Origin of the sequence: Nonomuraea sp. NEAU-A123, from assembly GCF_018603905.1 — a bacterium.
Classification (GTDB): Bacteria; Actinomycetota; Actinomycetes; order Streptosporangiales; family Streptosporangiaceae; genus Nonomuraea.
In genome coordinates this window covers 56,885-109,456 of record NZ_JAHFZZ010000033.1, presented here as the reverse complement: position 1 = coordinate 109,456, position 52,572 = coordinate 56,885, and the positions used below count along the sequence as shown (strand labels likewise).

General features: G+C 67.2%; 60 protein-coding genes and 4 tRNA genes (1 of these 64 running past the window's edge). 35 read left to right on the top strand and 29 right to left on the bottom strand.

Going from position 1 to position 52,572, the window contains the following annotated elements:
* From KLK06_RS53585 to KLK06_RS53575, 3 genes are all read right to left on the bottom strand, one after another.
* On the bottom strand, nucleotides 1–528 hold a 528-nt coding region (locus KLK06_RS53585; protein WP_214643590.1), incomplete at its 3' end, for an Hsp70 family protein.
* Nucleotides 529–587: 59 nt separating this feature from the next.
* Nucleotides 588–725, bottom strand: coding sequence for a hypothetical protein (locus KLK06_RS53580; protein ID WP_214643589.1), 138 nt, complete (start codon nucleotides 723–725; stop codon nucleotides 588–590).
* A gap of 164 nt (nucleotides 726–889) precedes the next feature.
* Nucleotides 890–3,385, bottom strand: a complete 2,496-nt coding sequence (locus tag KLK06_RS53575) for a LuxR family transcriptional regulator (protein ID WP_214643588.1) — start codon at nucleotides 3,383–3,385, stop codon at nucleotides 890–892.
* A gap of 137 nt (nucleotides 3,386–3,522) precedes the next feature.
* Here KLK06_RS53575 and KLK06_RS53570 point away from each other — a divergent pair, with 137 nt between their 5' ends.
* Complete coding sequence (locus KLK06_RS53570) at nucleotides 3,523–3,951, top strand: DUF2267 domain-containing protein (RefSeq protein ID WP_214643587.1); 429 nt, start codon at nucleotides 3,523–3,525, stop codon at nucleotides 3,949–3,951.
* 7 nt (nucleotides 3,952–3,958) lie between these two features.
* On the opposite strand, the gene KLK06_RS53565 is transcribed toward KLK06_RS53570, so the two are convergent.
* Entirely contained in the window at nucleotides 3,959–4,153 is a 195-nt protein-coding gene (locus KLK06_RS53565; protein ID WP_214643586.1) for a hypothetical protein, read from the bottom strand.
* 126 nt (nucleotides 4,154–4,279) lie between these two features.
* Here KLK06_RS53565 and KLK06_RS53560 point away from each other — a divergent pair, with 126 nt between their 5' ends.
* Genes KLK06_RS53560 through KLK06_RS62815 form a run of 3 tightly spaced genes read left to right on the top strand, consistent with a single transcriptional unit; the run spans nucleotide 4,280 to nucleotide 6,453 of the window.
* A complete protein-coding gene (locus KLK06_RS53560) occupies nucleotides 4,280–6,136 on the top strand; it encodes an MFS transporter (RefSeq protein WP_214643585.1) in 1,857 nt (618 codons plus the stop codon).
* A gap of 57 nt (nucleotides 6,137–6,193) precedes the next feature.
* Nucleotides 6,194–6,340 carry a hypothetical protein gene (locus KLK06_RS62820; protein WP_308168901.1) on the top strand — a complete coding sequence of 49 codons (147 nt, stop codon included), beginning with the start codon at nucleotides 6,194–6,196 and terminating at the stop codon, nucleotides 6,338–6,340.
* 8 nt (nucleotides 6,341–6,348) lie between these two features.
* Complete coding sequence (locus tag KLK06_RS62815; RefSeq protein WP_308168900.1) at nucleotides 6,349–6,453, top strand: hypothetical protein; 105 nt, start codon at nucleotides 6,349–6,351, stop codon at nucleotides 6,451–6,453.
* A gap of 19 nt (nucleotides 6,454–6,472) precedes the next feature.
* On the opposite strand, the gene KLK06_RS53550 is transcribed toward KLK06_RS62815, so the two are convergent.
* Complete coding sequence (locus KLK06_RS53550; protein WP_214643584.1) at nucleotides 6,473–7,030, bottom strand: phosphate-starvation-inducible PsiE family protein; 558 nt, start codon at nucleotides 7,028–7,030, stop codon at nucleotides 6,473–6,475.
* A 174-nt stretch (nucleotides 7,031–7,204) separates the two neighbouring features.
* Between KLK06_RS53550 and KLK06_RS53545 the strand changes: the two genes are divergently transcribed.
* Nucleotides 7,205–7,489 (top strand): hypothetical protein, encoded by a 285-nt coding sequence (locus KLK06_RS53545; protein ID WP_214643583.1) that lies wholly within the window; start codon nucleotides 7,205–7,207, stop codon nucleotides 7,487–7,489.
* A gap of 151 nt (nucleotides 7,490–7,640) precedes the next feature.
* Here the strand turns inward: KLK06_RS53545 and KLK06_RS53540 are convergent, their stop codons facing one another.
* From KLK06_RS53540 to KLK06_RS53530, 3 genes are all read right to left on the bottom strand, one after another.
* A complete protein-coding gene (locus tag KLK06_RS53540) occupies nucleotides 7,641–8,843 on the bottom strand; it encodes a hypothetical protein (RefSeq protein ID WP_250907462.1) in 1,203 nt (400 codons plus the stop codon).
* Complete coding sequence (locus KLK06_RS53535) at nucleotides 8,810–9,124, bottom strand: calcium-binding protein (protein ID WP_214643582.1); 315 nt, start codon at nucleotides 9,122–9,124, stop codon at nucleotides 8,810–8,812. The genes KLK06_RS53540 and KLK06_RS53535 overlap by 34 nt, the downstream gene beginning before the upstream one ends.
* Nucleotides 9,125–9,194: 70 nt before the next feature.
* Entirely contained in the window at nucleotides 9,195–9,440 is a 246-nt protein-coding gene (locus tag KLK06_RS53530) for a hypothetical protein (protein WP_214643581.1), read from the bottom strand.
* 140 nt (nucleotides 9,441–9,580) lie between these two features.
* Here KLK06_RS53530 and KLK06_RS53525 point away from each other — a divergent pair, with 140 nt between their 5' ends.
* The 3 genes from KLK06_RS53525 (at nucleotide 9,581) to KLK06_RS53515 (ending at nucleotide 13,470) form a co-directional block, all read left to right on the top strand.
* Nucleotides 9,581–9,970: a hypothetical protein gene (locus KLK06_RS53525; RefSeq protein WP_214643580.1), complete on the top strand. Its 390-nt coding sequence runs from the start codon at nucleotides 9,581–9,583 to the stop codon at nucleotides 9,968–9,970.
* A 49-nt stretch (nucleotides 9,971–10,019) separates the two neighbouring features.
* Nucleotides 10,020–10,568 carry a DDE-type integrase/transposase/recombinase gene (locus KLK06_RS53520; protein ID WP_214643579.1) on the top strand — a complete coding sequence of 183 codons (549 nt, stop codon included), beginning with the start codon at nucleotides 10,020–10,022 and terminating at the stop codon, nucleotides 10,566–10,568.
* A gap of 1,774 nt (nucleotides 10,569–12,342) precedes the next feature.
* Nucleotides 12,343–13,470, top strand: a complete 1,128-nt coding sequence (locus KLK06_RS53515) for a pentapeptide repeat-containing protein (protein WP_214643578.1) — start codon at nucleotides 12,343–12,345, stop codon at nucleotides 13,468–13,470.
* A gap of 552 nt (nucleotides 13,471–14,022) precedes the next feature.
* Here KLK06_RS53515 and KLK06_RS53510 read toward each other — a convergent pair.
* The 3 genes from KLK06_RS53510 to KLK06_RS53500 all read right to left on the bottom strand — a co-directional run bounded on the left by KLK06_RS53510 (nucleotide 14,023) and on the right by KLK06_RS53500 (nucleotide 16,893).
* Entirely contained in the window at nucleotides 14,023–14,766 is a 744-nt protein-coding gene (locus tag KLK06_RS53510) for a hypothetical protein (protein ID WP_214643577.1), read from the bottom strand.
* 193 nt (nucleotides 14,767–14,959) lie between these two features.
* Entirely contained in the window at nucleotides 14,960–15,502 is a 543-nt protein-coding gene (locus tag KLK06_RS53505) for a flavoprotein (RefSeq protein ID WP_214643576.1), read from the bottom strand.
* The gene (locus tag KLK06_RS53500; protein WP_250907461.1) at nucleotides 15,499–16,893 is read right to left on the bottom strand and encodes a helix-turn-helix transcriptional regulator; all 1,395 of its coding nucleotides are present in this window, start codon (nucleotides 16,891–16,893) and stop codon (nucleotides 15,499–15,501) included. The genes KLK06_RS53505 and KLK06_RS53500 overlap by 4 nt, the downstream gene beginning before the upstream one ends.
* Nucleotides 16,894–17,235: 342 nt before the next feature.
* On the opposite strand from KLK06_RS53500, the gene KLK06_RS53495 reads away from it, so the two are divergent.
* The 9 genes from KLK06_RS53495 (at nucleotide 17,236) to KLK06_RS53455 (ending at nucleotide 23,286) form a co-directional block, all read left to right on the top strand.
* Nucleotides 17,236–17,520 (top strand): hypothetical protein, encoded by a 285-nt coding sequence (locus tag KLK06_RS53495; protein ID WP_214643575.1) that lies wholly within the window; start codon nucleotides 17,236–17,238, stop codon nucleotides 17,518–17,520.
* A 209-nt stretch (nucleotides 17,521–17,729) separates the two neighbouring features.
* Nucleotides 17,730–18,533, top strand: coding sequence for a GntR family transcriptional regulator (locus tag KLK06_RS53490; RefSeq protein WP_308168897.1), 804 nt, complete (start codon nucleotides 17,730–17,732; stop codon nucleotides 18,531–18,533).
* 112 nt (nucleotides 18,534–18,645) lie between these two features.
* On the top strand, nucleotides 18,646–19,065 hold the full coding sequence (locus tag KLK06_RS53485; RefSeq protein WP_214643573.1) for a plasmid replication, integration and excision activator: 420 nt from the start codon (nucleotides 18,646–18,648) through the stop codon (nucleotides 19,063–19,065).
* Nucleotides 19,062–19,328, top strand: a complete 267-nt coding sequence (locus KLK06_RS53480; RefSeq protein WP_214643572.1) for a hypothetical protein — start codon at nucleotides 19,062–19,064, stop codon at nucleotides 19,326–19,328. Before KLK06_RS53485 ends, KLK06_RS53480 begins: the two co-directional genes overlap by 4 nt.
* Nucleotides 19,325–19,645 carry a hypothetical protein gene (locus tag KLK06_RS53475; RefSeq protein ID WP_214643571.1) on the top strand — a complete coding sequence of 107 codons (321 nt, stop codon included), beginning with the start codon at nucleotides 19,325–19,327 and terminating at the stop codon, nucleotides 19,643–19,645. Before KLK06_RS53480 ends, KLK06_RS53475 begins: the two co-directional genes overlap by 4 nt.
* 83 nt (nucleotides 19,646–19,728) lie before the next feature.
* Complete coding sequence (locus KLK06_RS53470) at nucleotides 19,729–21,153, top strand: FtsK/SpoIIIE domain-containing protein (RefSeq protein ID WP_214643570.1); 1,425 nt, start codon at nucleotides 19,729–19,731, stop codon at nucleotides 21,151–21,153.
* On the top strand, nucleotides 21,150–21,305 hold the full coding sequence (locus KLK06_RS53465) for a hypothetical protein (RefSeq protein ID WP_214643569.1): 156 nt from the start codon (nucleotides 21,150–21,152) through the stop codon (nucleotides 21,303–21,305). The genes KLK06_RS53470 and KLK06_RS53465 overlap by 4 nt, the downstream gene beginning before the upstream one ends.
* A 68-nt stretch (nucleotides 21,306–21,373) precedes the next feature.
* Entirely contained in the window at nucleotides 21,374–23,071 is a 1,698-nt protein-coding gene (locus tag KLK06_RS53460) for a replication initiator (RefSeq protein WP_308168896.1), read from the top strand.
* Nucleotides 23,038–23,286 (top strand): hypothetical protein, encoded by a 249-nt coding sequence (locus tag KLK06_RS53455; RefSeq protein ID WP_284735397.1) that lies wholly within the window; start codon nucleotides 23,038–23,040, stop codon nucleotides 23,284–23,286. Before KLK06_RS53460 ends, KLK06_RS53455 begins: the two co-directional genes overlap by 34 nt.
* A 247-nt stretch (nucleotides 23,287–23,533) precedes the next feature.
* On the opposite strand, the gene KLK06_RS53450 is transcribed toward KLK06_RS53455, so the two are convergent.
* Together KLK06_RS53450 and KLK06_RS53445 are read right to left on the bottom strand one after the other, a co-directional pair.
* Nucleotides 23,534–23,609: transfer RNA gene (locus tag KLK06_RS53450), tRNA-Lys, on the bottom strand.
* A gap of 56 nt (nucleotides 23,610–23,665) precedes the next feature.
* Nucleotides 23,666–24,820 (bottom strand): acyl-CoA dehydrogenase family protein, encoded by a 1,155-nt coding sequence (locus tag KLK06_RS53445; protein ID WP_214643568.1) that lies wholly within the window; start codon nucleotides 24,818–24,820, stop codon nucleotides 23,666–23,668.
* A gap of 99 nt (nucleotides 24,821–24,919) precedes the next feature.
* Between KLK06_RS53445 and KLK06_RS53440 the strand changes: the two genes are divergently transcribed.
* Nucleotides 24,920–25,216, top strand: coding sequence for a PspC domain-containing protein (locus tag KLK06_RS53440; RefSeq protein ID WP_214643567.1), 297 nt, complete (start codon nucleotides 24,920–24,922; stop codon nucleotides 25,214–25,216).
* Here the strand turns inward: KLK06_RS53440 and KLK06_RS53435 are convergent, their stop codons facing one another.
* Together KLK06_RS53435 and KLK06_RS53430 are read right to left on the bottom strand one after the other, a co-directional pair.
* The gene (locus KLK06_RS53435) at nucleotides 25,217–26,482 is read right to left on the bottom strand and encodes an MFS transporter (RefSeq protein ID WP_250907460.1); all 1,266 of its coding nucleotides are present in this window, start codon (nucleotides 26,480–26,482) and stop codon (nucleotides 25,217–25,219) included.
* A 109-nt stretch (nucleotides 26,483–26,591) separates the two neighbouring features.
* Nucleotides 26,592–26,942: a metallopeptidase family protein gene (locus KLK06_RS53430; RefSeq protein ID WP_246652006.1), complete on the bottom strand. Its 351-nt coding sequence runs from the start codon at nucleotides 26,940–26,942 to the stop codon at nucleotides 26,592–26,594.
* A 51-nt stretch (nucleotides 26,943–26,993) separates the two neighbouring features.
* Between KLK06_RS53430 and KLK06_RS53425 the strand changes: the two genes are divergently transcribed.
* From KLK06_RS53425 to KLK06_RS53410, 4 genes are all read left to right on the top strand, one after another.
* Nucleotides 26,994–28,538, top strand: coding sequence for a metallophosphoesterase (locus KLK06_RS53425; RefSeq protein WP_250907459.1), 1,545 nt, complete (start codon nucleotides 26,994–26,996; stop codon nucleotides 28,536–28,538).
* Nucleotides 28,539–28,611 (top strand) — tRNA-Glu (locus KLK06_RS53420).
* An 81-nt stretch (nucleotides 28,612–28,692) separates the two neighbouring features.
* A tRNA-Asp gene (locus tag KLK06_RS53415) sits at nucleotides 28,693–28,767 on the top strand.
* A 5-nt stretch (nucleotides 28,768–28,772) separates the two neighbouring features.
* Nucleotides 28,773–28,846 (top strand) — tRNA-Phe (locus tag KLK06_RS53410).
* A 344-nt stretch (nucleotides 28,847–29,190) separates the two neighbouring features.
* On the opposite strand, the gene KLK06_RS53405 is transcribed toward KLK06_RS53410, so the two are convergent.
* From KLK06_RS53405 to KLK06_RS53390, 4 genes are all read right to left on the bottom strand, one after another.
* On the bottom strand, nucleotides 29,191–29,952 hold the full coding sequence (locus tag KLK06_RS53405; RefSeq protein ID WP_214643563.1) for an SDR family NAD(P)-dependent oxidoreductase: 762 nt from the start codon (nucleotides 29,950–29,952) through the stop codon (nucleotides 29,191–29,193).
* 12 nt (nucleotides 29,953–29,964) lie between these two features.
* Entirely contained in the window at nucleotides 29,965–31,302 is a 1,338-nt protein-coding gene (locus tag KLK06_RS53400; RefSeq protein WP_214643562.1) for an MFS transporter, read from the bottom strand.
* A gap of 88 nt (nucleotides 31,303–31,390) precedes the next feature.
* Complete coding sequence (locus KLK06_RS53395) at nucleotides 31,391–31,969, bottom strand: TetR/AcrR family transcriptional regulator (RefSeq protein ID WP_214643561.1); 579 nt, start codon at nucleotides 31,967–31,969, stop codon at nucleotides 31,391–31,393.
* Nucleotides 31,970–32,013: 44 nt separating this feature from the next.
* Complete coding sequence (locus KLK06_RS53390; protein ID WP_214643560.1) at nucleotides 32,014–33,426, bottom strand: hypothetical protein; 1,413 nt, start codon at nucleotides 33,424–33,426, stop codon at nucleotides 32,014–32,016.
* Nucleotides 33,427–33,454: 28 nt separating this feature from the next.
* Here KLK06_RS53390 and KLK06_RS53385 point away from each other — a divergent pair, with 28 nt between their 5' ends.
* On the top strand, nucleotides 33,455–34,030 hold the full coding sequence (locus KLK06_RS53385; protein WP_214643559.1) for a hypothetical protein: 576 nt from the start codon (nucleotides 33,455–33,457) through the stop codon (nucleotides 34,028–34,030).
* Between the two features lie 14 nt (nucleotides 34,031–34,044).
* Entirely contained in the window at nucleotides 34,045–34,605 is a 561-nt protein-coding gene (locus KLK06_RS53380) for a hypothetical protein (protein WP_214643558.1), read from the top strand.
* 24 nt (nucleotides 34,606–34,629) lie between these two features.
* On the opposite strand, the gene KLK06_RS53375 is transcribed toward KLK06_RS53380, so the two are convergent.
* A complete protein-coding gene (locus KLK06_RS53375) occupies nucleotides 34,630–36,669 on the bottom strand; it encodes a cellulose binding domain-containing protein (RefSeq protein ID WP_214643557.1) in 2,040 nt (679 codons plus the stop codon).
* Nucleotides 36,670–36,977: 308 nt separating this feature from the next.
* Between KLK06_RS53375 and KLK06_RS53370 the strand changes: the two genes are divergently transcribed.
* The gene (locus KLK06_RS53370; protein WP_214643556.1) at nucleotides 36,978–37,379 is read left to right on the top strand and encodes a hypothetical protein; all 402 of its coding nucleotides are present in this window, start codon (nucleotides 36,978–36,980) and stop codon (nucleotides 37,377–37,379) included.
* Nucleotides 37,380–37,429: 50 nt separating this feature from the next.
* Here KLK06_RS53370 and KLK06_RS53365 read toward each other — a convergent pair whose 3' ends face one another.
* A complete protein-coding gene (locus KLK06_RS53365) occupies nucleotides 37,430–37,567 on the bottom strand; it encodes a DUF899 domain-containing protein (protein ID WP_214643555.1) in 138 nt (45 codons plus the stop codon).
* 420 nt (nucleotides 37,568–37,987) lie between these two features.
* Between KLK06_RS53365 and KLK06_RS53360 the strand changes: the two genes are divergently transcribed.
* A complete protein-coding gene (locus KLK06_RS53360) occupies nucleotides 37,988–38,263 on the top strand; it encodes a hypothetical protein (RefSeq protein WP_214643554.1) in 276 nt (91 codons plus the stop codon).
* A 59-nt stretch (nucleotides 38,264–38,322) separates the two neighbouring features.
* Here the strand turns inward: KLK06_RS53360 and KLK06_RS53355 are convergent, their stop codons facing one another.
* Both KLK06_RS53355 and KLK06_RS53350 read right to left on the bottom strand, forming a co-directional pair.
* Nucleotides 38,323–39,450: a CU044_5270 family protein gene (locus KLK06_RS53355; protein WP_214643553.1), complete on the bottom strand. Its 1,128-nt coding sequence runs from the start codon at nucleotides 39,448–39,450 to the stop codon at nucleotides 38,323–38,325.
* Nucleotides 39,447–39,968, bottom strand: a complete 522-nt coding sequence (locus tag KLK06_RS53350) for a sigma-70 family RNA polymerase sigma factor (protein ID WP_308168894.1) — start codon at nucleotides 39,966–39,968, stop codon at nucleotides 39,447–39,449. The genes KLK06_RS53355 and KLK06_RS53350 overlap by 4 nt, the downstream gene beginning before the upstream one ends.
* 158 nt (nucleotides 39,969–40,126) lie before the next feature.
* Between KLK06_RS53350 and KLK06_RS53345 the strand changes: the two genes are divergently transcribed.
* Complete coding sequence (locus KLK06_RS53345) at nucleotides 40,127–40,762, top strand: hypothetical protein (RefSeq protein ID WP_214643552.1); 636 nt, start codon at nucleotides 40,127–40,129, stop codon at nucleotides 40,760–40,762.
* Between the two features lie 33 nt (nucleotides 40,763–40,795).
* The gene (locus KLK06_RS53340) at nucleotides 40,796–41,452 is read left to right on the top strand and encodes a hypothetical protein (protein ID WP_214643551.1); all 657 of its coding nucleotides are present in this window, start codon (nucleotides 40,796–40,798) and stop codon (nucleotides 41,450–41,452) included.
* A 54-nt stretch (nucleotides 41,453–41,506) separates the two neighbouring features.
* On the opposite strand, the gene KLK06_RS53335 is transcribed toward KLK06_RS53340, so the two are convergent.
* Nucleotides 41,507–42,712, bottom strand: coding sequence for a HAMP domain-containing sensor histidine kinase (locus KLK06_RS53335; protein WP_308168893.1), 1,206 nt, complete (start codon nucleotides 42,710–42,712; stop codon nucleotides 41,507–41,509).
* Nucleotides 42,709–43,353: a response regulator transcription factor gene (locus tag KLK06_RS53330; protein ID WP_214643550.1), complete on the bottom strand. Its 645-nt coding sequence runs from the start codon at nucleotides 43,351–43,353 to the stop codon at nucleotides 42,709–42,711. Before KLK06_RS53330 ends, KLK06_RS53335 begins: the two co-directional genes overlap by 4 nt.
* 123 nt (nucleotides 43,354–43,476) lie before the next feature.
* Here KLK06_RS53330 and KLK06_RS53325 point away from each other — a divergent pair, with 123 nt between their 5' ends.
* Genes KLK06_RS53325 through KLK06_RS53310 form a run of 4 tightly spaced genes read left to right on the top strand, consistent with a single transcriptional unit; the run spans nucleotide 43,477 to nucleotide 47,004 of the window.
* Nucleotides 43,477–44,013 (top strand): hypothetical protein, encoded by a 537-nt coding sequence (locus KLK06_RS53325; RefSeq protein ID WP_214643549.1) that lies wholly within the window; start codon nucleotides 43,477–43,479, stop codon nucleotides 44,011–44,013.
* Nucleotides 44,010–45,059: a peptidoglycan-binding protein gene (locus KLK06_RS53320; protein WP_214643548.1), complete on the top strand. Its 1,050-nt coding sequence runs from the start codon at nucleotides 44,010–44,012 to the stop codon at nucleotides 45,057–45,059. The genes KLK06_RS53325 and KLK06_RS53320 overlap by 4 nt, the downstream gene beginning before the upstream one ends.
* Entirely contained in the window at nucleotides 45,056–45,811 is a 756-nt protein-coding gene (locus tag KLK06_RS53315; RefSeq protein ID WP_214643547.1) for an ABC transporter ATP-binding protein, read from the top strand. Before KLK06_RS53320 ends, KLK06_RS53315 begins: the two co-directional genes overlap by 4 nt.
* Complete coding sequence (locus tag KLK06_RS53310; RefSeq protein WP_214643546.1) at nucleotides 45,808–47,004, top strand: ABC transporter permease; 1,197 nt, start codon at nucleotides 45,808–45,810, stop codon at nucleotides 47,002–47,004. The genes KLK06_RS53315 and KLK06_RS53310 overlap by 4 nt, the downstream gene beginning before the upstream one ends.
* A gap of 8 nt (nucleotides 47,005–47,012) precedes the next feature.
* Here KLK06_RS53310 and KLK06_RS53305 read toward each other — a convergent pair whose 3' ends face one another.
* From KLK06_RS53305 to lpdA, 3 genes are all read right to left on the bottom strand, one after another.
* Entirely contained in the window at nucleotides 47,013–47,591 is a 579-nt protein-coding gene (locus tag KLK06_RS53305) for a TetR/AcrR family transcriptional regulator (protein ID WP_214643545.1), read from the bottom strand.
* Nucleotide 47,592: 1 nt separating this feature from the next.
* The gene (locus KLK06_RS53300; RefSeq protein WP_214643544.1) at nucleotides 47,593–47,979 is read right to left on the bottom strand and encodes a hypothetical protein; all 387 of its coding nucleotides are present in this window, start codon (nucleotides 47,977–47,979) and stop codon (nucleotides 47,593–47,595) included.
* A gap of 78 nt (nucleotides 47,980–48,057) precedes the next feature.
* A complete protein-coding gene (lpdA, locus tag KLK06_RS53295; protein ID WP_214643543.1) occupies nucleotides 48,058–49,437 on the bottom strand; it encodes a dihydrolipoyl dehydrogenase in 1,380 nt (459 codons plus the stop codon).
* An 89-nt stretch (nucleotides 49,438–49,526) separates the two neighbouring features.
* On the opposite strand from lpdA, the gene KLK06_RS53290 reads away from it, so the two are divergent.
* Entirely contained in the window at nucleotides 49,527–50,210 is a 684-nt protein-coding gene (locus tag KLK06_RS53290) for a hypothetical protein (RefSeq protein ID WP_214643542.1), read from the top strand.
* Nucleotides 50,211–50,217: 7 nt separating this feature from the next.
* Here KLK06_RS53290 and KLK06_RS53285 read toward each other — a convergent pair whose 3' ends face one another.
* Complete coding sequence (locus KLK06_RS53285) at nucleotides 50,218–50,592, bottom strand: tautomerase family protein (RefSeq protein WP_214643541.1); 375 nt, start codon at nucleotides 50,590–50,592, stop codon at nucleotides 50,218–50,220.
* 45 nt (nucleotides 50,593–50,637) lie between these two features.
* Here KLK06_RS53285 and KLK06_RS53280 point away from each other — a divergent pair, with 45 nt between their 5' ends.
* Together KLK06_RS53280 and KLK06_RS53275 are read left to right on the top strand one after the other, a co-directional pair.
* On the top strand, nucleotides 50,638–51,690 hold the full coding sequence (locus KLK06_RS53280) for a quinone-dependent dihydroorotate dehydrogenase (protein ID WP_214643540.1): 1,053 nt from the start codon (nucleotides 50,638–50,640) through the stop codon (nucleotides 51,688–51,690).
* Between the two features lie 127 nt (nucleotides 51,691–51,817).
* Nucleotides 51,818–52,572 carry the 5' portion of a nucleotidyltransferase domain-containing protein gene (locus KLK06_RS53275; protein WP_214643539.1) on the top strand. It continues 25 nt past the right edge of the window, so the window shows 755 of its 780 coding nt (coding positions 1–755); the start codon lies at nucleotides 51,818–51,820; its stop codon lies beyond the right edge, outside the window.

Sequence of the window (52,572 nt, the reverse complement as noted above, 5' to 3'; positions counted from 1 at the left end):
GGCCAGCGCTGCGGCGGTCGGCTCGTTGATGATCCGCAGGACCTCCAGCCCCGCGATGCGCCCCGCGTCCTTGGTCGCCTGGCGCTGGGCGTCGTTGAAGTACGCCGGCACCGTGATGACCGCCTCGGTCACCTTCTCGCCGAGATACTTCGCGGCGTCCGCGGCCAGCTTGCGCAGCACGAGGGCCGAGACCTCCTCGGGCGCGTACTGCTTGCCCTTGACGTCGAAGCGGACGCTGCCGTCGGGCCCCTCCGCCACGTCGAAGGAGACGGCGTTGATCTCGCTCTTGACCTCGTCGAATCGGCGGCCGATGAAGCGCTTGGCGGAGTAGATCGTTCCTTTCGGGTTGAGGATGGCCTGACGACGGGCGAGCTGGCCCACGAGCCGCTCGCCCTGGTCGGTGAACGCGACCACGGATGGCGTCGTACGGGCGCCCTCCGCGTTCGGTATCACCGTCGGATGTCCGTCCTCCGTGGCGGCGATCACCGAGTTGGTCGTGCCGAGGTCGATGCCTACTGCCTTCGCCATTGCGGCTCCCCCTAGCGATTGATGCTTGCGAGCAGTTCACGCGCCCGGGGCGCGTTCTCCTACTCGCCGAGGACTTGGTACTTGTCGGCCACCAAGCCGCTCTCGAAGACGAAGTCCCGTCGGCCGCCCGTCAGCGCGTGCGCGATCAGTCCGTAGACCGCTCCCCAGAGCAGGCCCCAGAGAATCATGGCGATCATGGAGGTGGCGGTGAGCGCGAGATGCCCAGGCGGACACTTCGATGCGGCGGGGCTTGGCGGCCGCCGCCTTGGAGACAGTGATTCGATGTGCGCCCACCATTTTGACGCTTTCGCGGGAGCTGCCGCTTCACATCCCCCATACGTGTAGTCCTGGTGCTCGCGCGTCAGCTGCCGGGCTCGTCGCGTCCCCGGATCGTCACGAGGCGGGTCAGATCGACGCGGGAGTTGATCTGCAGCTTGCAGTAGACGTGCCGCAGGTGGAAGGCGACTGTGTGGGCGCTGATGAACATCTGCTCCGCCACCTTCCGGTTGGACCATCCGTCGGCGACCAGGAGCGAGACGTTGAGTTCGGTCTCGGTGAGGCTGTCCCAGCCGCAGGCGGGCCGGTCGGCGTAGCTCCAGTGGCGGTGGTGCACGCCCATGCCGCGCAGCCGCTTGCGGACGCGGGCCGAATCCCGGATGGATCCGATCTCGTGGTAGATCGCGAGCGCGCGGTCGAGGCTTCCCGCCGCGTCGTCGTGCCGCCCGTCGGCGGCCAGCAGGACGCCGAGGTCCTCCGTGGCCGAGGCCTTCCCCCACACGTCGTCGGAGCGGCCGGCGGCCCGGGCCAGCGCCTCGCGGTCGCCGTCGAGCAGGCCGCGCGCGTGCGCGGCGGACGCGGTCAGGGCGAGCACACCCGGGTTGACGGCCTCCAGTTCCTCCGCGGTGGCGACGATCGTCTTGGCCACCTCGCGGTCGTCCACGGCGAGGGCGACGCGGACCAGCCAGGCGCTCGCGGTGGGGTTGACGGCAAGCGTCGAGTGTTGCCGTTCGAGCAGGCCGGCCAGCAGGGGCACCGTCTTCAGCGGCCCATCGCTCGCCTCCGTGACCTGGGCCGTCAGCAGGGCGTGGCCGGGCGAGTCGCTGTCCAGGCCGGCCACGTGCCGGGCGGCCGCCCGCAGGTCGCCCCGCCGCAGCGTGACCGTGGCCAGGACGGCGGTGGCCACCGCGGCGGGCAGAGGCGTGGTCCGGTCCGCGGCAAGGCTCAGCGCTCGCTCGGCCTCGCTCGCGGCGCCGTCCAGCCGCCCTTCGAGCAGCTCGAAGCGCGCCACGAGAGCGGAGACGTCGGCCTCCCAGGCGAGGTGGCCGCGGGCGCACATGTCCTCGCGGGCGTCCTCGACGAGCAGCCGCGCCTCGTCCAGGCGGTGGATGTCGATGAGCATCGCGGCGGAGGCCAGCCGGGATTCGTACGGATGCACGGCCGACACGTCCGCCCCGGTCAGCCGCCTGGCTTCGGCGGCCAGCGCCAGCGCGTCGGACAGGCGGCCCTCGTCCCGCTTCGTCTCCGCCAGCGCGATCAGGGCCGCCGCCGTGAGCGCCGCGCCGTGCCGGGAGCCCCCCTCGACGACCTCGTGCGCGTACGCGCGAACGGACGCCCCGTCGCTGCGCAGGCGCGTCATGGTGGAGAGGCGCACAAGCAGCGCCCGGTCGCGCACGTGGCCGGGAAGGTCGGGCACGGCCAGTACCGTCTCGGCCTCCCGCATGGCCTCCTCGAGGCTGCCGGTCAGGTACATGACGTCCGAAAGCACGCCTCGCAGCTCGGCCACGCTGTGCGCCGAAGCGTGCGCGAAGGAGTGCTCGGCCAGGCCGCCGCGGACCAGCTGCTCGGCCTCCCGCAGCCGCCCCTCCGCTATCGCGGTGTCGATGACCGCTACCAGGTCGACCTGGCCCAGCAGCGCCTGCCGTACGGGCGGCGGGACCCGCTCGGCAACGACGAGCCTGACCAGTTCGTGGCGGAAGGCGAGGTCGTGCGCGGTAGCGGCCAGGATGCCCGCCGCCATGGACTCCTCCACCGCGGGCAGTAGCGCGGCCGGTGTCGTGCCGAGCAGAGCCGCGGCCTGCTCGGGGGCGAACGACCGGCCGAGCACGGCGGCCGTCTCCACCAGGTTCCTGGCGACCGAGCTCAGGCCGTCGATCCAGTGCCGCACCACTCTGGTGAACCGGTCGGGGACGCGCAGGGCGGTGCCGTCGAGGACCTGGCCTTCGTCGCGCAGGCCGGCGAGCAGCTCGATGATCAGCAGCGGGTTGCCGCCCACGGCGTCCACCAGGGCCAGCGTCGCCGGATCCGGCTCGACCCCGAGCGTGTCTGCGGCCAGGGCGACGGCCGCGGCCGGGGACAGCGACGAGAGCCGCACCCGTCCGGCCCCACGGCGCTCCAACAGGTTGAACAGGGAGGCGGACTGGTCCTGTTCGACGGCGGTCGAGCGGCTCAGCAGCCAGCCGATCGGCCGGGGTTCGAGCAGGCCGTGGAGGGTGCGCAGGGCGACCAGCGTCGCCGGGTCGGCCCACTGCAGGTCGTCGAGCACGGCCAGGACCGGAACCGTGGCCCGTTCCTCGAAGCCCGTTCGCAACGCTTCCAGCGTCCGCGCCCGCGAGCCCGGGTCGAGCCGCAGGTCCAGAGTCTCGAACAGGCTGCCGCACGGCACCAGCTCGCCCAGCTCCTCCGGTGCCCCTCGGAGCACGGCGATGCCGCGCTCGCCGGCGGTGGCGGCGGTCTCGTCGAGCAGCCGGGTCTTGCCGGTCCCCGGCTCTCCGTCCACCAGCAGGGTCGCGGTCTTGCCCGCCTGAACGGCGTCGAGCAGACCGCCCACGTCATGCCATTCCGGTTCGCGTCCCCGCATGTCAGACCGCTTTCCCAAGGGGGGACGGTGAAGCCCATGCTCCTGGAGATCTTTCACGCCACTGCACGTCTCGGGGATGTGGCCGGGGAGCAGCCGGGACGAGTGTCGAGGTGATGCCCGGGAAAGGAGTCGGCGAAATGGTAGAAACCGGCTACGCGCCGTTCAACCGGACAGTGGACAAGACCAACCGCGTCCTGCGCGAGATCGAGGAGGCCTGCGGCTGGCCCTCGGAGCGGCGCAACCATTCCTACGGCGCGCTGCGCGCCGTGCTGCACGCGCTGCGCGACAGGCTGACGGTGGAGGCGAGCGCCCACCTGGCCGCCCAGCTTCCGCTGCTGTTGCGAGGCGTCTACTTCGACGGCTGGCGGCCGAGCAGCGTCCCGGTGAAGGCGAACCGCGAGGAGTTCCTCGACCGCGTACGGGCCGAGGTGGCCTTCGACCACGACGTGAGCACGGAGGAGATGGTCAGGACGGTCCTGGAGGTGCTCAAGCGTCACATCACCGAAGGCGAGTGGGAGGACGTGAAGGCCGGCATGCCGAAGGACCTCGCCTCCATGTTCCCGTAGCGACATTTCAGCTCCTCCTCCGGCTGCTTTTGCGGAGGGCGCGGACGAGTCGCAGCGGCAGGAGGCCCACCAGGGGAGCCCGCCTGCCGAGATCGTCGCGGTCCTCCTTGTCGAAGGCGCGGGCGTAGCGGCCGGCGTCCCGGGCGCTCGCGTAGCGCTTGGCGCCTCCTGCTCCGCAGCCGCGCTGACAATGCCAGCGCATCGTCTCCCCCTCCTCCTCGAAGCGGAAACGATGCCCAAGAACCCGACAAAGCAGCATTAAAACGACCGTACTGCCGGCATCCCTCCGGAGCACCGCTGAAGCACGTTTCGTGAAGGAGCTTTGACCATGACCACAGAAGGCCTTGGGGTCATCCGGACCAACATCCCGGCCCGGCTGGATCGGCTGCCCTGGTCCCGATTCCACTGGAGGGTGGTGCTGGGCCTGGGAACGGTGTGGATCCTCGACGGGCTGGAGGTGACGATCGTCGGCGCCGTCGCCTCCCGCATGACGGAGCGCGGCAGCGGCATCGCCGTCAACAGCGCCGACATCGGCACCGCGGCGGCCATCTACGTCGCCGGCGCGTGCGTAGGAGCCCTGCTGTTCGGGCAGCTCACGGACCGGCTCGGGCGCAAGAAGATGTTCATGTTCACGCTCGGCCTCTACATGGTCGCCACCGTGGCCACCACCTTCGCATTCGAGCCCTGGTACCTGTTCCTCATGCGCTTCCTGACCGGGATGGGCATCGGAGGCGAGTACGCGGCGATCAACTCGGCCATTGACGAGCTCATCCCGGCACGCAACCGGGGCCGGGTGGACCTGGCCATCAACGGAAGCTACTGGGTCGGGGCGGCCATCGGCAGCGTCGCCGCGCTGGCCTTCCTCAGCACCGCCCTCTTCCCGATGGACATTGGCTGGCGGCTGGCGTTCATCATCGGTGGCGTGCTCGGATTCGCCATCATGTTCACCCGTCGAAGCCTTCCCGAGAGTCCCCGCTGGCTGTTCATCCACGGCCACGCCGAGGAGGCCGAGCGCATCGTGGACCAGATCGAGGCCGAGATCGGCGGCGACCTACCCCCGCCCAAGGGCGAGATCACGGTCAGGCAACGCGACGCCATCCCGTTCCGGGAGATCGCCAGGGTGGCCATGAAACGCTACCCGCGCCGGGTGATCCTCGGCCTGGCCCTCTTCATCGGCCAGGCGTTCCTCTACAACGCCGTCACCTTCGACCTGGGCACGCTGCTGCACGGCTTCTTCGGCGTGGCCTCCGGCAATATCCCGTACTTCATGGCCGTCTTCGCGCTCGGCAACTTCCTCGGGCCTCTCCTCCTGGGACGCTGGTTCGACACCGTCGGCAGGATCCCCATGATCGCCGGAACCTACCTGGTCTCCGCCGCCCTGACTGGGCTGACCGCCATCCTGCTGCTGAACCAGGCATTGTCCACCAACTCATTCATGGCTCTGCTGGCCCTGACCTTCTTCGTCGCCTCCGCGGGAGCAGCCTCCGCCTACCTGACCGTCAGCGAGGTCTTCCCGATGGAGACGCGCGCGCTGGCCATCGCCTTGTTCTTCGCGGTGGGCACCGCGATCGGCGGCATCACCGGACCGGCGCTGTTCGGCCAATTCATCCACAGCGGCAACATGAGCCTGGTCGCACTCGGATTCTTCATCGGCGCGGCCGCCATGGCCATCGGCGGCATCGCCGAATTGCTGCTCGGCGTCCGCGCCGAACAGCAATCGCTGGAGAACATCGCTCGTCCGCTGACGGCGGAGGAGGCCGAGGCCGAATCCGCTGAACACGCCGCCATGATCAAGGCCGAGGGCGAGCGAGGCATGACCGAAGAGGAAAAGCTCCGGGACCTGGAGCGCCGAGACCGCACCCGCCTGCGCCGCGAACACGACTCCACAGGCTCCCGCCGCTTCCGGCCGGGACCTGGCAGCACGTTCCCCTCTCCAGGCATGCTCGGAACCAGCGGGCCGACCAGCCGATTCACCGCCGTCTCCGACGAGCAACTCGACCGGGAGATCGAGCTACTCGTCCGCACACTGGAGGAAGACGGCCCGGCCGACCGGCAGACCCTCGCGCTGCGCGTCCACGCCCGCGCATGGGGTCCCGGCCGGTTCCGCGTCGCCCTGCGCCAGATCATCCGAGAGGGACGTGCCCGCCCACTGCCAGACGGCCGGTACGACTCGCCGCAGAGGTGAACTCCGCACCTACCCGTCGCCGTTGCTCTGGTCGGCGTCGATGCGCCCATCCGGGCGGTGGCCATACGCCGCTTCCCGCACCACGGCGTCGCTTTCCAGCGCCGCGCCCAGAGCGCCCCGCTCCTGGAAGGCGTGGTCGCCAAGCGGCTGGCCTCGGCGTACGAGCCGCACGCGCGCGACGCGCGCTGGTCGATCCCGCTCTGATAGGCGAGGTGCAGTACACGGAATGGACGGCAGACGGCCGTCTGCGGCATCCGAGCCGGCGCGGCCTGCGCCCGGACAAACGGCCGAACCAGGGGCGGAGGGAGGAGGGCTGACGGCGAGATCGGCCGGCCCTCATCCGGAAGCGCTGGAGTCGCCGCGCCCGTCGGCGGACAAAGCGGGCCGTTGTTGCGACCATCGCACCAGCGCCAGCGCCGCGACCAGCATTAAGGCGCTCCCCGCGTAGACGACCAGCTCCATGAGCTGCTGGCGGCTCCCCGCCAGATTCCCCGGGATCGTCAGCCGGACGACCACCGACAGGATGTGGCGGATGATTGCGATGATGCCCACGATGATGAACGGTTCGAGCTGCAGGCGGCCGCCCGCGAGGTGGGTCTGCACCGTCACGAAGATCTCCAGCACGATCAGCACGAGGAGCAGCTCCTCGAGGATGACGATGATCTTCTCAGTGCCGGACGCTCCTCCTTGGACGATCGTGAGGATCATCAGGGCCAGAATGCCGACGCCCAGGGCCAGCAGCGCGAACGACACCAGGTAGAGGATCCCGTGCTCGGCGGCTGCCAGCATGGCCAGCAGCCGCCTGTTCTCCGGCCTCTGGGCGACCTTGTGTACCGCGGCGTCGGCCGGAGACGGAGGTCCGGGCGCGCCTGATGTGTCCGGTGGGTTGTTCATGGGCTGTACCTGTGATCGTGCTGTGTGTGCCGGCGACCGTCGTACAGAGTGCCCATACCCCCGGTCCGGCACGCGCGAATCTCCCGGTCCGGTGCGGTGCCAGCCATCATCTGCCCAGCTCGGACACCCCGCTCGCGGCGCGGTAGACGGCCAGCGTCTCCTCGGAAGACGAGCATGCTGGCCACCGAGATTGACCCCGACGCCACCAACGCGGCGAAAGCACATGCCGAGGACCTCCAGAGGTGCAGCGGTGGGTGGTGGCTGGTGCTGTACGGGGCGCACAGCCGCCGCTTCTTCGCCTTCTACGCAGGCTGGTCGGCGAGAGTGAAGATGCCTATTGAGGCTCGGACACCGGCCGAGCTCCGGCCGATGATGACCGCCGCCGACGACGCCTGGTGGAGGTCGCAGCTCGTTTCACTTCACGCGCAACCCGATGCTCGGGACGGGCTGGCCGACTGATGAATACGAAGCGCGGGTATGCGTCGGCCCCAACGAGCAACCATGGGACGGATGGCATCCCTTGACCATGCGCACTCCTCGACCGGTCGGGCAGTGGCTACGTGAATCTCGGTGGCTCGGATCGCTGATTACCAGGCATGGAAATCGCCGGTCACTCGGCCATAAGGCCCGCGTCGTTGAGTCGCTTGATGAGGCTGGGCTTGCCCTGGTGCCGTTCCCGGAGGTGGGTGAGGCGCTGGGTGAAGGTACCGGCATGCTCGTCGCGGATGGCCAGGGCGTGCAGGTCGCGGAGGAGATCGACGGCTTGGTCGTATTCACGGGGCTTCTTGGTGCCGATGGAGGCATCCACCCGGTCCCACGCTGCTTCGAGGTCCTGGGCGAGCCGGTTCAGATGGAGTTCCCGGGTGTGCCGTCGCTCCTGTTCCCGGCGGGCCTGTTCTTCGGCGCGCCGGGCCGACTCCTGTTGCTCGCGGGCGTGGCGGCGGGTGGCGGTGGTGTCCAGCAGTTCGGCGACCGTCCGCCCCGTTTCCACCTCCTGGTCGGTGGTTTCGCCGCCGAACTCGCGCAGCAGTTCCCAGCGAACCCTTGCGGCGTCCTCCTCGACCACCCGCAGTAGCAGCGCGTCCTTGCGCTTGGTGGGCAGGGCGCCGATCCAGGTGGCCAGGGCCTTTCGGTCATGCTGTACGGGTCGCGCCGGCGGGCTGGCTTCGGCGGCGGCCGCGAGCAGGTCGTCGTCCAGGCGCAGGAAGTCGGCCAGGGCCCGTTGCGGTGCGCTGAGCGAACCCAGTCCCGACGGGATGGGCGGCTCCAGTTCGTCCTCCTCCTCGTAGTCGAAGGCGTCCTCGTCGCGCTCCCATGTCCCGTACGCCGACAGCCAGGCCAGATAGAGCGGCCGCAGGTCGCCGGCGGCCAGCTCGGCGCGGATGCCGGCGATCGCCGACAGCGAGCGTTCGACGTCGTCTTCCCAGTACTCTTCCTCTGCCTCGCTGGTGAAGTCGAGGATGAGGTGTTCACCGCTGGTCCAGGTGCTGACCTGGTCGCCTACGCAGTAGCGTTGGGCCTGCTTGGGGTTGAGCACGGCCTTGGGGAGGCGGAGCATGACCCGATGGGTGCCCCAGTTGGCCAGGTACAGGTGGGCATCGTAGTACCGCTCCACCATGCGGCGCGGGTCCCCGCGGAAGTCGCCCCAGTGATATTCGTTGGTGAAGCTGGTGGCGGTGATGTGGGCCCGGGTGGACAGGGAGCGGACCTCGGTCTGCTGCTGGTCGGTGAGCGGCCGGTCGATGGCCAGGAACTCGTAGTACTGGTATTCGCTCATGTTCACCCGGCCCAGCGCCGGAACGCGTGAATCCATTCGGCTCCGCCCGGTGGCGAGTCGGGCAGTGGCAGGTCGAGGATACCGATCGCCTGCTTGTGCTTGCCATGGCGGCAGATCGCCACGATGCCACTCCCGACCAGGAAGTCGATCGCGGTGACGGTGACCTGCAGGCCGAGCACGGTCGTCTCGAACGGCACCGCCAGGTTGTCGCCGATCATTACCTGGAAGCCGGAGATCTGTTCATCATCGGTGTAGGCGTCCACGATCGCCTGCTCGATCAGCTCATCCAGATCATCGTCAGAGGGGCGGCGAGTCACAACAGCACACGATACTCCCGCGGGAAACCCTGTGATCACGCTGGGACAGGGGGATTGCTGGAATCGATGATCACGCGGGAAGGCCGGTGTCCGGATCGTACAGGTCTTCAATGGAAAGCCGGTCCTGACCCAGATGGGTTCGCATGCCGGCGGCGATGCTCAGGATGCGTTCGGCTCTGCCAGTGGTTCCGGCGCGGCGTTCCAGCACTTCCAGACGGCGTTCGAGCACTTGAGCGGCGTGCTGAGTTTCCTCGGCCAACCGGATGACCCGGCGGGCGAGGTCATGAATGGGTTCGTGTTCGAGGTCCACGCTCACCGTCGCTCGACTCCTTCGGTCGCGGCGCCTGAGTTGCTGCGGGTGCCGAAAATTCATCCGTGCAGATCGCAGGCTCGATGGGCGATCATGCGCTTCAAATCGGGGGCGTGGGCTGTACCGAAACGGCATGATGATCTCTCGTGCTGCTGCGCCTGGCCTACCTCGCCGTTACGAGCACCTTCTCGTTCATGCGACTGCTACCGATGACCGATCGCGACAAAGAGATCGAGATCCTGGCGCTCCGGCATCAGCTGATGGTCTTACAGCGGCAGGTGGCCAAGCCCATGTTCACTCCGGAGGACCGATTACTGCTCTCAGGACTGCTCCACCATCTGCCGATGGACAAGCTGCGGCAGCTGGTGCTGCTGGTCCGCCCGGACACTCTCATGCGCTGGCATCGCGACCTACTCAGGCGCCGGCACGCGGCGGTCATCGCACCCCGGCGGCCAGGGCGTCCGCGCACCGTCCGATCCATCCGCGCTCCGGCTGGTCCGGGAGAACTGCTGGGGCTACCGGCGTATCCACGGTGAGTTGGCCGTGCTCGGTATTTAGGTCGCCGCCTCCACGGTGTGGGAGATCTTGAAAGAACACGTCATCGCTCAGTCGCCCGCACGCGTGCACACCACCTGGGCCGACTTCCTACGCGACCAAGCGGGCGTGCTCCTGGCGTGCGACTTCTTCGAGGTCCGCACCCTGACAGGGGCCCGGCTCTACGTCTTCGCCGTCATCGAGCACGCCACCCGCCGCATCCACATCCTCGGCGCCACCGCCCACCCCACCGGCCAATGGGTCACCCAACTCGGCCGCAACCTCCTCATGGACCTACACGAGGGGGGCACCACCGCTATGTTCCTCATCCGCGACCGAGACGCCAAATTCACCGAGGCCTTCGACACCGTACTGACCGACGCCGCAATACAGGTCGTCACCACAGGCGTCCGCATCCCGCGAATGAACTCCCTCATGGAGCGCTGGATCCAGACCTGCCGCCGCGAACTGCTGGACCGCACTCTGATCTGGAACCAAGCTCATCTACTCCCACGCGCTGAGAGAGTTCGAGACGTTCTACAACGAACATCGACCACATCGGACGCTCGGGCAGGCAGCTCCCCTCCGGCCGCTGCCTGAGCGGAGCACTATCCCAGCCGAGATCACGAGCCTCGACATCCGCCGACATGATCGACTCGGCGGCATCCTCAGGGAGTACGCGCATGCGGCTTGACCTGGACGGATGAATAATCGGCACCCGCACCGTGCCGAAGAGCAACCAGCGAGCAACCAACGGCGCGTCTTCACCTCGCCGAAGGCACTCGAAAATCGAGAGATCCCAGGTCAGATAGGGTGTGGAGTGGTAGGGCGCCCGGGGCTCGAACCCGGAACCTACGGATTAAAAGTGGAGCGATGCTCACTCACCTGACGGCATACTGACCTGCGGTCAAGCGTCTGGTTTCTCCGGGCGAGGTGTCGGCGTTCCGCACATATTCCGGATCTTACCCCCGTGAGGCTGCGGTCGATTGGGTCGGACGGCACCCAACCGCATTAGCAGCTCGGGTCTTGACCGTTCAAGGCCGTCTCATGTGGACCGATGCGGCTCGGTGGACTAGCTGGAACGGGATGGCATGGCGGGGAACTGCAACCCAAACTGCAACCCGTGCCAATCGATCATGTCTAGAGAGGAGCTTTGGCCGGAGCGCCAGGATGCGTGCTGTTCCATCCTTAGTTCAGTCCGGGTTGCGTGCATCTCCAGACGGACAGCGACTCGCCACCTACGCTCGAAGTGTGGCTCGTCTTCTGCACGTCGCGGCTGTTCTGGTCATCATCGTCCATGCGCTCCGCAGGCAACCTGCGCCTATCGAACCACCAGACAAGAGGAAGCTGACCGAATCGTTGAGTCGGCCCCGGGATGCAGGTGCCGAGTCGCGGTGGACCATGATCGGCACCGTGATGGCCGGTACCGCCGCACTCGCGGCGCTCGTTGTGTCCAGCGCAGCATTATTGATGCAAATACAAGATCACGGAGAACGACTTGACCTACAGCGGCGGACTTTGGGATCGAAGGTCACTTGGTGGGCCGAAGAACAGTCCGGGTCAGAGCATAATATAATAGTGCAAAACGCCAGTATGGAGCCGATGGTCGCCCGACTGGTTTGGAAATATGAGGACAAGTCCAGAAGTCACTATCTGCCTCTTGGAACGCTACCTCCGTGCAGTATTAGTCGTTACTTCGGTACCTGGCTAATGCCAATCGCAGATTTCGGAGGCGACACATTGCTCCTGCCTGAACGGACGAAGGACGCCTACCTGACCTTCGTCGACCCGGAGAACAGAGTATGGGAACGGGGTGCTGACGGGAGGCTTGTTCCAGGGGCACGCACAGCGATCGGCGATGCAACTGTGGAACGAGTCATGAGAGACGAGGTGGTGACCCCGGAACGCACAGAGTCGCCAACGTGCTCCTCCTCTGGCTGAACCATTGATAGCGGTATACGCAACCGGGCGACCTTCAGAACACGCTGAGTAAAGATCGAAAGCCCGGGCAACCGTCACAGGCAGGCGATCGTGAGGGCGTCTGCAGGCGGGCCAAACTGTATTAGCAGTCCTAAGTCGCTCGACGGCTCCCGCTACTAAATGCTTGCATGTAGTTCGTTGGACATCTAGTCGGAGCATTGCAGTGTGGAGGTAGGCCGTGGTACCCAGTTCCTCTTCTAGCGGTACTGATATCACGCACGCTCGAAGGATGTTGCGGCGCATCCCTTCGGGAGTCGCGCGCTATTTGATTTGGCTCGTTGCGCATCTCTCCGCCACGGTGATCGTCACTGCATCGCTCGCCTTGATTGATCCTCTGGAGGTCCCGTCATGGTGGCCCATTCTTAGAAAGCTACCTGCATTTATCCGACCCCCCATGACCGTTGCTGAGCTACCGTTTGTTTTCGCATTAGTATTTATTGGCACCGCCTTCACAAGTGCTACTTTGCAGACGGTGGCGAAGGTATGGCCACGGCCTGCAAACATTCCACCTCTTAGTGCTGCAGACATAGATCAGCTTACTCCGAAAGAGCGCATGGATGCGATTAATTCGACTCATGCAAGCCGGATTCAGGCGTTAAGCACTTTTGGTGTCATGCTAGGGGTTGCCTTTACTGTTGGAGGGCTGATATATACGGCCGGCACATTAGAGGCCACACAACAAGGGCAAATAACAGATCGCTACACTAAGGCAGTGGAGCAACTTGGCTCTCAAGCGCGCGATGTCCGCCTTGGCGCGATATATGCACTCGAGCGAATCGCTCGTGATTCAGAGCGCGATCACGAAACCGTACTGGCAGTTCTTGCTGCATATGCACGCGAGCACGGGGATGAAAAGGGGTATTCAAAGGCGTCAAAGGATGTCGTGGCGGCACTTACTGTCATCGGCCGCAACCCACCAGAAAAGTGGACGATTGGCTGGCTGGATCTATCAGAAGTACAAGCTCCCAGTGTGCGTCTGACTGGACTTGACCTTCAATTCGTGGACCTCGTGAGCGCAAATCTGAGTAGAACAACCTTAACGGACGGGAATTTTCGCAATGCGCGACTGATTCGGGCTAACCTTAGTGCAGCAAATCTTAGCGATTCAGTGGGAGACGCCTACGTTGTAAAACCCATCGGCAATAGACCCGCCAGCTTCGTCCAAGCTGACTTGCAGGGCGCTGACTTGGAGCGCGCCATGTGCGCTGGTGTTGACTTCTCTGGGGCAGATATGCGATCAATCAATGCCAAGAATTCGGGGATGTATTCTAGCAATCTAAGCGGTGCCGACTTGCGGAAAGCCAACATGTCAGGCGCATCCCTAGGTGACGCCGACATGCGAGACTCAATGCTGTCTTACGCTGATTTTCATGGCGCGAAAATGCAAGGCGCGGATTTTCGCGGTGCACAAATTGATAACATCGATCTTCGCGGTGCCGATTTGCGTAAGGCCAAAGGTTTGCCGTCAATCGATCAGATCAAGAAGCTAGGCGGCAAGGTGGACGAAGATACTAAATTCTAGCAGCACGAACGTGTGGTGCTTTTATCCACGTTTTTATGCGGGATGCTAGATTCCTGGTAGAACTGTGGCACGTAGTGGTGGAGCTTGGGGTCTCCTATAGCGACATCATCTGCTGCTGCCGAACCAGGCAATCGGATTGAGGAAATTAGCTTCGACAGGCGTCATGTGCCTATGACATCTCGGCGGAGTGAAGCCAGCACTGTCAGCTTGGGAACTGTAAGGATCGCAGCACGTGGGGGCTCTGAGCTGCGGGAAAACCTGGTCCCGAGTGACCGTGATTGATCCCTCGTTACCCTGCCTAATTGCACGGTGATCAGCTTACGACCTGGGCTTTCTCGCGCGATGCGCACCCTGCGCCCTGATCATCCCGTCTGCCGTCGACCCGCCCGGAGGGGAGGCGGGCCAGGGCCACGGGGACAAGGTGGAGCCCCCAACTGGAGGAACGACCTTGGCCCCGTGGCCCTGGTCTGCTCGGCTTGTCCTGGGTCGATGGCGGGCGGGATGATCAGGCTTCCACCTCAACCATCTACGGACCTGAGGATCAAGCGCCGATCATCCCGGAGCCGGAGTGCCCCCGCCGGAGGCCTCGATCTCCGGCCAGAGTGATTTGCTTCGCCAGAACTGGGCGCGCGTCTCCTGGAGCTTTAAACTCGCCCGGAGTAGCTCCCATTCATGCATAATGGCATGGAGATCTCTCATCATCTGTGCCCCGTCTTTATAGCTCTTGATGACAACACCTGGGAACGTGGGGAAATATGGAGATCCTGAATTGATAGCACTCATGGCTTCTTCGGCTGCTCTTTTGTGCATCTTGGCTGTCGCCCGAGAGAGCTTGCTAAGCCTCTCTCTGAGTCCTATCTCGAAGCGCACCAGCTCTTCTAGGCGATGTCTTGCCACCTCATAATCGTTCGGGGACGGCGACTGACGCTCAAATGCTTCCATGTAGAGGTGTGCAAGTACCGGCATCGCCTTCTCCATGTCCTGAGAGTGAAGGCGAAGAGACTGCATAGCGTCCATACATTGATGATCAATTGTGTCTAGAAGCTTTTGCTGATCTTCGAGGTTTGGTTCAATATCGTGATCGTATCTCTCAAGGCATATTTTGAGCCGGTAATGCCATGCCCGATCGCAAGCTGCAAGAAATTTCTCATAGGCCTCTTTGCGTGCGTCGCTATGTCGCTGTTCTGCTGCGTTTCGGCGATCCAGCTTCTTTACATATAGGGCGACTGTCGCGGCGATAGACGCGGCAATGAGCGTAGCTGTAGCGGCAATTAGGGGAAGAGTCAGATCGCCCATGCGCTAAGAGTCTGAAGCCGGGTTACGGATTTGGCTAGATCCTCACGGTGAGATCCTTGATTTCAGGACGAGGCAAGTGCGTTGTCGCGGCCCGAGTGGCGGGCGCGCGCGAGAACGGCCCCCAGGCCGCACGCGCAGCGCGCGGCCCGCAAGCTCGGGCCGCGCGGCGGTGCGTGCGCCGCCGCCTTGATACCTATGAGAACAATTCGGCAAGTTCCGTCAGCGTGCGTTTCCAGGGGTAGGCGTCGATGTGGTCGCCGCCGGAGCTGGGGGCATGGGGCTCGAACTGGCCAGGGCCGAACAGTACGTGTACGCCTTCGGCGCGTAGGTCTTCGACGCTGCGTTGGAAGGGTGCGCGTGTGGCGAGGGCGCTGTTGACGAAGGGCAGTACGACGACTGGGATGCCGAGTCCTGGGGCTTCGGACAGGACGCCGAGTGCGTAGGTGTCGGCGATGCCTTGGGCGAACTTGTTGATGGTGTTGTAGGTCGCTGGGGCGATGATGATCGCGTCGGCTCGTGGTGACTTCGGCTCGTCTGGTGTGCGGTATTGGCTGCGAACGGGCCGGCCGGTCTGCCGTTCCAGGTCCGGGACGTTGATGAAGTTGAGCGCTGGCGGGGTGGCGATGATCTGGACGGTCCAGCCTTCGTCCTGGGCCATGGTGACCAGGCGGCCGACGTCTCCGGCTGGTCCGGCTGCGCACACGATGATGTAGAGGACCTTGCCGGGTTGGATCACGCGACGACTCCCAGGGACTCGGCGTACTCGCGGGCTTCGCGGCGCACACTGATAGGCGCGGTTGCCAGGATGTCACGGACCAGGCGCCGGGCTGCTTCTCGCCCGGAGACCTCCTCTGGGGCCAACTCACCTGCGGCGCGAAGGATGTGCAGGGCTTTGTCGTGCTGGCCGCACATGAGGAAGGCGCGGGAGATGTCGAGTAGCAGCGTCGCTTTGCGCTCGTTGATGGGCAGCTTGGCGATTTCGACCTGTCGGGCGTGGTTGATCGCGGTGCCTGCGTCGCCGAGTCGCAGGGCGATGTTCACGCGGTGGCACAGGACGTTGTTCGGGCCGAACGCGGTCCACATGTGGTTGGCGTCCGTGCCGAGTCGAGTGCCTGCTTCCGCGGCTTCGTCCAGTAGTTCAGCGATGTTGTGGCGGTTGCTGCTGTGGGCGGCGGCGACGGCTCCTCTGAGCAAGAGTGATCCGTAGATGGACAGCTCGTCGGGCGATGGGTGGGTCAGGTCGGTGTCCATGCGCGCGGCGGCGGTACGTGCGGTGTCGGTGGCGGCTCGGTGGTGGCCACCGTCCATGAGGGCGTGGGTGATGATGCGGGAGCTTGAGCCGATCATGAGGGGGCTCTGGCTGGCGTGGGCCGCTTGGACGCTGCGGTCTGCGGCGAGCCAGGCGAGGCCCTTGTCTTCCTGTTTGAGCAGGATAGAGGCCGCGACGTGGTGCGCCTCGGCCGATAGCGCGTAGGCGCGTAGCCGGCCGTCGCCGTCCAGCACCATACAGGCGGTGCGCAAGGTTCGGAGGAGTGCGGGCAACGCTACGGTGACCTGCGCATATCGGCAGGCTTGGTAATTCTGCTTGGCTGCCACGACAGCGGCGGAAAGCGCTTCGAGGTCGATGTGGTCGTCCGTGGGATGCGAGTAATCGACGAGAACGGCGGCCAGGGATTCGATATGACGGCTCGCGTCTGTGACGCTTTCCGGTGGTCCAAGGACGGCGCTGAACAGTGCGGCTCCCGTGAGTCCGACGAATTCCCGGCGTCGCACGTCGTCTTCAACCTCCCCCCGTCCAACGAGATCCATCGTGCGGGGTTGGATGCCCTGATTGTCAACCTCTCCTGAACGGCGTTGCGCTGGCTTCTTTGCTGATCCGCCGCGTCTGGGAGTGAACCCTAGATCCTCCAGGTCAGTGTGCGTGACCTCCTTGATCGCGAATCGGTAGGGGTCATGCGGCCAGCGAACCTCCCCCGTTTCCCAACGTCGGATGCGCTCCTCGTCGCAGGTCAGACCGTGCTTGATGCCGCTCTGACTGAGATTGATCATCTTGGCCATTTCGGCGCGGGTCAGATCCGCGTTCTCCCGCCACGCCCGAAGTCGATCATTGGGGGTCGCACCCGTCATATCCGCTCCGCTTTCCGATTGGGGGGATCGAAAAGGGGCTGAAGGGGGGCCTGTTTGGAGGGCCTCATCCAGCCCGTTTGCCGGTGGACTTGCCATCAATCAACAAGGTACGTCACGCGGCTTCCCGGCACAGGGAACGCCGGTAATCGAGGAGATGGCGACGGTGATCCGGCCAGACGAGACCAGCGAGGTACGACCCTGTTTAGCGTGCCGGGGGCGTGGGACCAAGCGACGTACGCCGCGCCGGGCGCTGCTGGTGGGTGATGAGGAGTGCGAGCAAGCCGGTGGGGAGTTGCTGTGTCTCGATTGCGCCGGAAGCGGCCTGGGCGAAGAGAGCGGGAGATGAACTCGATCATGGCCTTGCTGGCCAACATGACCAATCCACAAGACGAGGCGGACAAGCTGCTGCGGTTGCAGGTCGAACTGGTGCGGATCGGGGTCCGGGCGGAGCTGCGCGACAACAACTCCGCGTTGATGGTGCTGCGTCCGGATCCTGGGCTGCCGGTGTGGGTGTTCGTCGGCTACGGCGGTGCGTACTACTCCTGGGACAACGCGAACGATCGGCATCCGGCTTCCGATCCGCAAGGGACTGCGCAGGCGCTGGTCAAGTACATCAAACCGTCCTGATCAATCCGCCCCCGAGACGGGCGCGGCGAGGTGGTCCATCCCGACCGAGGGGGTCGGGTGGATGCGCTCTCCAGCCCCTCGCCGCGCCTCTGATCGCCCCGGCAGGCAGGAGCGCCGGAACCCTGTGCGGGCCTATCGTCCGCCAAGGTCCGCTCGCGCCCTGTCTGCCGGGGTCGTTTGCTTGTATCGCTCGCGCCACATCGACCGACATGGACAGGCGGGGGTGCGTCGGGCTACGCTCCAACTTGGTAAAACAACCTGTCAGGTGCAGGACGGTCATGATGTCACTAGAGTCCGTGCCGCCGAAGTACGCACAGCTTGTGCAGACCCTTCAGCGGCGTATCGAGTCTGGAACCTACCTTCCCGGCTCTCTTCTCCCCAGTGAGAATCAGTTGATCCAAGAGTTCGGCGTGTCCCGGCCCACGGTGGTCGCCGCGTTGCGGGTGCTGCGCGAACAAGGCTGGATCGACTCCCAGCAAGGCAAGGGCCGGTTCGTGCGCGGCCGTCCCGCGATGGCCGCTGTCGAGCGTAACCGTCCCGGTCAGGCGTACCTGATCCGGCCGGAGCTCGATTCGGAGGGTGAGGTGGTGCAGGTCGGTACTGTCGTCGCGCCCAACCGGATCGCCGCCCTGCTGGAGCTGCCGGACAAGGACAAGGCGTTCCTGCGGCGACGGGTGATCACCCTTGAGGGTGAGCCAAGCATGGTGGTGTCAGTGTGGCTGCCTGCGGAGCTCTCGGAGGGCACCGATCTGACCAGTTCCGCCCCGTTGCCGCAGGGACTGCGCGAGCACCTCCAGGCGCGTAAGGGGGTGCGCTTCGATCACGTGGTCGAGCAGATCACCGCGCGCATGCCCACGGCCGGTGAGGCAAGGCAGCTCGCGATGGGCAAGAGCACTCCGTTGCTGGCCGTCTTCGGTGCGGTGCGCGAGGCTTCCGGCCGACCGTTGCTGGTGGTGGAAGTGCTGCTGCCCGCTGATCGGCATGAGCTGGACGACGCCTATCCGATTGGTTAGGGAAGTGTTCCCGACAGAGCCCGCATAGGCACTTGACCTATCAAGCGGGCTCTCTTTATTCTCGAATCACTTGATAGGTTAAGTGCCTATCACTCGACAGAAGGAATCGATTATGGCTCTGCAAGGCCCCATCCCCGTCACCTACCAGATGCTCTTCCCGCACGGCTGCTACGTGGTCGGCGAGATCGAGCCGGTCAAGGACTTCGACGCCTCGACCAACGGCCGGTTCGTCCAGGCCCGCGACAAGCAGTCCGGTGAGCTGGTCTGGCAGGTCGCGGTCATGGACGGCGACCCGACCCTCAAGCCCGCCCAGAAGACCGTCGCGGTCAAGATCCTGTCCCCGACCCAGCCCACCCCACCCACACCGATGCCGGGCATGCCCTTCACCCCGGTCCTGTTCGACCAGATCACCGTCACCCCGTACGTCAACGCGGCCGGACGACTGTCGTACTCGATCCGGGTCCGCCAGATGCACGCACCCTCCACCGGCCCTGCGCACCGAGCTCCATCCGCGAAGGAGGGGCAGGCATGACCCGCCGCTGGACGCCTCGCCGCAGCGTGATCCGACTGACCACCGCCCAGAACGCCACCGCCACCCACCACCGCTACCCCTACCGCTCGCCCGTGCTGGCACTGGACTGCGGCGCAACCACCGTCGTACTCACCAGCGACGGGCCGGTCACGGCCGCTGACCTCGCCTTCGCCCACCAGCTCGCCCGCGAGGCCGCCCGCTACGCCCGCTCGGTCGAGACCCGCTTCTACCAGCCGAGCAACCCCCCGGAGGCGGCGGCATGAACAAGACCCCGTACACCAACGTCACGCTCTGCGTCAGCCCCGGCGAGACCACCCGGCTGGACGTGTCCTTCTACACCTCAAAGATCCACATCTACAACCTGCTGCTCGCCGAGCGTCCGGTCCTGGACCTGACCACCACCGAAGCGGCCGTCTCGATCAGCACCACCGGAGGCGGGTCCGTCACTGACGCTGACCTGGCCTTCGCCCGTGAGCTATTCGCCGCTACCGCGTCCGACTGTGAGCGCCTGCACGCCATACAGGCCGACACGGTCACCTACGACGGCACCAGCAAGGCCACCGACCAGACGGCGGCCTGACCCATGGCGGGGCCGCCAGAAGCGCCAACTTCCGGCGGCCCCCGATCTTCTCCCTGATCTCACTCACGAGAGGTTCCAAGCATATGTTCCGCAAGCTTCCTGGTGATGAGGCTCGCAACCTTGTCTCCACCACCCCTGACACGGCCATCGTCTTCCGTCCGGCCGTCGTCACCACTCCCGCCATCATGACCATCGTCATCTTCGCCTGGCGCATGCTCGTCGGGCTCGTCCGGCTGTCCTGGCGACACCCCGTCGCCGTGCTGGCCGTGCTCACTCCCGCCGTCCTGATGTGGCTGTACGGCTGGCGCGTCGCGCTGCTGCTGCTCACCCCGGTCCCGGTCGGGCTGATCGCCTGGGCGCTGACCAACCGCACTTCCTTCGTCCACCTGGTTGGCTGGCGGCTGCTGGCCTGGTGGCGGCTCATCTGGATCTACCGGCGCCACTGGCAACCCGTCATGATCGTCTCCGGGCTCGGCAAGCACGTCATGGGACGCGACTACCTACCCCGGCTCGGCAAGGTCACCTGCACCTCCTGGGCCGACCACGTCACCGTGCGCATGCTCGACGGGCAAGCCGTCAAGGACTGGTCCGACCGCATCGAGCACCTAGCGCACGGCTTCGGCGCTCCATCGTGCCGGGTGGCCATCATCAAGGCCGGTCGGCTGCTACTGACCTTCCCCCGGCGTGACCCGCTCGCCACCGTGATACCGGCGCTGCCCATCCCGGCCACCCCCACCGTCGGACCGGTCAAGGTCGGCACGCGCGAAGACGGCACCCCCTGGTTACTGAAGATCCTCGGCACACACATCCTCATCGCCGGCGCCACCGGGGCGGGCAAGGGCTCGATCATCTGGTCCACCATCCGCGCCCTGCTCCCAGCCGTACGGGCGGGCCTGGTCCAAGTGTGGGCGCTGGATCCCAAGCTGATGGAACTGTCCTTCGGCCGCGCCCTGTTCGGGGACCGGTACGCGGCCACCCCTGCCGAGTGCGCCGACCTGCTGGAGACGGCCGTCAAGGTCATGCAGGAACGAGCCGCCCGCTTCGGCGGCGTCCAGCGCAACCACACCCCAACCACCGAAGACCCGTTCGTCCTGGTCGTCGTCGACGAAGTGGCGTTCCTGACCGCCTACCAGGCCGACAAGGACCTGAAACGGCGCATCTCCGCCGCGCTGGCCACGCTCACCACACAAGGCCGCGCGGTCGGCGTCGGCGTCCTGGCCGCGCTCCAAGACCCACGCAAGGAGGTCATGAACATCCGCAACCTGTTCCCCGACAAGATCGCCCTACGCCTCGACGAGTCGGAGCAGGTCGACATGGTCTTGGGTGACGGGGCAAGGGATCGCGGTGCGCTGGCCGATCACATCTCCCCGATCCCGGAGCTGGGCGCGGGCATCGGCTATGTCCGGCTGGAATCCTCACCTGATCCGATCCGGGTCCGGGCCGCCTACGTCGCCGACACCGACATTCGCGCCATGGTGGCCACCTTCGCGGGTGGTGAGGGGCGATGACGCTGGCTCACTTCCTGGACGGGCTGCGCTGCTCGGTCTGCAAGACCCTGAACGCGCTGCGGCTCGACCCGGCCCGCTCGCTGGTCGAGTGCGCTGAGTGCGGACAGTCGGCGCTGGTCTTCCCCGAGATCGGCGAGGGGCAGGGGTCATGACTGACCGGCGAGCGGAGCGGCCGGCGCAACCCGAAGGACCCCAAAGGGGCCGCGAAGCGGTTGGGCCGGTGGCCGGAGCGACTGACCGCGCCACACCTCGTGCCCTGCGCATGGCGATGCCCCTGGCCCGCGAGGTGGCCGTGGAGGTCGCCAAGCAGCACGGCGTCTGCATCCGGCCGGTGCCCCTCAAACGGCTCGACATCCACACCGGAACCTGGGACGTCGTGGATGTGCCGTGCGGGGCCACGCTGGAGGCCACATGCCCGCCCTGCGCCAAGCGCAACCGGCAGCTTCGCATGGCCCAATGCCGGGAAGGCTGGCACCTCGAACAGGAACCGACCATCACGCCCGATGAGCCGAACGACGAACAGCGCTGGCTGATCGAGTTCCGCGCCGACATCCAAGCCCAACGCGACCAAGCTGTGTCCAAAGGTGAGGACACGGCCGACCAGGACGCGATCATCACCGAGTTGGATGGCGAGATCAACGAGGCGGGCATGCGCGGCAACGTGCTCGGCCGAACGACTGCCAAGCGCAACCGCTCGACCAGACGGCGGCAGGATGCCCCGAACCTGCCCAAGCGCGCCATGACGGCGACCACGCTGGGCCGGACGTTCACCAGTTCGGACGGCAAGACCTACCGGCCGTCGCTGTTCGTCACGCTCACCCTGCCGTCCTACGGCAAGATCCGCAACGGCATACCGGTCGATCCGGACACCTACGACTACGCCCGGGCTGCCCGTGACGCGCTGCACTTCTCCAAGCTGGTGGACCGGTTCGTGCAGAACCTTCGCCGCGTTGCTGGCTATGACGTGCAGTACTTCGCGGCCGTCGAACCGCAGAAGCGGCTCGCGCCTCACCTGCACATGGCCATCCGAGGCACCCTGCCCAGAGCAGAGATCAAGCAGATAGCCGCAGCGACCTACCACCAAGTGTGGTGGCCCCCGGCCGAGACGGCCGCCTTCGACGGTGACCACCTGCCCATATGGGAAGACGGCATCGGCTACCTCAACCCGGCAACCGGTGAGGTACTGCCCACCTGGGAACAAGCCCTCGACCAGACGGCCGAACCCTTGCACGTATCCCGGTTCGGCGTCCAAGTCGACGTTCAGGGCGTGCTGGCGGGCACTCCGGATGCCGACCAGTGCATCCGCTACCTGTCCAAGTACCTGACCATGTCCATCAGTGACAGCCTCGACCCCGACGACCAGACCCAGAAAGATCACGCGACGCGGATGACTGAGGCGCTGCGCTTCGAGCCCTGCTCTCCGACCTGCCCCAACTGGCTCCGCTACGGGGTCCAACCCAAGAACGCCAAGCCGGGTATGACTCCCGGCCGCTGCCGGTCCAAGGCGCACAAGCCCGACCACCTCGGCTACGCCGGACGGCGCGTCCTGGTCTCCCGCAAGTGGTCGAACAAGACCCTGACCGAACACAAGCAGGACCGCCGTACCTGGGTTCTGGAGGCCCTCGGCCAGAGCGACCAGCCACCAGACCCGCACCGCTACGTCTGGAAGCCCATCCCGGCCGGAGACGCCAACGTCGCACCGCTGGCTGTCCGACTCCTCCGATCGGTGGCCGAACGGCAACGCTGGCGCGCCCACATGGCCCAACTCCAAGCCCAAGCAGACGGCCAAGATCTTTCGGCAACTTCGAACAGTACGGCGTGTCCAGCGACGGCCGGTTGTTCAGGACCAGCACAGGCAAGCCGTTCCCGGGCTCGACGGTGTCGATGGTCTGGCGCGAGGCACGGACCTACGGGCTGACGCCCGACCAGGTCGCCTCTCCGCTGGCGGCTCGGCCCTACGACCTGCGGCATGCGGCCGTGTCGCTGTGGCTCAATGCTGGCGTTCATGCCCCTGAGGCGGCCGAACGGGCGGGGCATGGTGTCGATGTCCTGTTACGCGTCTACGCCAAGTGCATCGACGGGCAACGCGAGGTCGCCAACCAAAGGATCTTGGATGCCCTTGAGGCCGCGTAACAGGTGCTCACAGAGAAGGACCCCGAGACAGCTCGGGGTCCTTCGTCGTTGTCGCGGCGTCGACGCGGAATCTCCGAAGAACGCTTCCGAATTGCTGCCTCGACCTGGGCAAACGCGCCAAGATCCATTCCGCGTATATTCCGGGAAGGGTGGCAGGCGGCTGCTTTCGGTGGCCTGTGGCTGCCTTCGCGGTCCACGCCGTTCCAGAGCAAAACCCCAGCTCAGAAGCAGGATTCGAGGTAGAGGATGGTAGGGCGCCCGGGGCTCGAACCCGGAACCTACGGATTAAAAGTCCGCAGCTCTGCCAATTGAGCTAACGCCCCTAGCAACAGCAAGGGTACAGAGATTACCGCCCCCCACGCGACGCCCTTTCGCCCCCTCACCGGTAAGCCGCGAGCCCCGTCAGCGCTTCGCCCAGCACCAGTGTGTGGATCTCCTGGGTGCCTTCGTATGTGAGCACGCTCTCCAGGTTGTTCATATGCCTGATCACAGGGTACTCCAGCGTGATCCCGTTCCCGCCCAAGATCGTCCGAGCTTGTCGGGCGATGTCCAGCGCCGCCCGTACGTTGGCCAGTTTGCCGAAGCTGATCTGCCGGGGCTCCAGCTTTCCGGCGTCCTTCAGTGCGCCCAGATGCAGGGCCGTCAGGCCCGCCTGGGCCGTTCCGACGTACATCCAGGCCAGTTTCTCCTGGGTCAGCTGGAATGCCCCGATCGGCTTGTCGAACTGGATGCGGGTCTTCGCGTACGAGACCGCCGCCTCCAGGCAGGCGCGGGCCGCGCCCACGACGCCCCAGATGATGCCGAAGCGGGCTTCTGAGAGGCACGACAGAGGGCCTTTGAGGCCGGACACTTCGGGAAGTACGGCGGAGGCGGGCAGGCGTACGTCGTCGAAGTACAGGGACGAGGTGATGGAGGCCCTAAGGGATAGCTTCTTGTGGATCTCAGGGGCGGAGAAGCCGGGCGTATCGGTCGGTACGACGAAGCCGCGGATGCCGTCGTCGGTCTGGGCCCATACGACGGCCACGTCGGCGATCGAGCCGTTGGTGATCCACATCTTGGAACCGTTCAGGATCCAGTCGGAGCCGTCTCGCTTGGCGTACGTGCGCATGTTGGCGGGGTCGGAGCCGTGGTCGGGCTCGGTCAGGCCGAAACAGCCGATCGCCTCACCGGCGGCCATCGCGGGCAGCCATTGATCTTTCTGCTCGGAGGACCCATAACGCCAGATGGGGAACATCGCCAGCGATCCCTGAACCGAGACGAAGGACCGCAAACCCGAGTCTCCGGCTTCCAGCTCGCGGCAGGCCACGCCGTACGAGATGGCGTCCGTGCCGGCGCAGCCGTACCCCTCGAGGTGCATGCCGAGCAGGCCGAGCGAGCCGAGTGCGGGCGCGAGTTCGCGCGCGGGGAAGGTGGCCTGCTCGAACCAGTCGCCGACGTACGGCAGGACGCGGTCGTCGACGAAGGACCTGACCGTGTCGCGGATCAGCCTCTGGTCGCCGTCGAGCCGGTCGTCCAGGCGCAGCAGATCGTCCATCGAGCGTCCTTCCGTGACGAAAGGCCGTAAGGGCCTACCAGGGTTCTACCAGGGGGAATCCTGATGTGCGAACGCCGGGCCGGAGGGCAGTCTTGAGGCATGAGCGAATACAACGTCAAGAAGCTTCGTCGGACCAACAACGGCCGCATCATCGCGGGTGTCTGCTCGGGTATCGGGGAGTACGTCGGCATCGACGCCAACCTGATCAGAATCGGCCTGGCGATCGCCACGCTGTTCGGTGGGCTCGGGGTCGGCGTGTACGCGGCCGGCTGGCTGCTCATGCCGGAAGAGGGCCGGGACACCTCGATCGTCCAGGACCTGTTCGACAAGCAGCAGGCCAAGTCCACCTGGCAGGACCACACCGACTACAGCGGCGAGCAGAAGCCGCAGCAGTGATCATGCGGGGGCGGGGGTCTCGACGCGGGACTCGGACCAGAGGATGGCGAGCACGGCCGCGGCCGTCACACCGATGACGCCGGCCAGCGCGACCACCGGCTCTGGGCCGAGTCTCTCCGCGGCGAACCCGCCGATCAAGATCCCGATCCCCTGTACGGCCATAAGCCCCGACTGCACCAGGCCGAACGCCTGACCGCGTCGTTCCGCCGGTACGCACTGGACGAAAGCGGCGTTCGCTGCGAGCTGGTAGGCCCCGCCAACCCCCGACAGGAACCACGCGGCCAGCACCACGGCCAACGGTGGCTGCAGCGCGGTCACGACGAGCGGCAGACAGCTCAGCATGGCCATCCACCCCATCATGCGCAGGCGCCGCGGCGGCGTGACGAACCTGCTGAAAAAGAACGCCCCCACCGCGGTCCCCGTCGGCATCGCCGCCATCAGCAGCCCGGTGACCACCGGGAGCGACAGGGCGCCGGTGCTGAGCTTCGCCGCATAGGGGACGGCTAGGCCCTCCGGCAGGATGTAGAAGCCGCAGAGCCACGCGAAGAGCACAAGGGTGCGGAGTTTTCGGTCGCCGAAGACAAGGCGGGCGCCCGCCCTGGTCATCGCCCACATCGACGGCCTGGCGCCGTCGCGGGCGGCCGCGGGACGTGGTCGTACGCGGATGACCAGGATCAACGCGGAACCCAGGAACGTGATCGCGTCGAGCGCGAGCGCGCGGAAGGGGCCTATCGTGGCGATCATCGCGCCGCCGGCCGCGAAACCGAGCATCTGGATGCCCTGGTTCGTCATGTTCTGCAAGGCGGAGCCGACGACGTACCGATCACCTTCGAGCACCTCGGGCAGCAGTGCCGCGCGCGCGGCCGAGAACGGCGCGCTGAGCAGCACCACGAGGAACACCAGCCCGCACAGCACGGGGAACGGCACCCCCGGGAGCGCCATCACGCCCACCAGGGCCGCGCGGAGCAGGTCGCACGTCATCATGACGCCCCTGCGCGCGAACCGGTCGGCCAGACCGGCCAGCAGCGGGCCGCCGAGGATCGTCGGCAGGTAGGTCAGCGCGTAGACGGCCGCGGTCGCCAGCGGTGATCGGGTGCGGTCATAGACAAGGACGGCCAGCGCCACTTGGGCGAGCTGGTCGCCGAGCAGGGAGAGGCCCTGGCCGTACCAGAGCGCGCGAAACTCCCTGATGGCGATGACCTCGCCGTATGTGGCTTGGCGTTGGAGGGCGCGGCGATGCCGTCCCAGCAGCCGTCGCGTCCGCATGGCCCCCATTGGACTCCGCTGTGCCTGACTCAGAGTGCTCGCTATGTCACCTAAGGTGCCCGATCATTTGACGGCCCGCAACCCAAAGAAGCCAACCCATTGCGAACGGTTACCAGCCTAGTTCATGAAGCCGGGCGTCATCGATGCCGAAGTGGTGCCCGACCTCGTGGACGACCGTTATGCGTACTTCGTCGACCACGTCGTCCTCCGTATCGCAAATCTGGCATATCGGATTTCGGTAGATCTCGATGCGGTCGGGCAGGACTGCGGAGTACCAGTCGCCGCGCTCTGTGAGGGGGATCCCGGTGTACAGGCCCAACAGGTTGGGTTCGGGCGGATCGTCGACGACCGTGACGACGACATTGCTCATCACCCGGGTCAGACCTGGGGGAATCGTGTCCAACGCCTCGGCTACGAGCTCCTCGAACTTCTCCCGCGAAACCTCGATCACCCTTGCCATTCTGCCCCGCTGGTCGGGTAAGCAAGAAACTGTATGAAGTTCACTGACAGATTGACCGCAGTCCTCCAGTCGCGGGTGTCCAGGGTCGTGGCCGTCCTCATCGTGGCCGCGGTGGGCGCCTGGCTCGGCATTTTCCTCAGCGGGACCCTCAGGGCTCAGGTCGGTCCGGTAGAGACGGGTATGTCGCTCCGGCCCGCCTGGAACGGCGAGACGGTCGTGGACGCCAGCCCGCTGGGCACGCTCACGTTCCGCACGCACGACGCCCCGCTCAGACTCCGCATCTCGCTCGAGAACATCGACCAGGAACGCGCCAAGGCGCTCCTTGAGGACCCGCGCCTGGCGGACCGGCTGCCGGAGATCATCGAGCGCGACCTGCTGGACGGTGTCCGCCTGCTGCTGATCCGCTCGATGCTGTGCGCGGGAGCGGGGGCGCTGATCGCGAGCCTGCTGGTGTTCAGGCGGCCGCGGGTGGCGTTGCTCGGCTTGCTGGCCGCCTCGGTGGCCCTCGCCGGCACGAGCGCGTTCGCCGCGCTCACATTCCGCCCCAATTCGCTCGTCGAGCCTAGATACTCGGGCCTGATCGCCGCCGCGCCGTCGCTGGTGGGCAGCGCGGAGTCGATCGTGACGAAGTTCGAGTCGTACCGGTCACAGCTCACCAAGCTGGTCACGAACGTCTCGAAGCTGTACGACACGGTGTCGACCCTGCCGTTGTACGACGCGGACCCCAGATCCATCCGCGTCCTCCACATCTCGGACATCCACATCAACCCGATCGCCTGGAACGTCATCCGCTCCCTGAAGGACCAGTTCAAGGTCGACATGATCATCGACACGGGCGACATTTCCGACCACGGCACCAAAGCCGAGAACAAGTTCGTCGACGAGATCTCCACCCTCGGCGTCCCGTACGTCTACGTTCGCGGCAACCACGACTCGATGATCACCCAGAAAGCGGTCGCCAAGCAGAAGAACGCCATAGTTCTGGATGACAAGACCCAGAAGGTGGCAGGCCTGAACATCTACGGCTTGGGCGATCCCCGCTTCACCCCCGACAAGACCGTCGCCGTCGACTCGGACCCGGCCGTTCTGGCGGAGTTCGGCCGCTCACACGTGCCGCGGATGGGGAAGCCGGACGTGGTCGCCGTCCACGATCCGGAAGTCGGCCGCGGCTTCTCCGGTGCCACACCGATCATCCTCGCAGGTCACACCCACGAACGATCGACGACCGTGCTGCCCACGGGCACCCGCCTGCTGGTCCAGGGCTCCACGGGCGGGGCCGGCCTGCGTGCCCTCGAACACCCCCAGCCGACCCCCGTACAGGCCTCGGTCATGTACTTCGACAAGGAGACCAGACGCCTGCAGGCCTGGGACGACATCACGCTCGGGGGCCTCGGGGAGCAGTCGGTGTACATCCAGCGTCACGTGGAGCGTGACCCGGGACGTATGATTTCTCCAGCGCCAACGAACGCCCCGTCGCCAACGGGATCGATCACTGGCACGACAACGCCGGCCGCCGGTCCGCCACTTTGGCATCAAGGGCAATCGTCCCCTATGCTTCAGAGGTCTCCGACGGAAGGCGACAGGGAAAGTTCCTGAGCCCCCATCGTCTAGCGGCCTAGGACACCGCCCTTTCAAGGCGGCGGCACGGGTTCGAATCCCGTTGGGGGCACCGCAAAGCGCACCACAAAACGGTTGGTCGAAGGCCACCGAAGAACTGGTAAGCTAAGCGAGTCGCAAAGCAAGAAAGCAAGGTCCTGTAGAGCAGTTTGGAGTGCTCGCCACCCTGTCAAGGTGGAGGTCGCGGGTTCAAGTCCCGTCAGGACCGCTCTGGGTCAGGTAGCTCAGTTGGTACGAGCGTCCGCCTGAAAAGCGGAAGGTCGGCAGTTCGACCCTGCCCCTGACCACATTTTTTTGCCCCGAACGGATCATCGTTCGGGGCTTTTTGATCTTCTGAGACGGTTTATGGAGTGCGTGGATTCCGTCCTGATCGACTAGGAGCATCAGGTTCTGCTCCTGGGGGTACTGGTTGCCATTTCGGCTGGAATCTCGATGCGCTGAGCGGGTGGTTCGGAGCTCGGGCGCCGTTCAGCGTGATCTGTGGCAGGCCGAGGCAGAGCGCGGGAACGTGCCGGGCATGGCGCCTTGCGGCCCCGAGCGGCCTTGAGGGCCGTACGGGCAGAGCAATCAAGGCGGATCGGAGTCCGGGGCCGTACAGGCGCCCCGGACCCCGCCCCAGGTTGCTTCGTGATCAGGCGGTGGCGCCGCCGTCGATGACGAGGTCGTGGCCGACGGCGAATCCGGACTCGGGGGAGGCGAGCCACAGCACCGTGGCGGTGACCTCCTCCAGCGCGCCGACCCTGCCGAGCGGAATATGCGGAGCGAGACGGGCATCGCGTTCTTCGCGGCTCTCGCCGGGCCGCGACGACATCGGGGCGTCGCTGGCTCCGGGGCTGACCGCGTTGATACGGATGCCGTCATCGATGTGGTCGAGTGCCGCGGCGCGGGTCAGGAAGCTCACGCCCGCCTTGGAAGTGGCGTACGCGCTCGCTCCGCGAAGCCTGCGATGGGCGCCGATGTTGGAGGAGGTGTTGACGATCGTGCCTCCGCCATGGGAGCGCATGTGCTGAATCTCATATTTCATCGACAGGAACACACCGGTCAGGTTGACGTCCAGCACGTTGCGCCAGCCGTCGACGTCGAGGTCGGCGAGCGGAGCGGCCTGGCCGAAGATACCGGCGTTGTTGTGTGCGACGTGCAGGCCGCCGTGACGCTCCACGGTCGTCGCCACCATCCGGGCGACGTCCTCCTGCCTGGTGACGTCGGCGATGACGAGGCTCGCTCGCCCGTTCTCGGCCTCGATCAGCTTGACCGTCTGGTCGAGGTTCTCCGCGTCACGTCCGGAGACGACGACGGTGGCGCCCTCACGGGCGAAGGCCCGGGCGGTCTCCCGGCCGATGCCGGAGCCACCGCCGGTGACGAGGACGACCTTGTCGATGAATCGAGCGGTCATGATGTTCTCCTTTTATCGAGGGGTGCGCAGCAGTAGGGCTGCGATCGGGGCCATGAGGATGAAGGCGACAGCGGTGATGCCGAGCGCGAAGCCGTAACCGTGGGTGGCGTCACCGGCTTGTGCGGCGGCCAGTGACACCAGTAGGGAGAGGCCGAGGGTCGGTCCGATCTCCATTGCCGTGTTGACCACGCCACCGGCGAGCCCGGCCTGCTCGTCGGGTACGTCGGTGACCGCGGCCACGGTCGCGCCGGCGAACGTCAGGGCGATACCGAAAGGCAGGACCAGCAGCCCGGCGATGAGAGCGCCGTCGAACCTGCCGACCAGAACCAGCCCGGCGGCGGCCGTGATCAGGCCGGTCGTGAGAACGATCCGGATGCCGAAGCGCGCCAGCAGTCGCCCGGCGACCGCGCCCGTACCGATCAGGACCGCGCCGTACGGCAGGAACGCGGCGGAGGTCAGCAGCGGAGACAGACCGCGAACCTGCTGGAGATGCAGCGAGAGGAAGAAGAAACTGGTGGCCATGCCCGCCGAGCCGAGGACGATCGCCGCCAGGGCGACGGCTCTTCGCGGTGCGGCGAAGAACGCCGGCGGCACCAGAGGGGCGGCCGTACGGGATTCCACGATCATGAAGGCGAGAAGCAGGACGGCTCCGCCGATGAGCGGGCCGTACGAGCTCTCCACCAGCCCGTAGCTCAGTGTGGAGAGTCCTGCCGTCACCAGTGCGGCGCCGAGGATGTCGATGCGAGCACGCTCTACCGGGCGATCGGCGGGGAGCAGCCGGGGTGCCGCCACGAGGGCGAGGGCCGTGGCGATCACCGGCACGCCGAATGCCCACCGCCATGACGCCCACTCGGCGAACACGCCGGACAGCAGCGTGCCCCCGGTCGCACCGATGCCCGCCAGGCCGCCCCAGACGGCGGTGGCCCGGGCCCGCCTGTGAGGGTCGGGAAAGAGCACACCGAGCAGCGCCATTGCCGAGGGGGCCGTCAGGGCGGCGCCGATGCCCTGGGCGAACCGCGCGGTGAGGAGAAGGGCGAGCCCTGGGGCCAGGGCGGCCGCGGCCGAGGAGACCCCGAACAGGCCGAGGCCCAGCATGAGCACCCGTCGCCTGCCGTACAGGTCCGCCAGCCTGCCGCCGAGCAGGAGTAACCCGCTGAACGCCAGCCCGTACGCCGTGCTGACCAGCGCCAGGTCACCACCGCTGAGCCGCAACTCATCCTGGATCGCCAGCAGAGCGACGGAGACGACGGTGATACCCGAGATCAGCATGATCTGGACGGTGCCGAGCAGCGCGAAGGCGGGGGCGGTCGGCCTGGTGGGTGCGGGCGAGTCGGCCAGAGGGACTGTCACGGACTCCTCTTTTCCAGATCGATCGTTCCAGTATGAAGGCATGGAGGAGCGTCGTTGCAAGGGGCTCCGCGTCAGAGGGGAGTTGGGGCTAGTCGAGAGCGCGCAGCGCCTGAGTGGCGGCGTCGTAGAGGCGCTCGGGGTCGTTGGAGCTCTTGCCGATGACCCGCATGCCCTGCATCACGGTCAGCAGGAACCGGGCGAGCGCCCGGGGATCCTTCTCCTCGGCCAGCTCACCCTGGGCGCGGGCCCTGGTCAGCGCCGAGGTCAGCGTGGTCTCGATGAAGTCCCAGTTGGACTCCACGCGCCGGGCCATCGTGGGGTCGTGCGGCGCCACCTCCACGGCGGTGTTGACCACCAGGCAGCCGAGGCGTTTCTCGTCGTGCGCGGACTCATCGGCGAACCGCTCGACCAGCGCGCGTACGGCGGGCAGCACCGGCCCCGTTTGTGACAGCAGGCCGATGTAGTCGATGCCGTTCTGCAGGTAGCGCTCGTAGGCCTTCAGGTAGAGGTCGCGCTTGTTGCCGAAGGTGGCGTAGATGCTGGCTCTGCCGATCCCCAGGTGCTCGACGAGGTCGGCCATCGACGTCGCCTCGTACCCGCGCTCCCAGAACAGCTCCAGGGCTGCCTGCAGTGCCACGTCGGGATCGAACTCCTTGGTCCTTGCCACGGCGCCGAGCCTACGGTTATCTAGAACGACCTGTCAAATATGGTTCACTTCTGACGTCTCCAGAGCTTGCCCGTCGCCAGGTCGAGGTAGTAGACGCGTTTACTGTCGTAGGCGCGGACCAGGAAGGGGCCCTCCTTCGACCAGCCGAGGCCGATGTCGAGAGAATCGTCGTCGGGGAACTTGGGGACAACGCTGGACACACGCTTGCCGGTCTCTGGGGTGAAGGTGTCAACACGCGCCTCACCGCCTCGGATGGCCACGAAGCGGCTTCCGTCCGATCGGAGGTGGTACGTGTCCTCGGAAGCATCCTTCCTGAGGGGGAGGGCCATTCTCGTCTTTCCCTGATGGTCCAGAACGAGCACCTGAGACGCCGTCGTGACCACGATCCCGCTCTCGTTGAGGTCATGGACCTGTCGAGCACCGGGGATCGACAGCGTGGTCCAGTTCTTGGTGTCGGTGATCTGCGCGCCGTCCTTGGCCAGGGCGACATACCTGCTCTGGGCGGCGAACGTGGGCGTGGGCACTGCGGTGTCGGTCAGGCTGCCGGTGAGGTAATGGATTCCCCCGGCGTCCTGATACACCATGCGGCGATCATGTCTGCCCAGGTAGACGACGGCCTTCTTGTCGGAGCTGCGGACGAACGGCGCCCGCTGAGGTGCTCCGCCTTTTCCGACGATGTACGGCGCGGCCTGGGAAAATGGCGCCTCGTTCACCAGCCATGACCGGCAGGGGTCGTCCATTTGATTGGTCCACGGACAGGTAGGCCCCTTGTATTTGTCCACTGTCGCGAAAACCCCCATATGTTCTGGAAACGACTGGGGCATCGAGTATTCGGGCAGGTCGCGTTGCGGCGGTTGCCCAGGGATGAGCAGCGCCCCTGACAGGACGATCGCGGTTCCCGCGAGGTAGAGGGTCCGTGTTGACCATTTGCCGATGGCCAGTTCGGCTTGGGCCATGTCATCCGAGGCCTCGGGTGCCGGCCTGGCGCTCAGTTTCCGGGCGGCAAGGGGTACGGCTGCCGCCACGATAATCACGATGACGGCATGGGCCAGACGCGCCGGAGTGGTGCCCTGGGTCACCAGCAGATAGCCGTCTGCCACTACGGCGCCGCCCAAACCGAGCAGCCATGCTTTCCGATAGATATTCGCGTCGTCGTGAGCATGGAGCACCCGGACCGGCAGTCGTACATCGCGGAACACAGAAACGGCACACCACCCCACGACCAGATAGAACGGGTCATTGGTGAGGCAAGCCAAGGGAACAGCGAGGGTGAGGGCGATCAGCCGCCATCGGCGCAGGGCGGCGAAATGGTCGATGACCTGGCGGGCGTTGGCCTCTGTGACGGAAAGGCCAATCAGTGCGGCGAACCTGTTGAGTCGCTCTCGCGTGACCGGAACGGCTGCCGTCAGCAGGGTGATGGCGGAGACTATCCAAGAGATCACTGGAGGTATCGTCACGAAGTGCCACCATATATGGTGCTATATCGTGAGTTCAGACGATATATGGCGGCAATTTGGCATCGCCACGTGGCGCGCCCGGCGTGCGCGATTACTGGTCGCGGTGGCCAGTTGGCTGTCGCTCGTGATTATCGTCGTGGCCCCGTGGTGGTCAGCGGCGATTACCCCGCATATCCGCTGGGAGATCGACGAGTTCTTCGTCCGTGCGGAGGTGGACGAGAATGGTGTCCTGTCCACCAGGGCGTTCATCGAGCTCGAAAACGAGGGGCTGGCCTCCGTCACCCTCACCGATATCTCTATGGAAATTCCGGGCCTACGCTTGATACCTGCTGACAAGGCGGACGAGGAAAGTTCCGTGGTCACCTTGGAGAGGGGCGGCTCGGCGACCGTGAGTAGGCGCATCGTCATCACTGACTGCGCGGCGGTGCCACACGAGCCCCAGCCGATGCGCTTCACTTACCGAGCCTGGACGGGCTCAGGGTCAGCGGAGGCGCCGGCGGACTCATGGCAGCTGACAGGACCCACAGGAAGGATCCCGCTCGCCTGGCAGCGAGGCCTCGCCGACGATGTGTGCAATGACGCGGTGAGCCCGCGTTGGCCCTGACCGTCAGCTCATCCGTGGACGACGACCCGCCTGGAAGGTTGCGCCGCATGCCGCCCGTCACGAAGATCGCCCTCGGTTTCGTGTTCGCGTTCGGTGCCCTCCGTTTCAATGGCTTCGACCTGCTGTTCGACCCCGTTGGATGGGGATTGTGCGCGGCCGGACTGGCTGAGCTGCAGCGATCCGTCGACGATCCCTTCGGCCGGGCCAGGTCCTTTGCCGTCGCCGTGGCCTGCGCCTCGTTTGTCGCCATGCTCGCGTCCGGCGAGCGCTCAAGTCATTCCCTGACGTTCTCGCACGTGGTCGGCCTCGCCAGCACGGCCGGTGCCTTGGTCACCGTCTGGCTGGTGGTCGACGCCATCATCAGACGGATTCGTCCCTATGAAGACAGCTCCAGGGTCGCCCTCCTCGACGTGCTGCGCTGGGCCGTGGTCAGTCTGGGAGTGCTCGGCCTGCTGTCTGGGTACGGCTACGCCGACCTGGGAGTTGTCACGCCCATCGCCTGGTTCGCGACCGTCGTGATCCTGATCGTCGTGCTCTACCGTTCGGCCGAGCTGCCGTACTTGTCCCCAACATGAGAGCCCGTGGCCGATAGCGCGCTGTTACTGGGTTGTGCAGACGGTTCCGTTGAGGGTGAAGACGGCAGGTAGGACGTTCGGCCCGTTGTAGTTGCCGACGAAGCCGATCGAGGTCGACCCTCCGGTGGGCAGTGAGCCGTTTCCGGCCTCGTTGACGGCCTTGACGTCCGATCCGTTCTGCGTCCAGACGGCGCTCCAGCCGCCGCCCAGGCTCTGCCACGTTCGGGGCCAGCTGAAGTTCAGGGTCCAGCCGTTGATCGGCGCGCCGTTGTTGGTGATGTCGATGGCGCCGACGTAGCCGCTGGCCCAGTCGGTCTGGATGGTCAGCCGTACCGTGCAGGCGCTGGCAGCGGGCGTGCCGGTGGTGAACGTCAGCGGCGGGGAGGCCCACGAGAGGCCGCCGCCACTGTCCCGAGCGATCACGTTGAGCGTGTAGCGGGTGCCCGGATTGAGGTTGTTCACCGTGAGCGAGGTGCCGGCGGTCTCGCCGAGTTGCTCGCTGATGGCTCCGTTCTGGCGGTGGAGCTCGTACTTGACGATCGGGCGCGCGCCGGGGACGGCGGCGGGCCAGGAGATCGTGGCGGTCCTGTCCGTGACGTTGGCGGCGGTCGGCTGTCCCGGCGTGCCCGGACGTCCGGTTTGGGGGGTGGAGGGGTGCAGGACGATCGTGGTCAGCGAGAGCGGCGACAGTGTCTGGCTGGTCGCGCTTCCCGCTGTCGAGCTGGTGATGCTCGTGGCGCCGTTGGTGTGCGTCAGTACGGTCGGCGCTCCGGATGCCGGGCTGAAGCCGGAGTAGCTGATCGTGACGGGGTAGGACGTGTCGGACGACGTATTGATCAACAGGACGGACAGATCCCCGTTGGGGCGGCGGGCGGCGTGCGCGGTGACCTTCGCCTGGTCGGTCGCGGCCCGGATGAACTGGTCGCCGGGGCGGGCGAACTTGCTCATCATCTGGAGCGCGTAGTACGGCGCGAACGGTGTGTTCAGTGGCGGTTCGCAGACGCTGCCGTCGGAGGTGCACGTAGCGCTCGACAGCAGGCCGAAGTCTCCGTAATCGGTATGTCCCTCGACCTGAGTGACGTTGCCGATGCCGTTGTGGACGTTCCACCAGTCGACCGTGAACACCCCGTTCCCCAGCAGTGTCGCGTAGGCGTCGGCGGCGGCCAGCGCGCCGGGCTGCGTGTTGGTGCCGGCGCTGCTCGACCCGGTGTTGAACTCGGTCATGGCGATGCCGATCCGCTCAGAGCCGGACCCGGCGTACTTCGCGATCTGCTGACGGGTGAGCTGGATCATGTCGGGGACGTGGGCGGCCTTGTCGAGGGCGCCGGGGTACCAGTGCAGGATCACGAAGTCGATCTTCGGTCCGGCGATCGACAGGACGACCTTGTTCCAGGTGCCGTTGTCGCCGTCGGCGACGATGCCGTCGGGCCAGTTGGCGGCCGTGGTCAGCACCGCGCCGATCTTGATGGTGGGGTCGGCCGCCTTCATCGCGTCCGCGTAGGACACGACGTGGCGGGCGTACTCGGCCGGGCTCTTGTCGGCGTGGTTGTCCGCCTCCCAGTTGGCGCCGTAGTGGCCGTTGCCGTAGTTCTCGTTGCCGATCTCCCAGTACTTGACGCCGTAGCCCTTGGTGACGTTGGCGCTACGTACCCAGGCCGCGGCCTCCTCGGCGGTGCCGGTGCCGTAGTTGGCGGTCACCATCGGCTGGGCCCCGGTGCGACGGACACCACGCATGAAGGTGTCGAAGTCGGTGTTGGGCGCCACGTAGCCGCCGGGGGCGGTGTGGTCGGCCCAGTGGTAGATGTCCGAATAGGAGCCGCCGGGATAGCGCAGCAGCTTCACGCCGGCGTCCTTGAGCAGGTCGGCGGTCGCGTCGGTGCCCAGATTGGTGTCCCAGATCGCATGGTTGGCGGCGATGCCGGTTTCGGGGACGGTGGCAAGCGCGGCGCGGGCGTTGACGGTCACCGCGACCGGGGTGACCTCGTCGGCGTACGCCGTGGGGATGTTCAGGGCGGTCAGCGTCAGCAGGACGGCGGACGCTGCTCTTAGTGAGAATTTCGGCATCGGCGCACCTCGCCATGGATAGCGGCAATCACTCGACGCCTCCTTCCGACCCAGGAGGCACCATGATCGTGCGGGGTGGCGCCAGGCCCGTCAAACAACGGTGAAACTTTCACACCGGATGACGGCCACAGCCGTGCCGGCACGGCGAGGCGTGGCTCTATTAATGACCGATGGAAAAAGTCCAGCTCATTCAATGTAAGTAATTATCAACTGTGTATCGGTATTAGTCGCCCACGACAAATTCCTTGACAGCCGATCGGAGGGGGCGCTTTGCTTGGCCCAAGATCCGCCAAGGTGCGCGTACGCACATGATGGAGGCCTCCGTGCAGCCTGCTCAGACCCTGGTCATGCCCGGCACGGTGCGAGCCGCCCGGACGATCATGTGCGTTCAGATGGTCCTGACGCTCGTCCTGACCGCCATCCTGGCCCTGCTGTTCACACAGGTGGGCTGGAACGCCGCCGTCCTGCTCCCCCTGCTGTACGGAATCGCCAGCGCCGTGGTCATCGTGCTGGTGGTGGTCAAGATGAGCTCGCGCAGGAAGTGGGTGCGCTGGACGGGGATCGGCATCCAGGGCGTGAACGTGATCAGCTTCGTGGTGGGGGCGTTCACCGGCGCGCCGGGCGTGGGAGAGCTCCTGGGGCTCGGGCTGTCGGTGGCGGTCATCGCCCTGCTTCTTGTGCCGTCTTCCACAGCCTGGTTCGACGCCTGATCCGCCGGATGCTCGTCCCGGTCGGGCGAGCGGGCGGCTGCCGTGGCTCGCTATCCGTACGTGGGGTGCTGGGGCCAGCCGGGCGGGGAGTCCTCCCAGTCCTCCTGGCGGCCGTACGGGGTGAGGTCGAGGACGCTGTCCGCGAACGACGTGCCGTGCGACGAGACGAAGGGCAGCGTCCATCCCATCCGGGCTTTGTACGCCTCGTCTGCCATTCCTCGGCCGAAACAATCTTTGGTTTCTTCATCCATCGATTGTTCCCCGTGGCACCGACAGAACCGCCTCCGCATGCCATCGTGGACCGCCCTCGGCGCGCAACGCGGCCGCCCACGCTCGGCATCAACCTGCACACCGTGCTGCGGGGCTACCAGCGACTGCGCGATGATGGACCGATGGAAAAACGCTAATTGTATTTATCCAACCTGGTGGCGATCCGGTGATTGTCGTCGAACACCGAGGCGCGGTATCGCCCGCCAGATTGTGGATAGGGTGGCAGCCGCGATCATCGCAAGATGTCCGCATGTGGACACGCCTGGTCGGCAACCCGATCAAGCCAGTGATCGTCCCAGATTAGTCCTGCTTTATCGGTACTTATCTGGGAGCGCCTGTTGCTCAGACGTCTGCTCGTTTCCGCTGCTCTTATAAGCTCGGCGCTGGTCGCGCCCGTCGCGGCCGCCCTGCCTGTCTCCGCCGCCCAGGCGCACGTCAACGCGACGGCGATCGCCTGCACCTACCAGCGATCCGGCAACCATTGGAACTGCGTCACACCGGGCGCGTACTGCCCGAAAGCCGCTCACACCAAGTACGGATTCGCGAAGGTAACCAACCGTAAGTACCAGTGCAGCCAGTACAACAACGGCCAGTGGCGGTGGAAGCGGGTCTGAGCCCCCGTGCGAAACGACCGCCCCCGCCGAACAGGCGAGGGCGGTCGTTTCCCTAGGATTCAGAATGACGGCTTGCTGTCGGTCCAGCCGGCTTCCAGTACGGCTTGCGAGTACCACACGGTGCCGGGCTCGAAGGTGCTCTGGAGACCGGCGGGCTTCACCACCACGTTCTCGTACGCCAGGCCCCGCCCGGTCGCCTGGTCGAAGATCAGCCGGTTCTCCATGACACCGGAGCCCTTGGTGCGCTCCTCGATCGCCACGGCCGTGCCCTGGCGGCCTTCCGCGTCCGTGACGTTCTCGATGACGTCGACGGCGTCGAGGGCGGCGAGCATACGGAAGGCGGCGCCGCGTACCTGGGGTGTGACCGGCATGTCGGTGATCAACCCCGCGCTCACGCTGAAGAGCCAGGTGTCAGCCGGCGTCGGGTCGCTGCTGGATTCGGTGCTGTTCCTCTCGTACGAGCGCAGCAGCCATGCCTTGAGCTTGGCCGGGTCAGAGGGCAGGCCGCGCAGGTCCTTCGTGGTGACGTTGCGGCCGAGCCAGAACACCTTGTCCCCGTCGGTCAGGGGGCTGTGGCCGGTGCTCATCTTTCGGGGAGAGGTCGAGAGGGTCATCGGGCGTGGCTTGACCGGGATCTCGGCCGGGGAACCGGCCTGCTTCCACGCCTCCTCGTCCGCGGCGGTCGCCGGTCGCGCTCCGAGCGGCTTGGTGCTGCTCCACAGGTCCCCTCTGGTGGCGCTGGGCGTCCAGCGTTCGTTCCGCTGCCGGTCCATGACCAGGTAGTCCGCGCCCTCGACCGCGTACAGGGTCCGCTGGACGGTCGCGGTGTGCCAGTAGGCGCCCGTCCCGGCGGGCTGGCGGGCCGCCTTCGCGGCGGCGGTCAGCAGGATGTCCCGAGCCGACAGCCGCACCTTGGGCGTGGACGAGGCGACCGTCGCCGGGGCCGCGTCGGGCGCCCGCGGCGTCGTGCCGCCGGTGCCGGAGACCACGACGGCCACGGCGGTCGCGGCCGCGGCGGCGCCGACGAGGCTGAAACCCCACACCGGTCGTACGGTCCTGCGCTTCTGCCGCGCCGACCGCGGCCGGGACATGGCGTACGAGAGCTCCGCGGCCCTGGTGCGTTCGTCGACCGGCGTGTCGCCGAGGTGTGCGGGCCGGGCGGCCCGTAGTTCGTCGATGGGGTTCATGACCACTCCTCGCTGAGGTTCCGTACCCGGGTCCGGGACTGTCCCGCTGGTTCCATCGCCTGCTTGAGCCGCTTGCGCGCACGATGCAGCCGTACGCGGAAGGCGGCGGACGAGCAGCCGACGACACGGGCCGCGTCCTTGGGGGACAGGCCCTGCCAGGCGATCAGGAGAAGGACCTCCCGGTCGTCCTCCGGCAGCTCGGCCAGCGCCCGCAGTACGCCGAGCCGTTCGGTCACCTGGTCGGCCACGTCGCCCTCGGTCCAGGCCCGCAGCTCCGCGTTCAGCGCCTCCCGCCGGGTCTCCGCGCGGATGTTGTCCCGCAGGACGTTGCGGGCGACGCCGAGCAGCCATGGCAGGGCCGGTTCCGGTACGTCGTCCAGCCGCCGCCAGGCGATCGCGAACGTCTCGCTCACCACCTCGTCCGCCACCTGCCGGCCCGCGCGACTGACCACGTAAGCCCACACACGTTGCCGGCATCCGTCGTACATGCCGGTGAACCGGTGCGCATCATCCGTCACCGCCTCAGCCCCTTAATCCCGGACATCGTTCTTCTGACACCAGGAAGTGGTCCGAGCCTCCTCGTTGTTACGGCAATCCTGAAATATACGGACGGACTCCCGCGCAGACAGGGCCCCTATACGCTCGATGCCCAGGCAGCCGAGGGCGGGGGACGAACGTGGACGAACGGATCGAGCGAGCCAGACTGCTGTACGAGCGCGCCGTCTTCGACGGCGACGCCACGGCACTGGAGACAGCCGACCGGGAGCTGGACGCGGCCGAGGCGGATCTCGCCCTGGCCCGCGGCCGGATCGTTCACGGGCGATCCCTGGACGCGGAGAAGGAGGACCCGGCCGAACTGGCCCTGTTCGAGCGCGCGGCGCGGCTCTACCAAGCGCTCGGCGACGTGCGCGGCGAGGGCGAATCGCTGTTCTGGATCGGCGTCTTCCACCAGGTCGTCCGCCAGGACGACGGCACCGCCGTCCCCGTACTCGAACGCTCCCGCGAACTCGCCGCCCAGGCGGGCGACAAGCTGACCATGTCGTACGCGCTCAGGCACCTGGGCATCGCCGAGCACGTCGCCGGCCGGCTGGGCCCGGCCCGCGAACGGCTGGAGGAGTCGGTACGCCTGCGCCGCGAACTCGGCTTCCTGCCCGGCGTCGCCGCGAACCTGATCGGGCTGGCCTACATCACCGCCGCGGAAGGCCGCCGTGACGAGGCGCTGAAGGTGCTCGACGAGGCAGCCGAGCTCGCCGGGGCCACCGGCGCCCATAGCGTCCTGGGCTGGGTGGAGGAGGCGCGCAAGGCCCTTTGACCATACTACGTTTTACGTATTATTGTCCTCGGCATGCCCAAGAGATCATCGCTGGCGGCGATGGCGGCTTACCGTGCGAAGTGGGGCTTCAGCGTCTTCTCCGCGCTGATCTATCACAAGGGACGCGCTTCCGGCGACCGGCCGCTCGACCCCAACAGTTCGCTCAGGCTGGACCTGTCAGACACCCAGCGGCAGGCCTACGACAAGGCGTCGGACGCCTGCGAGGCGCAGGCGGTCGGGCAGGTGACGGGCAAGACCGTGACATCGGAGGGCGACTGGTTCGACCAGGTGGACAAGCTGCAGGCCCAGCGCGTCAAGCGCGAACTCGACGGTGACGGGCGGCTCGTCGAGCTGGCCTCGGCCATGGCCGACTGCATGGCGGGCAAGGGCTACCAGATCACCTCCAAGAACCCGACGTCCATCGTCGACTGGGGCGCCATGCTGTTCAGAAGGGAGATGCACGAGCTCGCTCGCAAAGAGGGAGGCGATGACGTTCCCCCCTACAACCCCAACATGTGGTACGCGCCGACTCACCTCCAGCCCGCCGCCGCACAGCGCTTCCTGGACCGGGAGATCAAGACGGCGCTTGACGACCTCGAATGCGGCAAGGCCTTCTACGTCGCCTACCTGCCCAGGGCCGAGGAGATCGTCCAGAGGACCCAGCTGGAGTTCGGGATGGACCCGGACTGATCGGTCAGAGATGGTCTAGGCGCAGCGGTCATGGGCGATGGCAACCAGCGCAACTCAGGGGGCGATCTCCAGCGATCGGCTTCGTGCGCGGCCGGGGGTCGCCTGAGCGACGCCCGCCAGCCGTACGATCACCGCCAGGCCGCCTTCAGGTCTGGTCGCGGCCGTGACCGTGCCGCCGTGCGCGTCGACGATGGCCCGGACGATGGACAGCCCGAGCCCCGACCCCCTGGCCGACCGCACCCGATCGGCGTGCAACCGGTGGAACGGCTCGAACAGGTCGTCCACCTCGTACGGCGAGACCGGCGGACCGGTGTTCTCCACCACGATGACGGCGCCGTCACCGTCGGGGCGGACGGTCACCCACACCTCGCCGTCGCGGACGTTGTACTTGATCGCGTTCTCCAGCAGGTTGAACACGCAGCGCTCCAGGAACAGCGGATCGCCCCCGGCGACGGCCTGACGCAGGTCCTCGTGCACGGTGACGTGCCGCTTCCCGGCCGCGAGCTCGATCTGCTCCAGCACGATCCGGACGATCTGCGGCAGCTCCACGGGCCTGCGCGCGGTCAGCTCCTGCTCCGACTGCGCGAGCAGCAGCAGGCCCTCGATCAACCGCTCGTAACGGGCGTTGGTGCCCAGCAGCGCCCGGGCCAGCGCCTTGAGATCCGGCGACGCAGCCGGCTCCTCCAGCGACACCTCCAGAATCGTCCGGTTGATCGCCAACGGCGTCCGCAACTCATGCGAGGCATTGCCGATGAACCTGCGCTGCGCCTCGAACACCCGATGCAACCGATCCAGCATCGCGTCGAACGTATCGGCCAGCCGCTTGACCTCATCATGCGGACCCCGCAACCCGATCCGCTCATGCAACGTGCTCTCCGACAACCGCCGCGCCGTCTCGGTCACCCGATCCAACGGCCGCAACGCCCGATCGGCCACCAGATAGCCGAGCACGAACGCGATGACCCCGATCAGGATCATGATGACGACCGAGGACCGCAGCATGTCACTCAGTACGGTGGCCGCCCCCTGCTCCACGTCGACCTGTACCTGCTTCATGGAGGGGCCGACGGTGGGCGGCTCCTTCGAAACAGCGATCATGGAGCCGCCGAACCTCGTGACGAACTGCGCGTTCAGCGCATTGGCGGTCAGCAGGTAGGTGACCCAGAGCAGCATCGATCCGGCGACGAAGAACAGCCCGCCGTACAGCAGGGCGAGCCGCATGCGCAGCCCGAGCCGGTCCCACGGCCGCGCACGCGTCACAGCCGGTAGCCCTTGCCGGGCACGTTCTGGACCGCGAGCGGCGCGCCGAGCTTCCTGCGCAGCGACGTGATCGTGACGCGCAGCACCCCGGTGCCGGTGTCGGCGTGCTCGTCCCAGACGCGCCTGCGCAGCTCGGCGGAGGTGACGAGGTCACCGCCGGCCAGCAGCAACTGCTCCAGGACGTCGAACTCCTTGCGGTTCAGCGCGACCGCCCGCTCGTCCCTGGTCACCGTACGGCGGCCGGGATCGAGCCGGATCCCGGCCCGTTCCAGCGCGGCCGGCGCGGCCCGGGAGGACCGGCGGGCCAGCGTCCGGATCCTGGCCACCAGCTCGGCGAACGCGAACGGCTTGACCAGATAGTCGTCGGCGCCCAGTGACAGCCCGTCCACCCGGTCGCGGACCTGCCCGGCGGCGGTCAGCATGAGGATCCGGCTGGAGCTGGCCAGCTCGCCGCAGACGTCGTCGCCGTGCACCTCGGGCAGGTCGCGGTCGAGGACGACGACGTCGTAGTCGACGTACGAGGCCAGGTTCAGCGCCTCCTGACCGTCGTAGGCCACGTCGACGGCCATCGCGTGCAGCCGCAGGCCGCGCGCGACCGCGTCGGCCAGCTCTTCCTCGTCTTCCACGACAAGCACTCGCATGTGGTCGAGCGTGGCGGGTCGGGTGTTAGCCGCGAGTAAGCGCCTTATCCGGGTTTAGCACGGGTGGGAGTGGAGTGGGCCCCGCATCCCGGGCGAGTGACCCGGGCTGCGAAGGAGCGGGTCATGAGAGTTCGACTGCTGCCTGTCGTACCCCTGCTGGCGTTAGCGCTGGCGGCGTGCGGACAGCGCGGCGCCGCCGACGACGGGATCGCCAGCGCGGGCAAGGGTACGGCCACGCCCACCGCGTCTAGCTCGGTGTCGGAGGCCGACCGGCAGGCGGCGCAGCTGAAGTTCACCCAGTGCATGCGGGAGCACGGCGTCAACATGCCCGACCCCGGGGCCGACGGCAAGATGCTGCTCAGACAGAAGAAGGGTGACGACCCCAGCAAGATGAAGAAGGCGACGGAGGCGTGCCAGCCCCTGCTGAAGGACGTGATCGGCGACAAGGTGAACCAGCCGATGGATCCGAAGCAACGGGACCAGATGGTGAAGTTCGCCCGGTGCATGCGGGAGCACGGTGTGGACATGCCGGACCCGGGGGCGCAGGGGGAGATCCGGATCAAGGTCGGCAAGGGTGGCGAAAAGAAGCTCAAGGAGGCGCAGGAAGCCTGTAAGAGCCTCGCTCCGGGCTTCGGTCCCGGTTTCCGGGCCAAGCCGTGAGGCGGCCCCTGGCCATCGCCGGCGCCGCCCTCCTCGCGGTCGCCGCCGCCTGGACGGCGCTGACCGTACTGAACCAGAGCGGCGGCACGGGCGCGGCGGCGCCGAGCAAGCCCTCGGTGCCCGCCACCGCGGAGATCACCAGGCAGGACCTGGTCGACACCAAGACCGTCAGCGGCGCGCTCACCTACTCCGGCGAGCGCGACCTCGCGGCCGGCTCCAGGGGCACCGTGACGCGGGTGGCCGCGGAGGGGGCGGTGATCCGCAGGGGACGCCCGCTGATCAGGATCGACCGGAAACCCCTCGTCCTGATGTACGGCAAGCTGCCGCTCTACAGGACGCTGCGTTCCGGCATGTCGGACGGCCCCGACGTCGAGCAGTTGGAGCGCAACCTCAAAGCGCTCGGCTACGGAGACGACCTCACCGTGGACGACCACTTCAGCTACGCGACGCGGCTGGCCGTCAAGGAGTGGCAGGACGACGTGGGACTGTCCGAGACCGGCGAGGTGGACGCCGCACAGGTGACGTTCCTGCCCTCGGCGGTACGGGTGACCGAGGCGAAGGCCGCGGTCGGTGGCAAGGCCGGTCCCGGCCAGACGGTCCTCACGGTCAGCGAGCTGCGGCGGCTGGTGCACGTGGACCTCGACACCGGCGACCAGGCGCTGGCCAAGAAGGGCGCCAAGGTGAGCGTGGAACTGCCCGGCGGCGAGCAGGCGGCCGGGAAGATCAGCGAGGTCGGCACGGTGGCCAAGAGCCAGGACGACAGCACCACCATCGACGTGGACATCACGCTGAACAAGCCCCCGAAGTCCAAGCTGGACCAGGCCCCGGTCGAGGTGGAGCTGGTCAGCGAGCGGCGCAAGAACGTGCTGAGCGTGCCGGTGGAGGCGCTGCTGGCGCTGCGCGAGGGCGGCTTCGGCGTCGAGGTGGTCGAGGGGGGCGCGACCCGCGTCGTGGAGGTTAAGGTCGGCGGCTTCGGCGGCAGCCGGGTCGAGATCAGCGGCGCGGGGCTGGCCGAGGGCATGAAGGTCGGGGTGCCCGCGACATGAGCGTTGTGGAGCTGCACGACGTGACCAAGGTCTACGAGGGTCACGTCGAGGCGCTGCGCGGGGTTGACCTGACGGTCGAGCGGGGTGAGCTGGTGGCCATCGTGGGGCCGTCGGGCTCCGGGAAATCCACCATGCTCCACATGATCGGCACCCTGGACCTGCCCACCACCGGGACCGTGCGCGTCGCCGAGTACGACATCGCCGAACTCTCCGACCGGGAGCTGTCCGCGCTGCGGGCGCGACATCTGGGGTTCGTCTTCCAGCAGTTCCATCTGGCTCCGGGAGTGAGCGCGCTGGACAACGTGGCCGACGGCCTGCTGTACAGCGGCATCGGGCTGCGGGCCAGACGCGAGCTGGCCGCCTCCGCCCTGGAACGGGTGGGCCTCGGCCACCGGCTGGGCCACCGGCCGAACCAGCTCTCGGGCGGCGAACAGCAGCGGGTGGCCGTGGCCCGCGCCGTCGCCGGTGACCCGCCGCTGCTGCTGGCCGACGAGCCGACGGGGAACCTGGACTCCGCCTCGGGCGCCGAGGTGCTGACGGTTCTGGGCGGGTTGCACGCGGCCGGTACGACCATCGCGATCATCACCCATGACGCGGAGATCGCCGCCTGGTGCCACCGCCAGGTCAGGCTCCGCGACGGCCGGATCGTCGCCGACCTCACACGGGCCGCCGGTCCAGAGCGGGTCGCCGGTCCGGAGCGGGCCGCCGGTCCAGAGCAGGTCGCTGGTTTCGGGCAAGGAGCTCCAGAGTGACGCGTAACCGGCTGACGCCCGCCCGGCTCGGCTTCGCCGACGTGCTGCGGGTCGGCGCGGCAGGGCTCAGCACCCGCCCGACGAGAGTGATCCTGTCGGCGCTCGGCATCGCCATCGGCATCGCGACGATGATCGCGGTGATCGGCATCTCAGCGTCCTCCCGCGAGCAGCTCCTGCGCCAGCTCGACCGGCTCGGCACCAACCTGCTGACCGTCTCGGCCGGCCAGACCATGTTCGGCAAGGAGGCCGAACTGCCCACCGGCGCGGTCGCCATGGTCGAGCGCATCGGCCCGGTCCGTACGGCCGGCGCCACCGGAGCCATCACCGCCACCGTGCGGCGCACCCGCTACATCCCCGAGGAGGTAACCGGCGGCATCGCCGTACAGGCGGCGACCACCGGCCTGCTCGCCACACTGGAGGGCGGCGTGACGAAGGGCGCCTGGCTGAACGCCGCCACCGAGCGGCAACCCGTCGTCGTCCTGGGCGCCAAGGCCGCGGAGACGCTCGGCATCTCCAGGACCGGCGTACGGGTGTGGATGGGCGGCCGGTGGTTCACCGTGGTCGGCATCCTGACCCCGATGCCGCTCGCCCCGGAGATCGAGCGGTCGGCGCTGGTCGGGTTCCCGGCCGGGGCGGAGCTGCTGGGCTTCGACGGCCACCCGTCGACGATCTACGAGCGGTCGACGGAGGAGTCGGTGGAGGGCGTACGAGGAGTGCTCCCGCGTACGGTCAACCCGGAGAACCCGGAGGAGGTCAACGTCAGTCGGCCGTCCGACGCGCTGGCGGCCAGGGCGGCCGCCGCGGGCGCGTTCACGAACCTGCTGCTCGGCCTCGGCGCGGTCGCGCTGCTGGTCGGCGGCGTGGGCGTGGCGAACACCATGGTGATCTCGGTGCTGGAACGACGCAGCGAGATCGGCCTGCGCCGCTCGCTCGGCGCGACGCGTGGGCAGGTGCGGGTCCAGTTCCTGGCGGAGTCGCTGCTGCTGTCCGTGCTGGGCGGGGTCGTCGGGGCGGTACTGGGCGCGCTGGCCACCACCGGCTACGCGCTGTCACGCGGCTGGCCGGCCGTGGTGCCGCCGTGGGCGCTCGGTGGCGCGATCGCCGCCACACTCGTCATCGGCACGATCGCCGGCCTCTACCCGGCCATGCGAGCCGCCCGCCTGTCCCCGACGGTCGCCCTGACGACCACCTGACAGTGGCGCTAGGACGCGCGGGTCGCGCGGTCGAACGTCTCGACCAACTCCGCCGCGCACAGCTCCGGATCCAGCCCGTCGACCAGCCGGTCGGCCACGGCGTCGACCGCGGCCCGCAGCGTCGTGGCCATGATCGCCGAGTCGAACGACCGGAACGTCCCCGTACGCCGGCCATCATCGAAAAACGCCACCAATCGGGCGATCGCCGCGTCCCGCTCCTGGCCGCCGAGCTGAGCGGAGTTGGCGGCGATCTGCTGAACGGCCCGCACATGGTCGGGATGGGCGGCGACGAAGGCCACGTTCGACCGGATGTACGCCTGGAGCAGGTCGCGGGCGCCGTCGGCGGCGTCGAGCGCGGGCCGCATGAAGGCGGCCGCGTCGTCCACGACCTTGCGGACCACGGCCGCCAGCAGCTCGTCCTTGCTGGAGAAGTGGTAGGAGATGAGCCGCTTGCTGCTGAGCCCGGCATGCTCGCAGATGGCCTCGAAGGTCGTCGCGGCGTAACCGCGTCCGGCCAGCAGGGCGATCGTGGCCTGAGTGATCTGGGCCTTGCGTGCCTCAGTCGCCGCGTGACGAGCTGTCTCCATGTCATCCGAGCTTGCCACGCTTCGGGTACGCCTGCCGTACGGCCCGGCGGTTGACGAGCGTCGCGACGGCCACCAGCAGCACCCCGACCAGGCCCTGCTCGACCCGCATCCACAGCGGGTAGCCGCTGGACGGGACGGCCACGATGAGCAGGATCCCGATGGGGGCGATGGTCGCTACGAAGCGGATGCGGATGTAGGCGGCCCGCCTGCCCTTCTCGGCCTGGCCGGTCAGCGCGATGAGCCAGGCGGCAGCGGCGGCCACCGCCACGCCGCGTACCCACACCACCCAGTCCCCGCCGACGATGGCCGCCACCCCGAGGGCCAGGACCGAGACGGCGAGCATGACGACGAAGAGCGTCCTGACGGGCGTCCAGATTTTGTTATCCATGCGAGTAAATTTATCCATGCGGATAACGATTGGCAAGGGCTGATCGGTACAGCGCCAGCCGTACCGATCACTTGCTCATTACATGTTGATCATGTGGCCCGCGAGGCCGTGGATCGCTTCCTTGACCGCTTCGCCGAGCGTGGGGTGGGCGTGCACGTTGCGCGCGACCTCGTGCACGGTGAGGTCCCACTGCTGGGCCAGCGTCAGCTCGGGCAGCAGCTCCGTCACCTCGGGGCCGATCAGGTGCGCGCCGAGCAGCTCGCCGTACTGGTTGTCGCTGACGATCTTGACGAAGCCGGCCGTGTCGCCCAGGCCGTGGGCCTTGCCGTTCGCGGTGAACGGGAACTTGGCCACCTTCACGTCATAGCCCAGGTCACGGGCCTGCGCCTCGGTGTGGCCGAAGCTGGCCACCTGCGGCTGGCAGTACGTGGCCCGGGGGATCATCACGTAGTCGAGCTCCATGGTCTCCGCGTCGCCGATCGTCTCGGCCGCGATGATGCCCATGGACTCGGCGGCGTGCGCCAGCATCAGCTTGGCGGTGACGTCGCCGATGGCGAAGATGTGCGGCACGTTCGTCCGGCACCGGCCGTCGATCGCGATCGCGCCCCGGTCGGTGAGGGCCACGCCGGTCTTCTCCAGGCCGTAGCCGTCTACGCGCGGTGCGAAGCCGATGGCCTGCAGCACCTTGTCGGCCTCGAGCACCTGCTGCTGCCCGTCGCGGGTGACGGTCACCTTGACCGAGGCGCCGGTGTCGTCGATGCCGTCGACGCGGGTGGAGGTGAGCACCTCGATGCCGAGCCGCTTGTAGCGCTTGGCCAGCTCGGCCGAGACCTCCTCGTCCTCCAGCGGGACCATGCGGTCGAGGAACTCCACGATCGTCACCTTGACGCCGTAGTTGTGCAGGACGTACGCGAACTCCACCCCGATCGCGCCCGCGCCCGCGATGATGATGCTGCCGGGGAGCTGATCGGTCATGATCTGCTCCTCGTACGTCACCACCCGCTCCGACAGCGACGTGCCCGGGATCAGCCTGGTGGTGGCCCCGGTGGCGATGATGCAGGTGGCGAAGGTGATCGTCTCGTCGTTCACCTGGATCGTGTTGGCGTCGAGGAACGTGCCGCGGCCGTCGTACTCCGTGATGGCGTTCTTCTTCATCAGGTAGTGGACGCCCTTGACCCGTCCGTCGGCCACCTTGCGGCTGCGCTGGAAGGCGGCGCCGTAGTCGAAGCTGACCTCGCCGGTGATGCCGAAGGTCTTGGCCTCGTTGTGGAAAATGTGCGCGAGCTCGGCGTTGCGCAGCAGCGCCTTGGACGGGATACAGCCCACGTTCAGGCAGACGCCACCCCAGTACTTCTCCTCGATGACCGCTGCGCGCAGCCCGAGCTGGGCGGCGCGGACCGCGGCCGTGTACCCTCCGGGACCCGCGCCGAGAACGACGACGTCATAGTGAGTGCTCATGAGTCGGACCATACCGTCCACCTAGCGCTACCCCTGAACCTCGCCCCTGCGCCAATGACCCGGCCGATCCCGCTCGGTTGGATCTAGGCATGACCGAATTCCCCGGACGGTGGGCCGAAGGCGTCAGCCTCGTGATCGCGCCGGTCCTCATGCTGGTGGGCGTGCTGCTGCGCCTGCCGTACGACGCCTTCTTCCCCCGCCAGCTCGCGGCCTTCGCCGGGAACGCGGCGCTGATGACCGCCTCCTACAGTTGCTTCGCCGCGGGCAACGTGCTGCTCTGGCCCGGCGTGCTCGGCCTCGTGCGGCGCTCGCCCGGCTCGCGGTGGGTGCTGTGGGGCGGGGTGATGGTGATGCTGGGCCTGTTCGAGCGGACCTTCCACGCCGGGGTCAGCCATCTGGCGTTCCAACTGGTCTCCGTCGAGGGCCTTCCGGCCGCGCGGCAGGCGGTGGCGGACTCTTACGGCGCCTTCCACGTCTTCGCCTCGCTCAGCGTGGCGCTGTTCTTCGGCTGGATCGTGCTCGCTGTCGGCCTGTGGCGGGCCGGCACGCTGGATGTCGTACGGGCGGTCGCCCTCGGCCTCATGTCCGCGCTGCCGATCGGCGTGCTCAAGGGCACCGGCGTGATGTCGATCGTGGCCACCGCGGGCCTGTGCGTCGCGCTCGTACCCTTCGGCGTCAAGATCCTGCGCGACGGCCCCGCGCCGAAGTGGTGGGCGTTCCCGCTGGCCCTCGCGATCGGCGCGGGCGCGGTGGTGCTCGGCACCCTCGGCTAGAACACGGCTAGAACTCCACCTTGTACGGCAGCGCCAGCTCGTCCGCCGGGACCCCGCGGATGCCCCAGTTGACCTTGGGCATCTCGATGATCGTGATCTCCACGTCCTCGGCGGCGAGCCCGGATCTGTCGTAGATCGTCCGGATCAGCGCCCGTTTGGCGTCGTCGCTGCGGCCGGTGAAGCAGACCACCTCGATGATCAGGTAGTCCGGGCCGCGCTGCGGGCACACGAAGTCCTCGGCGTCGAGCAGCAGGAACCGGTGGAACCGCTTGTCCTCCGGCAGCCCCCACGCGCTCACCACACAGGAGTGCAGGAGGTCCGAGAGCTCCCGCTGCCGCCCGGCCCACACGTCCCGCCGGCCATAGATCTTGAGCTGCGCCATGCCGGTCAATATAGGGGGCCACCGCGATTGGTACCCTGACCCCTGATGTATCGCCTCGTGTTCACGCAGGTCTTGCGACGTTTCGACGCCGAGGCCGTGCACCATCTGACTGTCAGGGCCCTCGCGCTGCTCTCGGCGCTCCCCCTGCTCAAGCGGCTGCTCTATCGAGCGCTCGCGCCGCACGACCCGGTTCTGCGCGTCAGCGCGTTCGGCGTGCACTTCCCCGGACCGCTCGGCCTGGCCGCCGGGTTCGACAAGGACGCCGCCTGCGCCGAGGGCGTCGCCGCCCTGGGCTTCGGCCATGTCGAGGTCGGCACCATCACCGCGCACGCCCAGCCGGGCAACCCCCGGCCCCGGCTGTTCAGGCTGGTGCCGGGACGGGCCGTCATCAACCGGATGGGCTTCAACAACGCCGGGGCGGTGGCCGCGTCGCGCCGCCTGCGCCGCACCCGGGGGCTGCCGGTCGTGGTCGGGGTCAACATCGGCAAGACCAAGGTGGTGCCCGAGGCCGAGGCCGTCGCCGACTATGTGGCCAGTGCCAAGGAGCTGGCGTCGCTGGCCGACTATCTCGTGGTCAACGTGAGCTCGCCCAACACTCCCGGACTGCGCGACCTGCAGGCCGTGTCGCTGCTGCGCCCGCTGCTCGCCTCGGTCAAGGAGGTCGCCGACGGCACGCCGCGCCGTACCCCGCTGCTGGTGAAGATCGCGCCCGACCTGGCGGACGAGGACGTCGACGCGGTCGCCGACCTGGCGCTGGAGCTGGGACTCGACGGGATCATCGCGACCAACACCACGATCCGGCACGGCGGCGAGACCGGCGGACTGTCGGGCCGCCCGCTCAAGGCGCGCTCCCTGCAGGTGCTGCGCCGGCTGCGGGCCCGCGTCGGCGACCGGCTCACGCTGGTCTCCGTGGGCGGCGTGGAGGACGTCGACGACGTCTGGGAGCGCCTGCTCGCCGGGGCCACGCTGGTCCAGGGCTACACCGGGTGGATCTACGGCGGGCCGTTCTGGGCCGCGCGCATCCACCGGCAGCTCGCGCGCCGCGTCCGCCGCCACGGCCTCACCTCGATCTCGGAAGCGATCGGCCGTACGGCCTGAAGTCGTACGGCCTGAGGTCGTGTGGCCTGAAACGGCCTGAAACGGGTGGACGGCGTGGAGCCCACAGCAGGTGGAAGAACGAGCCAACTGTGACAGCCTGCGTTCCCGGCGTTGCTAGGGTTCCCGGATGCTCGATGATCTGCACGACACGCCCGCGCGCCTGTGCCGGGACTACCTCGAACTGGCCGATCGCCACGCGCCCGGTCTGATCGAGGGGCTGTACCTGCAGGGATCGATCGCGCTGGGCGACTACCGGCCACGGGTGAGCGACGTCGACTTCGTCGCGGTGACCGGCCGGCCGCCCGATCCCGCCGTGCTTCGTACGATCCACACCGAGCTGAAGACCCGTGGGGCCAAGCCGTACTTCGACGGCCTCTACGTCACCTGGGACGACCTGCGCAAGGACCCGGCGCAGGCGCCCGATGGGTCGTCGGTGCACGAATGGCGGCTGACCGAGTCGGGACGGTTCGAGCGCGGCCTGGTCACCTGGCACGTGCTGGCCCAGGGTGGCGTGGCCGTGAGAGGGCCGTCGGCGGCCCAGCTCGGCATCCACACCGACTGGGACACGCTCGCCCGGCAGACCAGGGCGAACCTGGCGACGTACTGGACCAGATGGGTACAGTACAGCGCCCGGCCGGCCTCCCGGCCGGGCGTGCTCGCGCTGAGCGAGTACCAGACCGCGTGGGGCGTGCTCGGCATCGCCCGCCTGCGCCAGACGCTCGCGGTGGGCGAGGTGACGTCGAAGACCGCCGCCGGTGAATACGCGCTGGAGGCGTTCGACGCGCGCTGGCACCGGATCGTGCGCGAGGCGCTGCGAATCAGGCTCGGCGGGCCCGCGCTCTACCGCAATCCGTTCCGGCGGCGGGCCGATCTGCTGGCCTT

Coding starts and splice junctions, on each gene's coding strand:
- KLK06_RS53540 (WP_250907462.1), bottom strand. CDS start 8,843: ATGGATTCACGCGTTCCGGCGCTGGGCCGGGTGAACATGAGCGAATAC.
- KLK06_RS53340 (WP_214643551.1), top strand. CDS start 40,796: ATGCCCAAGAGATCATCGCTGGCGGCGATGGCGGCTTACCGTGCGAAG.
- KLK06_RS53325 (WP_214643549.1), top strand. CDS start 43,477: ATGAGAGTTCGACTGCTGCCTGTCGTACCCCTGCTGGCGTTAGCGCTG.
- KLK06_RS53515 (WP_214643578.1), top strand. CDS start 12,343: ATGACCGTTGCTGAGCTACCGTTTGTTTTCGCATTAGTATTTATTGGC.
- KLK06_RS53440 (WP_214643567.1), top strand. CDS start 24,920: ATGAGCGAATACAACGTCAAGAAGCTTCGTCGGACCAACAACGGCCGC.
- KLK06_RS53545 (WP_214643583.1), top strand. CDS start 7,205: ATGCTGGCCACCGAGATTGACCCCGACGCCACCAACGCGGCGAAAGCA.
- KLK06_RS53500 (WP_250907461.1), bottom strand. CDS start 16,893: ATGACGGGTGCGACCCCCAATGATCGACTTCGGGCGTGGCGGGAGAAC.
- KLK06_RS53490 (WP_308168897.1), top strand. CDS start 17,730: ATGGACAGGCGGGGGTGCGTCGGGCTACGCTCCAACTTGGTAAAACAA.
- KLK06_RS53430 (WP_246652006.1), bottom strand. CDS start 26,942: ATGGCAAGGGTGATCGAGGTTTCGCGGGAGAAGTTCGAGGAGCTCGTA.
- KLK06_RS53365 (WP_214643555.1), bottom strand. CDS start 37,567: ATGGGATGGACGCTGCCCTTCGTCTCGTCGCACGGCACGTCGTTCGCG.
- KLK06_RS53370 (WP_214643556.1), top strand. CDS start 36,978: ATGATGGAGGCCTCCGTGCAGCCTGCTCAGACCCTGGTCATGCCCGGC.
- KLK06_RS53550 (WP_214643584.1), bottom strand. CDS start 7,030: ATGAACAACCCACCGGACACATCAGGCGCGCCCGGACCTCCGTCTCCG.
- KLK06_RS53560 (WP_214643585.1), top strand. CDS start 4,280: ATGACCACAGAAGGCCTTGGGGTCATCCGGACCAACATCCCGGCCCGG.
- KLK06_RS53330 (WP_214643550.1), bottom strand. CDS start 43,353: ATGCGAGTGCTTGTCGTGGAAGACGAGGAAGAGCTGGCCGACGCGGTC.
- KLK06_RS53315 (WP_214643547.1), top strand. CDS start 45,056: ATGAGCGTTGTGGAGCTGCACGACGTGACCAAGGTCTACGAGGGTCAC.
- KLK06_RS53285 (WP_214643541.1), bottom strand. CDS start 50,592: ATGGCGCAGCTCAAGATCTATGGCCGGCGGGACGTGTGGGCCGGGCGG.
- KLK06_RS53305 (WP_214643545.1), bottom strand. CDS start 47,591: ATGGAGACAGCTCGTCACGCGGCGACTGAGGCACGCAAGGCCCAGATC.
- KLK06_RS53470 (WP_214643570.1), top strand. CDS start 19,729: ATGTTCCGCAAGCTTCCTGGTGATGAGGCTCGCAACCTTGTCTCCACC.
- KLK06_RS53485 (WP_214643573.1), top strand. CDS start 18,646: ATGGCTCTGCAAGGCCCCATCCCCGTCACCTACCAGATGCTCTTCCCG.
- KLK06_RS53580 (WP_214643589.1), bottom strand. CDS start 725: ATGATCGCCATGATTCTCTGGGGCCTGCTCTGGGGAGCGGTCTACGGA.
- KLK06_RS53435 (WP_250907460.1), bottom strand. CDS start 26,482: ATGCGGACGCGACGGCTGCTGGGACGGCATCGCCGCGCCCTCCAACGC.
- KLK06_RS53290 (WP_214643542.1), top strand. CDS start 49,527: ATGACCGAATTCCCCGGACGGTGGGCCGAAGGCGTCAGCCTCGTGATC.
- KLK06_RS53510 (WP_214643577.1), bottom strand. CDS start 14,766: ATGGGCGATCTGACTCTTCCCCTAATTGCCGCTACAGCTACGCTCATT.
- KLK06_RS53565 (WP_214643586.1), bottom strand. CDS start 4,153: ATGCGCTGGCATTGTCAGCGCGGCTGCGGAGCAGGAGGCGCCAAGCGC.
- KLK06_RS53280 (WP_214643540.1), top strand. CDS start 50,638: ATGTATCGCCTCGTGTTCACGCAGGTCTTGCGACGTTTCGACGCCGAG.
- KLK06_RS53375 (WP_214643557.1), bottom strand. CDS start 36,669: ATGCCGAAATTCTCACTAAGAGCAGCGTCCGCCGTCCTGCTGACGCTG.
- KLK06_RS53575 (WP_214643588.1), bottom strand. CDS start 3,385: ATGCGGGGACGCGAACCGGAATGGCATGACGTGGGCGGTCTGCTCGAC.
- KLK06_RS53570 (WP_214643587.1), top strand. CDS start 3,523: ATGGTAGAAACCGGCTACGCGCCGTTCAACCGGACAGTGGACAAGACC.
- KLK06_RS53355 (WP_214643553.1), bottom strand. CDS start 39,450: ATGAACCCCATCGACGAACTACGGGCCGCCCGGCCCGCACACCTCGGC.
- KLK06_RS53475 (WP_214643571.1), top strand. CDS start 19,325: ATGAACAAGACCCCGTACACCAACGTCACGCTCTGCGTCAGCCCCGGC.
- KLK06_RS53465 (WP_214643569.1), top strand. CDS start 21,150: ATGACGCTGGCTCACTTCCTGGACGGGCTGCGCTGCTCGGTCTGCAAG.
- KLK06_RS53495 (WP_214643575.1), top strand. CDS start 17,236: ATGAACTCGATCATGGCCTTGCTGGCCAACATGACCAATCCACAAGAC.
- KLK06_RS53300 (WP_214643544.1), bottom strand. CDS start 47,979: ATGGATAACAAAATCTGGACGCCCGTCAGGACGCTCTTCGTCGTCATG.
- KLK06_RS53455 (WP_284735397.1), top strand. CDS start 23,038: ATGGTCTGGCGCGAGGCACGGACCTACGGGCTGACGCCCGACCAGGTC.
- KLK06_RS53405 (WP_214643563.1), bottom strand. CDS start 29,952: ATGACCGCTCGATTCATCGACAAGGTCGTCCTCGTCACCGGCGGTGGC.
- KLK06_RS53480 (WP_214643572.1), top strand. CDS start 19,062: ATGACCCGCCGCTGGACGCCTCGCCGCAGCGTGATCCGACTGACCACC.
- lpdA (WP_214643543.1), bottom strand. CDS start 49,437: ATGAGCACTCACTATGACGTCGTCGTTCTCGGCGCGGGTCCCGGAGGG.
- KLK06_RS53445 (WP_214643568.1), bottom strand. CDS start 24,820: ATGGACGATCTGCTGCGCCTGGACGACCGGCTCGACGGCGACCAGAGG.